The organism is Cytobacillus stercorigallinarum (genome assembly GCF_014836495.1).
Taxonomy (GTDB): Bacteria; Bacillota; Bacilli; order Bacillales; family Cytobacillaceae; genus Cytobacillus; species Cytobacillus stercorigallinarum.
This window is the reverse complement of sequence record NZ_JACSQT010000009.1, coordinates 1-57,671: the sequence shown is the minus strand read 5'-3', so window position 1 is coordinate 57,671 and position 57,671 is coordinate 1. Positions and strand designations below refer to the sequence as shown.

At 36.2% G+C, this 57,671-nt stretch carries 59 protein-coding genes and 1 pseudogene (1 of these 60 running past the window's edge); 36 read left to right on the top strand and 24 right to left on the bottom strand.

From position 1 onward, the window contains the following. Nucleotides 1-379: the 5' portion of an aldehyde dehydrogenase gene (locus H9655_RS16680; protein WP_404826109.1), read on the bottom strand. Its footprint begins 1,076 nt before the window's first position; the window shows 379 of its 1,455 coding nt (coding positions 1-379); it begins with the start codon at nt 377-379; its stop codon lies beyond the left edge, outside the window. 176 nt (nt 380-555) lie between these two features. Between H9655_RS16680 and H9655_RS16675 the strand changes: the two genes are divergently transcribed. From H9655_RS16675 to H9655_RS16665, 3 genes are all read left to right on the top strand, one after another. After that, nucleotides 556-1,350, top strand: coding sequence for an IclR family transcriptional regulator (locus tag H9655_RS16675; RefSeq protein WP_318245508.1), 795 nt, complete (start codon nt 556-558; stop codon nt 1,348-1,350). Nucleotides 1,351-1,583: 233 nt separating this feature from the next. After that, entirely contained in the window at nt 1,584-1,694 is a 111-nt protein-coding gene (locus H9655_RS22940) for a DUF3784 domain-containing protein (protein ID WP_404826110.1), read from the top strand. 167 nt (nt 1,695-1,861) lie between these two features. Continuing rightward, a complete protein-coding gene (locus tag H9655_RS16665; RefSeq protein ID WP_191816124.1) occupies nt 1,862-2,797 on the top strand; it encodes a hypothetical protein in 936 nt (311 codons plus the stop codon). 16 nt (nt 2,798-2,813) lie between these two features. Here H9655_RS16665 and H9655_RS16660 read toward each other — a convergent pair whose 3' ends face one another. Further along, complete coding sequence (locus H9655_RS16660) at nt 2,814-3,014, bottom strand: hypothetical protein (protein WP_191816122.1); 201 nt, start codon at nt 3,012-3,014, stop codon at nt 2,814-2,816. A 96-nt stretch (nt 3,015-3,110) separates the two neighbouring features. Between H9655_RS16660 and H9655_RS16655 the strand changes: the two genes are divergently transcribed. Further along, entirely contained in the window at nt 3,111-3,455 is a 345-nt protein-coding gene (locus H9655_RS16655; RefSeq protein ID WP_191816120.1) for a potassium channel family protein, read from the top strand. 17 nt (nt 3,456-3,472) lie between these two features. On the opposite strand, the gene H9655_RS16650 is transcribed toward H9655_RS16655, so the two are convergent. Both H9655_RS16650 and H9655_RS16645 read right to left on the bottom strand, forming a co-directional pair. Next, nucleotides 3,473-3,838, bottom strand: coding sequence for a hypothetical protein (locus H9655_RS16650; RefSeq protein ID WP_191816118.1), 366 nt, complete (start codon nt 3,836-3,838; stop codon nt 3,473-3,475). A 21-nt stretch (nt 3,839-3,859) separates the two neighbouring features. Continuing rightward, nucleotides 3,860-4,273: a VOC family protein gene (locus H9655_RS16645; RefSeq protein ID WP_191816116.1), complete on the bottom strand. Its 414-nt coding sequence runs from the start codon at nt 4,271-4,273 to the stop codon at nt 3,860-3,862. Nucleotides 4,274-4,387: 114 nt separating this feature from the next. Here H9655_RS16645 and H9655_RS16640 point away from each other — a divergent pair, with 114 nt between their 5' ends. Beyond that, complete coding sequence (locus H9655_RS16640; protein WP_191816114.1) at nt 4,388-4,744, top strand: DUF4181 domain-containing protein; 357 nt, start codon at nt 4,388-4,390, stop codon at nt 4,742-4,744. 123 nt (nt 4,745-4,867) lie between these two features. Here H9655_RS16640 and H9655_RS16635 read toward each other — a convergent pair whose 3' ends face one another. The 4 genes from H9655_RS16635 to H9655_RS16620 all read right to left on the bottom strand — a co-directional run bounded on the left by H9655_RS16635 (nt 4,868) and on the right by H9655_RS16620 (nt 9,161). Beyond that, a complete protein-coding gene (locus H9655_RS16635) occupies nt 4,868-6,193 on the bottom strand; it encodes a CitMHS family transporter (protein WP_225230704.1) in 1,326 nt (441 codons plus the stop codon). Nucleotides 6,194-6,349: 156 nt separating this feature from the next. Beyond that, nucleotides 6,350-7,048: a response regulator gene (locus H9655_RS16630; protein WP_225230703.1), complete on the bottom strand. Its 699-nt coding sequence runs from the start codon at nt 7,046-7,048 to the stop codon at nt 6,350-6,352. Nucleotides 7,049-7,050: 2 nt separating this feature from the next. After that, nucleotides 7,051-8,631, bottom strand: a complete 1,581-nt coding sequence (locus tag H9655_RS16625) for an ATP-binding protein (RefSeq protein ID WP_191816110.1) — start codon at nt 8,629-8,631, stop codon at nt 7,051-7,053. Between the two features lie 110 nt (nt 8,632-8,741). Beyond that, nucleotides 8,742-9,161 carry an Rrf2 family transcriptional regulator gene (locus H9655_RS16620; protein WP_191816108.1) on the bottom strand — a complete coding sequence of 140 codons (420 nt, stop codon included), beginning with the start codon at nt 9,159-9,161 and terminating at the stop codon, nt 8,742-8,744. Between the two features lie 152 nt (nt 9,162-9,313). On the opposite strand from H9655_RS16620, the gene H9655_RS16615 reads away from it, so the two are divergent. The 3 genes from H9655_RS16615 to yqeK all read left to right on the top strand — a co-directional run bounded on the left by H9655_RS16615 (nt 9,314) and on the right by yqeK (nt 11,980). Further along, entirely contained in the window at nt 9,314-9,943 is a 630-nt protein-coding gene (locus H9655_RS16615) for an NAD(P)-dependent oxidoreductase (protein ID WP_191816106.1), read from the top strand. A gap of 392 nt (nt 9,944-10,335) precedes the next feature. Next, entirely contained in the window at nt 10,336-11,442 is a 1,107-nt protein-coding gene (gene dnaN, locus H9655_RS16610; RefSeq protein ID WP_191816104.1) for a DNA polymerase III subunit beta, read from the top strand. Between the two features lie 58 nt (nt 11,443-11,500). Next, a complete protein-coding gene (yqeK, locus tag H9655_RS16605) occupies nt 11,501-11,980 on the top strand; it encodes a bis(5'-nucleosyl)-tetraphosphatase (symmetrical) YqeK (RefSeq protein ID WP_191816102.1) in 480 nt (159 codons plus the stop codon). 72 nt (nt 11,981-12,052) lie between these two features. Here the strand turns inward: yqeK and H9655_RS16600 are convergent, their stop codons facing one another. Beyond that, nucleotides 12,053-12,397, bottom strand: a complete 345-nt coding sequence (locus tag H9655_RS16600; RefSeq protein ID WP_191816100.1) for a hypothetical protein — start codon at nt 12,395-12,397, stop codon at nt 12,053-12,055. Nucleotides 12,398-12,480: 83 nt separating this feature from the next. On the opposite strand from H9655_RS16600, the gene H9655_RS16595 reads away from it, so the two are divergent. Both H9655_RS16595 and H9655_RS16590 read left to right on the top strand, forming a co-directional pair. Then, nucleotides 12,481-12,687, top strand: a complete 207-nt coding sequence (locus H9655_RS16595) for a hypothetical protein (RefSeq protein WP_191816098.1) — start codon at nt 12,481-12,483, stop codon at nt 12,685-12,687. A 19-nt stretch (nt 12,688-12,706) separates the two neighbouring features. After that, the gene (locus H9655_RS16590) at nt 12,707-13,537 is read left to right on the top strand and encodes an alpha/beta fold hydrolase (RefSeq protein ID WP_191816095.1); all 831 of its coding nucleotides are present in this window, start codon (nt 12,707-12,709) and stop codon (nt 13,535-13,537) included. Here the strand turns inward: H9655_RS16590 and H9655_RS16585 are convergent. Both H9655_RS16585 and H9655_RS16580 read right to left on the bottom strand, forming a co-directional pair. Next, nucleotides 13,534-13,845 carry a hypothetical protein gene (locus H9655_RS16585; protein WP_191816093.1) on the bottom strand — a complete coding sequence of 104 codons (312 nt, stop codon included), beginning with the start codon at nt 13,843-13,845 and terminating at the stop codon, nt 13,534-13,536. The two genes, H9655_RS16590 and H9655_RS16585, sit on opposite strands and share 4 nt — an antisense overlap. A 92-nt stretch (nt 13,846-13,937) precedes the next feature. Continuing rightward, a complete protein-coding gene (locus H9655_RS16580; RefSeq protein ID WP_191816091.1) occupies nt 13,938-14,981 on the bottom strand; it encodes a C40 family peptidase in 1,044 nt (347 codons plus the stop codon). Between the two features lie 382 nt (nt 14,982-15,363). Between H9655_RS16580 and H9655_RS16575 the strand changes: the two genes are divergently transcribed. Continuing rightward, nucleotides 15,364-15,513, top strand: coding sequence for a hypothetical protein (locus tag H9655_RS16575; protein WP_191816089.1), 150 nt, complete (start codon nt 15,364-15,366; stop codon nt 15,511-15,513). A 48-nt stretch (nt 15,514-15,561) separates the two neighbouring features. On the opposite strand, the gene H9655_RS16570 is transcribed toward H9655_RS16575, so the two are convergent. Together H9655_RS16570 and H9655_RS16565 are read right to left on the bottom strand one after the other, a co-directional pair. Beyond that, a complete protein-coding gene (locus H9655_RS16570) occupies nt 15,562-15,840 on the bottom strand; it encodes a hypothetical protein (protein ID WP_191816087.1) in 279 nt (92 codons plus the stop codon). A gap of 44 nt (nt 15,841-15,884) precedes the next feature. After that, entirely contained in the window at nt 15,885-16,772 is an 888-nt protein-coding gene (locus H9655_RS16565) for a helix-turn-helix domain-containing protein (RefSeq protein ID WP_191816085.1), read from the bottom strand. A 286-nt stretch (nt 16,773-17,058) separates the two neighbouring features. On the opposite strand from H9655_RS16565, the gene trhO reads away from it, so the two are divergent. After that, entirely contained in the window at nt 17,059-18,009 is a 951-nt protein-coding gene (gene trhO / locus H9655_RS16560; protein ID WP_191816082.1) for an oxygen-dependent tRNA uridine(34) hydroxylase TrhO, read from the top strand. A gap of 913 nt (nt 18,010-18,922) precedes the next feature. Here trhO and H9655_RS16555 read toward each other — a convergent pair. Then, the gene (locus H9655_RS16555) at nt 18,923-19,840 is read right to left on the bottom strand and encodes a nuclease-related domain-containing protein (protein ID WP_191816080.1); all 918 of its coding nucleotides are present in this window, start codon (nt 19,838-19,840) and stop codon (nt 18,923-18,925) included. A 121-nt stretch (nt 19,841-19,961) separates the two neighbouring features. Here H9655_RS16555 and H9655_RS16550 point away from each other — a divergent pair, with 121 nt between their 5' ends. The 6 genes from H9655_RS16550 (at nt 19,962) to H9655_RS16525 (ending at nt 31,931) form a co-directional block, all read left to right on the top strand. Then, complete coding sequence (locus H9655_RS16550) at nt 19,962-21,890, top strand: InlB B-repeat-containing protein (RefSeq protein WP_191816078.1); 1,929 nt, start codon at nt 19,962-19,964, stop codon at nt 21,888-21,890. Nucleotides 21,891-21,978: 88 nt separating this feature from the next. Continuing rightward, on the top strand, nt 21,979-23,355 hold the full coding sequence (locus H9655_RS16545) for an MATE family efflux transporter (RefSeq protein WP_191816076.1): 1,377 nt from the start codon (nt 21,979-21,981) through the stop codon (nt 23,353-23,355). 102 nt (nt 23,356-23,457) lie between these two features. Further along, a complete protein-coding gene (locus H9655_RS16540; protein ID WP_191816074.1) occupies nt 23,458-25,470 on the top strand; it encodes a penicillin-binding transpeptidase domain-containing protein in 2,013 nt (670 codons plus the stop codon). A 441-nt stretch (nt 25,471-25,911) separates the two neighbouring features. Next, complete coding sequence (locus tag H9655_RS16535; protein WP_191816072.1) at nt 25,912-29,106, top strand: fibronectin type III domain-containing protein; 3,195 nt, start codon at nt 25,912-25,914, stop codon at nt 29,104-29,106. Between the two features lie 228 nt (nt 29,107-29,334). Beyond that, nucleotides 29,335-30,516 (top strand): glycerate kinase family protein, encoded by a 1,182-nt coding sequence (locus tag H9655_RS16530; RefSeq protein WP_191816070.1) that lies wholly within the window; start codon nt 29,335-29,337, stop codon nt 30,514-30,516. After that, a complete protein-coding gene (locus H9655_RS16525; protein ID WP_191816068.1) occupies nt 30,513-31,931 on the top strand; it encodes an SLC13 family permease in 1,419 nt (472 codons plus the stop codon). Before H9655_RS16530 ends, H9655_RS16525 begins: the two co-directional genes overlap by 4 nt. Nucleotides 31,932-31,965: 34 nt before the next feature. On the opposite strand, the gene H9655_RS16520 is transcribed toward H9655_RS16525, so the two are convergent. After that, nucleotides 31,966-32,511: a cysteine hydrolase family protein gene (locus H9655_RS16520; RefSeq protein WP_191816066.1), complete on the bottom strand. Its 546-nt coding sequence runs from the start codon at nt 32,509-32,511 to the stop codon at nt 31,966-31,968. Between the two features lie 181 nt (nt 32,512-32,692). Further along, complete coding sequence (locus H9655_RS16515) at nt 32,693-33,445, bottom strand: SGNH/GDSL hydrolase family protein (RefSeq protein WP_191816064.1); 753 nt, start codon at nt 33,443-33,445, stop codon at nt 32,693-32,695. A gap of 221 nt (nt 33,446-33,666) precedes the next feature. On the opposite strand from H9655_RS16515, the gene H9655_RS16510 reads away from it, so the two are divergent. The 18 genes from H9655_RS16510 to galE all read left to right on the top strand — a co-directional run bounded on the left by H9655_RS16510 (nt 33,667) and on the right by galE (nt 53,997). Next, entirely contained in the window at nt 33,667-34,416 is a 750-nt protein-coding gene (locus H9655_RS16510; RefSeq protein WP_191816062.1) for a YveK family protein, read from the top strand. Continuing rightward, nucleotides 34,391-35,086 (top strand): CpsD/CapB family tyrosine-protein kinase, encoded by a 696-nt coding sequence (locus H9655_RS16505; RefSeq protein ID WP_225230702.1) that lies wholly within the window; start codon nt 34,391-34,393, stop codon nt 35,084-35,086. Before H9655_RS16510 ends, H9655_RS16505 begins: the two co-directional genes overlap by 26 nt. Nucleotides 35,087-35,184: 98 nt before the next feature. Further along, a complete protein-coding gene (locus H9655_RS16500) occupies nt 35,185-35,946 on the top strand; it encodes a tyrosine-protein phosphatase (RefSeq protein ID WP_191816058.1) in 762 nt (253 codons plus the stop codon). 195 nt (nt 35,947-36,141) lie between these two features. Continuing rightward, on the top strand, nt 36,142-37,962 hold the full coding sequence (locus H9655_RS16495) for a polysaccharide biosynthesis protein (RefSeq protein ID WP_191816056.1): 1,821 nt from the start codon (nt 36,142-36,144) through the stop codon (nt 37,960-37,962). Nucleotides 37,963-37,978: 16 nt separating this feature from the next. Continuing rightward, complete coding sequence (gene galU, locus H9655_RS16490) at nt 37,979-38,863, top strand: UTP--glucose-1-phosphate uridylyltransferase GalU (protein ID WP_191816054.1); 885 nt, start codon at nt 37,979-37,981, stop codon at nt 38,861-38,863. A gap of 472 nt (nt 38,864-39,335) precedes the next feature. Then, entirely contained in the window at nt 39,336-40,568 is a 1,233-nt protein-coding gene (locus H9655_RS16485; protein WP_191816052.1) for a DegT/DnrJ/EryC1/StrS family aminotransferase, read from the top strand. Between the two features lie 22 nt (nt 40,569-40,590). After that, nucleotides 40,591-41,214 carry a sugar transferase gene (locus H9655_RS16480; RefSeq protein ID WP_191816050.1) on the top strand — a complete coding sequence of 208 codons (624 nt, stop codon included), beginning with the start codon at nt 40,591-40,593 and terminating at the stop codon, nt 41,212-41,214. Nucleotides 41,215-41,239: 25 nt separating this feature from the next. Continuing rightward, entirely contained in the window at nt 41,240-42,427 is a 1,188-nt protein-coding gene (locus tag H9655_RS16475; RefSeq protein WP_191816048.1) for an ATP-grasp domain-containing protein, read from the top strand. Nucleotides 42,428-42,442: 15 nt separating this feature from the next. Further along, entirely contained in the window at nt 42,443-43,729 is a 1,287-nt protein-coding gene (locus H9655_RS16470; RefSeq protein ID WP_191816046.1) for an ATP-binding protein, read from the top strand. Nucleotides 43,730-43,731: 2 nt separating this feature from the next. Continuing rightward, nucleotides 43,732-44,283, top strand: a complete 552-nt coding sequence (locus H9655_RS16465; protein ID WP_191816044.1) for a GNAT family protein — start codon at nt 43,732-43,734, stop codon at nt 44,281-44,283. Between the two features lie 47 nt (nt 44,284-44,330). Continuing rightward, complete coding sequence (locus tag H9655_RS16460; protein ID WP_191816042.1) at nt 44,331-45,452, top strand: glycosyltransferase family 4 protein; 1,122 nt, start codon at nt 44,331-44,333, stop codon at nt 45,450-45,452. 78 nt (nt 45,453-45,530) lie between these two features. Next, nucleotides 45,531-46,670, top strand: coding sequence for a glycosyltransferase family 4 protein (locus tag H9655_RS16455; protein ID WP_191816040.1), 1,140 nt, complete (start codon nt 45,531-45,533; stop codon nt 46,668-46,670). A gap of 55 nt (nt 46,671-46,725) precedes the next feature. Further along, nucleotides 46,726-47,895 (top strand): glycosyltransferase family protein, encoded by a 1,170-nt coding sequence (locus tag H9655_RS16450; RefSeq protein WP_191816038.1) that lies wholly within the window; start codon nt 46,726-46,728, stop codon nt 47,893-47,895. A gap of 14 nt (nt 47,896-47,909) precedes the next feature. Beyond that, nucleotides 47,910-49,094 (top strand): O-antigen ligase family protein, encoded by a 1,185-nt coding sequence (locus H9655_RS22770; RefSeq protein ID WP_263600762.1) that lies wholly within the window; start codon nt 47,910-47,912, stop codon nt 49,092-49,094. Nucleotide 49,095: 1 nt separating this feature from the next. Further along, nucleotides 49,096-50,361: a lipopolysaccharide biosynthesis protein gene (locus H9655_RS16435; protein ID WP_191816032.1), complete on the top strand. Its 1,266-nt coding sequence runs from the start codon at nt 49,096-49,098 to the stop codon at nt 50,359-50,361. Between the two features lie 98 nt (nt 50,362-50,459). Then, nucleotides 50,460-51,737, top strand: a complete 1,278-nt coding sequence (locus H9655_RS16430) for a nucleotide sugar dehydrogenase (protein ID WP_191816030.1) — start codon at nt 50,460-50,462, stop codon at nt 51,735-51,737. A 157-nt stretch (nt 51,738-51,894) separates the two neighbouring features. Next, nucleotides 51,895-52,989 carry a non-hydrolyzing UDP-N-acetylglucosamine 2-epimerase gene (gene wecB, locus H9655_RS16425; RefSeq protein WP_191816022.1) on the top strand — a complete coding sequence of 365 codons (1,095 nt, stop codon included), beginning with the start codon at nt 51,895-51,897 and terminating at the stop codon, nt 52,987-52,989. An 18-nt stretch (nt 52,990-53,007) separates the two neighbouring features. Further along, nucleotides 53,008-53,997, top strand: a complete 990-nt coding sequence (galE, locus tag H9655_RS16420; protein ID WP_191816020.1) for a UDP-glucose 4-epimerase GalE — start codon at nt 53,008-53,010, stop codon at nt 53,995-53,997. Between the two features lie 287 nt (nt 53,998-54,284). Here the strand turns inward: galE and H9655_RS16415 are convergent, their stop codons facing one another. From H9655_RS16415 to H9655_RS16380, 8 genes and pseudogenes are all read right to left on the bottom strand, one after another. Continuing rightward, nucleotides 54,285-54,560, bottom strand: coding sequence for a hypothetical protein (locus tag H9655_RS16415; RefSeq protein ID WP_191816018.1), 276 nt, complete (start codon nt 54,558-54,560; stop codon nt 54,285-54,287). A 180-nt stretch (nt 54,561-54,740) separates the two neighbouring features. Next, complete coding sequence (locus H9655_RS16410; RefSeq protein WP_225230700.1) at nt 54,741-55,052, bottom strand: hypothetical protein; 312 nt, start codon at nt 55,050-55,052, stop codon at nt 54,741-54,743. 113 nt (nt 55,053-55,165) lie between these two features. Further along, nucleotides 55,166-55,645 carry an immunity protein YezG family protein gene (locus H9655_RS16405; RefSeq protein WP_191816016.1) on the bottom strand — a complete coding sequence of 160 codons (480 nt, stop codon included), beginning with the start codon at nt 55,643-55,645 and terminating at the stop codon, nt 55,166-55,168. 5 nt (nt 55,646-55,650) lie between these two features. After that, nucleotides 55,651-55,884 (bottom strand): annotated as a pseudogene (locus tag H9655_RS16400) (DNA/RNA non-specific endonuclease). 184 nt (nt 55,885-56,068) lie between these two features. Continuing rightward, nucleotides 56,069-56,305, bottom strand: coding sequence for a pre-toxin TG domain-containing protein (locus tag H9655_RS16395; RefSeq protein WP_191816013.1), 237 nt, complete (start codon nt 56,303-56,305; stop codon nt 56,069-56,071). Further along, nucleotides 56,302-56,595 (bottom strand): T7SS effector LXG polymorphic toxin, encoded by a 294-nt coding sequence (locus tag H9655_RS16390; protein WP_191815996.1) that lies wholly within the window; start codon nt 56,593-56,595, stop codon nt 56,302-56,304. Before H9655_RS16390 ends, H9655_RS16395 begins: the two co-directional genes overlap by 4 nt. Nucleotides 56,596-56,693: 98 nt before the next feature. Then, the gene (locus H9655_RS16385; protein ID WP_191815994.1) at nt 56,694-56,993 is read right to left on the bottom strand and encodes a contact-dependent growth inhibition system immunity protein; all 300 of its coding nucleotides are present in this window, start codon (nt 56,991-56,993) and stop codon (nt 56,694-56,696) included. Nucleotides 56,994-57,009: 16 nt separating this feature from the next. After that, on the bottom strand, nt 57,010-57,671 hold a 662-nt coding region (locus H9655_RS16380; protein WP_318245507.1), incomplete at its 5' end, for an RNase A-like domain-containing protein.

The following is a 57,671-nucleotide window of genomic DNA, read 5'->3' as shown; positions in this document are numbered from 1 at the left end:
AAGTCATATAGTCTGCGAAGAAATGAAAATTGTTGGCAGCGCGGTCAATATCGACTTTTTTTGATAACCAAAGGGGTTTGCCAGTATCAAGTGTTTCAAGTGTGGCTAGTTCCTCTTTTCTTTCTAGAATTATGTCACCGATTTTCCGAATGGTTTGCGAGCGTTCCTTTAGCGGCATCTTTCCCCATTCGCCTTTCAGTGCTAGACGAGCAGCCTGTACGGCTTGATTGATTTCCTCTTGACCACCAAGGGCAACTGAGCCAAGGTTTTCTTCTGTAGCAGGGTTTATATTGGCAAATGTTTCACGACTGGCAGATTGAAGATATTTACCATCGATAAAATGCGCACAATCTATTGAGGCTTTCGTTAATGTAGACATTTCTTTTCCCTCCATTTGCTAAATTTGAGTTCATTATAATGAAAGAAAAAAGAACAGCAAACCTTCTAGTTCTTCTATACGGAACAAATAGATTGATTTTTTAATATTTTTAGATAAATATTATAATAAAGGACAATTATAGTTCCTTTATATTAAACATGAGGAGGGGAAGAAGGGTGAAAACAAAGACGACATCACGACTTTCTTCTGTTCAAAATGCTTTAAGGATATTAAAAAGTTTTTCTACATATCAGCCCGTTCAGAAGGTAAGTGAATTAGCTGTAGAATTAGGTTTAGCGAAAAGCACAGTTAGTCGGTTGGTGGCAACGTTAGTAAGTGAAGGCTTTTTAATAAAAGATGATGATTCTAGAGGTTATCGCCTTGGTTTATCTGTATTGACGTTGGGGGGGATTGTAACAAATAATTTAGAAATCTATAAAGAAGCGGCACCGGTATTAAATAAGCTAGTGAATAATACCGGTGAAACTGCTCACTTAGCGATACTAGATGGAATAGATACTATCTACATTCATAAAGAGGAGTGCCATCATCCAGTAAGAATACTTACACATATTGGCCGTAAGAATCCATCTTATTGTACAAGTACGGGTAAGGTATTACTTGCATTTAATGATGATTATCTCGTTGAAGAAATAATTAAGCAAGGATTACGTAGTTTTACTTCTAACACCATTACAGATCCTATTCTCTTAAAAAGTGAGCTCGATCAAGTAAGAAAACAAAACTACGCTCTCAGTACAGAGGAATTAACAGAAGGAACAAAGTCGATTGCAGCGCCTATTCGTGATCATAGGGGGAAAGTCGTTTGTGCAGTAAATATTGTTGGTCCAATTCAAAGGATGAATGATTACCACATTCCTGAAATGGCGAAACGAGTCATTGAAGCCGGTAATGAAGCATCAAAGCGACTCGGATATGATGAACGCTATTTTAAAAAGCTCCGATTTTGATGGTAGAAGTCTTTAAGTGAATGGGCAGGGTACACGGTAGAATCTTGTTAGATTACTAAGGAAGTTCGGCATGATCGCATGAATTGTGAGACCAGAAGAAATGAGAGGAAGTCTGCTTCGCTTCTCCGATATAAAAGTTTTTTTCATATTCATCATCAAATGATTGAACCGTATGAAGAGTACGACCGTATATATAGTAATAAAAAGGGAGACAAAGATGACAAGCATGGTTAATTACTGGTTTTAATACGATGTCAGAGAGTGAGAAAGAAAAATATGATCAGGTCGCCTTATGTAGATTTATGAGCAAAATCATGTATGGTATTTGTTTAAATTGGCTATGAGTGATGTGATAACCATGTCATGGCTTTTTATCATAGGCATCGTCCAATTGTAGCCACACTGCTCTTTGCCCTTGTTTATGTAAACACAGGAGGTCGTTTTAAGAAATGAAACTTTTTTCCATTTAAAACGTAAAGATATTATTAGAACTTTTCCAAGGGGGATGGCGATGTTTCACGATATTAATGAGCGTTTAGCTATAGCGAAGGATAATCAAAGAAAGAAACAAAAATACGAAATGCATATAGAACGTCTGACAGAACACTTACGAGAAGAGGGTCTGAAGAAGGAACAATTACAAATTCAGTTAGAAAAAGAAAAAGAAGATGTGAAAAAACTAGAAGGATTTAGTTTAACAAATATTTTCTATACGATTACAGGACAGAAACTCGAGAAGTTAGATAAAGAACAACAAGAGGTATTGGCTGCCAAATTGAAATATACTGAAGCTATTGAAGCGATAGATGATATGAATGCAGAACTTATCGAATATAAAAGGAAGTGGCAAGAAGTAGCCGATGCAGATGTGCAATATAAGTCATTATTAAAAGAAAAAGAACGAATGATTCATTTTCATGATGAGATGGGAAGTAAGCGATTATTTGATTTGGCAAATGAAGAAGCGGAAGTGCACGCAAATTTAAAAGAGTTTGAAGAAGCGATTGAAGTGGGTGGTAGGACTGTAAGAGCATTTGATCAAGCTTTAGATTCACTCTCTTCGTCAAAAAGTTGGTCCACTTTTGATATGTTCGGAGGCGGAGCCCTTTCTACTGCGATGAAGCATAGCCATTTAGATCAAGCAAAATCAGCTATTCATAATGCCCAACGGTTGTTAAGACAGTTCCAAGAAGAGCTGTTGGATATCGACAATCACTTTTCCTCGGAACATGAGATTGGTAACCTGTTAACATTTGCTGATTATTTCTTTGACGGTATTATTGTTGATTGGGTCGTTCATGGAAAAATCAATGATAGCTATGACGAAACAGAGAAAACAAAAAGAAAAGTGCAGACCGTGCTTCATCAAATTAGAGGTGAAAAAGATGTCATGCAGGATAAACTACAAGAAATAGAGAAACAGCGTATGCAAATATTTGAGAGGTAGCATTCGTTAGCTAGTATTATCGGTCTCTTCTATTATGTTTTTGCACATATATGGCACTTGTTTGGTTGGCATATTGACCAACAATACTAGCGATACTTATGAATAAGCCTCCAACAAAAAAACCGACAAGATAATATCCGATAAAGAAGAGTACAAAAGAGGAAACAAGTGAGGCAATCATAATTAAGATAATAGCAATTTTGAATTTTTCTTTCATCCGTATTTCACTCCTTATGGCTATTAGGTAAAGAGTATAAAAATGAAGGTTGATACCAAACTAATAGGAAATCAATAGGAGAAAGGACAAGAGTGGATGATTTCCTTAGTTATTACAATAGGTCGACTACTTTCGGCAATATATCGAGCAATGAAGGAACCCGTATTTAAATCGCTATTAACTACGCTGCTATTTATTCTTCTTTCTGGTACGATGTTTTATCGACAAATAGAGGGATGGAGTTGGATCGACTCTTTTTATTATGCCTTTGTCAGTCTCATTCCTTCCAGTGTGAATACAGGGCTAGTGCCAGACACAACAATAAGTAAATGTTTTACCATTCTCTACTTAGTCGTAGGTGTAGGAGTTATGTTGATGCTATTAGTAACAATTGGACGAGCTGTCATCAAATTCGAAAAAAGGGAAGAACAAAAACGGTAGAAATAAGCATGGTGTACTTAGTTAGCTGTTGTAATCCCTTCCTGTTTCATTTCTTTCCACTCTTTATATATGTTGATGGAGGCAATGATGCTTGAAAACCAGAAGAGATAACCATCAAAAGAAAAGCCGATTTGCGATGTCCCCCCTAGAAAAGTAAATAGACTCATTAAAAAGATCATATAAAGAAAGGAAACGATTTGCCCTTTCAGACTGTATGCCTGTTTGTCCAGATAACCCTTCCCAATGAGGGTGCCAATTAACAAAAAGAGTAAGATGCCTTGTGGTATGGTCTCTGCTACGATACTTTTAGGAAAATAATCAGCAAAGAAAAGCACAGTGAATAATATTAGAATCAGACTATTTAATACAGTTATCCATTTCATTTCTTCATCCCTCAATATGAATTAAGACCAGGCTGGATTCCATACAACTTCCCAAAGGTGTCCATCCGGATCTTGAAAATATCCAGCATATCCGCCCCAGAAAGTCTCATGTGCATCCTTTGTAATCGTCGCACCTGCGTCTTTTGCACGCTGCATGATTGTATTTACTTCTTCCTTACTACTTACATTGTGACCAAGTGAACATTCTGTGGCACTAGCTGGTCCTTGCTGAATTTGAGCATCATGAGCCAAATCCTCGCGTTTCCACAACGCCATCTTCAAACCTGGTTGCAAATCAAAAAAAGCAACAGCACCATGTTCATATTCTGTACCAGCAATTCCGTCTGTCGGAAATCCAAGTCCATGATGATAAAAATAAACGGCCTTCTCTAAATCATCGACTCCTAGCGTAATCACGGTGATTTGCGGTTTCATGCGCATCACATCCTCTGTTAAAATAAAAGTAAGATTTTTCTTAATTGTACTAAAAATGGATGGAGGAAACAATAAAAGAAATACTTTTAATCTATTGGAAAAGAGGAAGCGAAAATGGATATATTTGTTGCAATTATAGTGTTTATCATAATCTTTTTTACGATTGAACGGGGATTGAATAAATTATTAGGTGTGAAACGTGTTCATTTAAGGGACACAGAGGGTAGTAAGGCGCATACATGGAGTAGATTTATTATTGTTATTCTCCTTTTTTGTTTTATTCCCTTGATGGTTCAACTAGATACGCTTTCATTAATTTGGTTCTGGATTATTTATCTCAGCTTAAGCATCGGTTCTCAAGCAATTCTCGAATGGAAGTATATTCAGTCAAAGCAGTATGTAACAACGATTGCGCTCTGGATATTCGGAGTTGGAAGTTTGTTTTGGATTCGGTATTATTTTGGGGGATAAATAAATTCATGCCAAAGCTGTGTAAAATTCATTAGAAACAAACCAAAGGTTAGCCATTTAAACAAAAACATTCGCTACCAACAAACAAGGAGAACTTGCAGATTAGTAGCGAACGAATCGTCTTTATATCACACCAATGACTACAGCAGTCAGAACGAGCACGATACTTAGTCCCCAAAGCCAGAAGAGTGAATAGCGTAAATGTTTACCCATCTCAAGGCCAGCAAGACCTAAGGCAAGCCAAACAGCTGGAGCCAGTGGACTGACAAAGGTACCAACAATATTACCAATAATCATAGCATAAGCCGTTGATAGAGAGGCGACTCCATACGTGGCTGCAATTTGATCAACTACTGGTAATAAAGCAAAGTAATACGCATCTGTACTCAACACTAGATCAAATGGAACACCAAATATACCAACGATAATATGGACAAATGGGCCAATAAAGGCAGGTAAAATACTAGCTACATCCTCAGCAATGGCTGTTAACATACCGGTTCCATTGAGGACACCTAAAAATAGACCTGCTGCTATGATAATAGATGCCATTGTCATAGCTCCTGGTGCATGTGCTTTAATTCTCGCCATTTGTTCATCGACTGTTCTAAAGTTGATGGGTAAGACGATACTGACCCCAATTAAAAAGGCTAGTCCTGCAGGGATAATACCAGAAACGAGTGTGCCAAGAACGAGTAGGGCTAATATTGCATTTACCCAAATGAGTTTTGGTCGAGCGAGGGGGTTAGCAGCTCCTTTTTCTGCTTCTTGCTCTCGAAAGTCTTCTGATACTTCAATAGCAGCAGCGGCTTCTAAAGAACCATACATTTTCGTGATTCGTTTCTTCTCTCTTACACCCATATAAATCGCCAGTACAAGCATTAATAAAAGGCCAATTAATTGGATTGGAATAAGGGGTTTCCATAGCTCCGTTACATCCATTTCTAACACTGACGCTGTTCTGCCTAAAGGCCCTGCCCAAGGAATCATATTAACAATACCAGCACTTCCGCCAATTAAAAGAAGCAATAAATATGGATTCATTTTTAGACGTTTATATAGAGGTAATAAGGCAGGGATAGTTAATAGAAAAGTTGATGCACCAGAGCCGTCTAAGTGAGCAACTGTTGCGACTAATACCGTTCCGACCGTGACAGCAATAATATTACCATTTGAAAAGGAAACTAGCTTATTAATTAATGGATCAAATAGGCCAACATCTTGTAATATACCAAAGAAAATAATTGCAAACATAAACATGACTGCGACGCTAATAACAGAACTTATACCGCTTTCAAAAAATCCCCCAACTTCAGCAAAACTATACCCTGCAAGCATAGCGCCGATAATTGGTGGGATCACCATCGCAACAATCGGACTGACTTTTCCACTAATCAGTAAAGCGACAATAATTATAATTGTAATAATACCTATTAAACTTAAACTCAATTTCTTCCTTCCCCCTCTTCGGTCATTCATAGATGAATGCGTTTTCAAATATCATAAAAATAAGATTAGTATGAAAATAACACGAGGAGGAAAAAGAAAGAATATTTTGTTCATAATCTGAATATTATTCTTTCTTCTCTATTTTGTTCATAAGTTTCATGAACAGATTACGTACTTTCTTTGTGGGCGACCGACACTACCATAAATGAGTCTCGTCTCTACACGATTCATAGATACGAGATATTCTAAATATCTACGAGAGGTTGAGCGACTTATACCAGTTTGCTCACTTAGTTCAACTGCTGTTAAACCTTCTTCTACGAACCCTTCAAATAAGTGTAAAATCTTTTCTAGCGTAATCGAGTCAATGCCTTTTGGGAGTATTTGCTCTTCTTCCGCATGGGTAGGGTTAATATGAAATACGTTTGTTAATTCATCTACTTGTTCTTGGTTTAATTGCTCATCTGCCCATAATTGCCTAAAACGCTCATAGCGACTTAAACTTTGAAGGAGTCTGTCCATACTAACGGGTTTCACTACATAATCAAATACCCCTGCTCTTAATGCGGTTTTAACGGAATGGGCTTGTTTTTCTGCACTAATTATAATGATATCAATAGATGTATAAAGGGATCGTATTTTCCAAAGTAATGACATACCCTCCACATCAGGAATATATATATCTAGAAAAATAACATCAATTTCATGAGCATTCTTTTCTAAATAAAGGAGTGCATCCGCAGCGCTGCGAGCAACCGCTTTAACGGAGAATTGATGATTTTGCTCAATATAGCTTTTGTTAATATCTGCAACTCTGAAATCATCTTCAATAATTAATACGCGGTATTTTTCCATCCTTACTCTTCTCCCTTCTTTGGTAAAATAATGACAAAACTTGTTCCGCTGTTTTCCCCACTTTCAACAAGAATCTCGCCGTCTACATCGTTAATCATTTTTTTAGAAATAGCTAAGCCTATCCCACGATAGTCGCCTTCTTTCATCGTAAATCCTTGATCAAAGATTTTCTCTAGCAACTTGTCTTCAATACCATTACCTGAATCTTGAACCTCGAAAACATAATCATTTCCGATATCTGTAAAATAAATGCTAACTTCGCGCATCCCATTTTTTTTGCCTTTTACGGCTTCCAAGGCATTTTCAATAATATTTCCGAAAGCGGTTAATATAGCATTCTGTCTTTCTATCGAAAATGAAATCATCATTCTACTTTCTTCTTGGATAGTCATCTCGATGCCCCACTCATTTGCCTGATTGTACTTACCTTGTAGTAATGCTTGCAATAGGGGGTCAGCAATCCTTTTCGTTAAGAAGTTTAAGCGCGTCATTTGCGTTTGATCTTCCTTACGTATAAAGGACATCGCTTTTTGCGTTTCATTATTTTGTAATAGTCCAAGAATGATGTGCATTTTGTTAGAAAATTCATGGGTAAATGCCCTTTGCGCATGAGCATATTGCTTAATTCGACTCAGTTCTTTGACTACGCCTTCTAGCTCTGTTTTTTTCCTAAAGGTACAAACGGCCCCGGACTGTTCTCCTTGAAGGGAGACACCGTTTAGAAGAATAATCGTATCACCTAATATCAATTCTTGATCACGAATACTTCCTGTTATTTGCAGGGGGATGGGTAATAACACACGAATATCGCGCCCTATAAATTCGCTTTCTTCGGCATCTGTTCCGATGATTTCTCTCGCATTTTTATTAACGGCAGTGATGTGTCCTAAATGATCAACAGCGATCATCCCTTCATGTGTGGACTGAAGAATCGCTTTATTTTGATAATATAATTGAGAAATCTGCTCCGGTTCCATATGAAATAGTATTCGTTTGATATAGTTAGTAATTAAAACGGCCCCAGCCACACCTAATAAAATGGCTATTACGAGTGCGATGAATAATGGTTTGCTTTTATCTTGAATGATTTCCTGAATATTGCCATTGAGAAAACCAACAGAAACGACACCAATGACTACGCCGTCCTTTTTAATCGGTACTTTACCCCGAATGGATAATCCCAATGTGCCCTCTTTTTTCGATTGATAAGATTCACCGTTCAAAATCGCCCGTTTATTATCGCCGCCAACCATTTTCTCCCCAATAAAGTCAGGATTAGGGTGAGAGTATCTAATGCCATCTCTATTGCCAACAACAATAAACTCAGCTCCTGATGCCTCTTGAATGGGTGTAACGATATCCTGAATAGTAGAAGCGGGATTACTCAGCTGAAAGGCATCCTGAATTTCAGGTATATTGGCTATTGTATGTGCTAAGCTTAACGCTTTTTGTCCTGTTTGTTCTTCTACCATATCGGAGAGGTAGCGAAATAAATAAATAGTAAAAATCAAAAATACAAGCAAAATGAGTAAGCTAATTAAAGCAATCATTTTTCCTTTTAAGCCAAAGTTTTTCCACTTCATCTGCTCCGCCCCTACTAAATTTGTAATAGTGAAAATAATGATAGTATAACATGAGATCGGCTGTACTTTAACAAATAGAAAGCGCCCGAAAATGGACCTCGGGGCGCCTTTTATTTATTATCAATTTCCTTCACAACATCTTCAAGCGTCACATGTAAAAGAACCTTTTCCATGGCCAGTTGCGCTGAGATAAAAATTGGTTCTATCGTCTGTTGAATATTTTTCCCAACAAAACAATCAGGGTTCGGGTGGTCATGGATACTGAATAATTCATTTTCCGATACGACTTCAACGGCTTGATAGACGTCAAGTAAAGTAATTTCTGCTAAGCCTTTTTTAAGTTTAGCGCCAGCCTTCCCAGGATGAACTTCAACGAGATCGGCTTTTTTCAGCATCCCGATAATTTTGCGAATGAGAGCTGGATTTGTATTAACACTACCTGCAATCGTTTCAGAGGTATTAATCTCTTTATTTAATTCAAGTAATGTTAATATATGAATTCCCACAGCAAATCGACTGCTTATGGTCATGTTTATCACCTTTCTTTAAAAGGAAGAATCATAGTGAATATATTATACCGTAATCGCAAGAAAAGGAAAAAGGTGAGAATTGACAAAAAAGATACCTGTAACTATAATAATTACATGTAATCAATTCAATTACAATACGGAGGTCTTTTATTATGAAAATTGGCATTATCGGTGCAAGTGGCAAAGCAGGTCAATTGATTTTAGAAGAAGCAGTAGCCAGAAAGCATGAAGTAACGGCAATCGTAAGAAATGCAGGAAAAATCAATAGTCAAGTAGCAGTTGTAGAAAAAAACATTTTCGATATACAATCTAATGACGTAAAAGAATACGATGTCATTGTGAATGCTTTTAAATCACCTCAAGGTCAAGAGCAACAACATGTGGAAGCAGGAAAAGTACTAATCGATGCGCTTAAGGGTCAGCACACGAGACTAATCGTTGTTAGTGGTGCAGGCAGTCTATATGTAGATGAAGAAACACGTTTATATGAAACAGCAGATTTTCCTAAAGCCTACTTACCAACGGCAACACAAATGGGGAAAGATTTAGCGCAACTACAAAACAGCCAAAACGTCACCTGGACATACATTAGCCCAGGTGCGTTCTTCGATGCAGATGGAAAACGAACTGGAAGCTATCAAAAAGGCAAAGACAAACTATTCGTCAACAATCAAGGAGATAGCTATATTAGCTATGCAGACTTTGCGATCGCTGTCCTTGATGAAGCTGAACAAGGCAAACATTTAAATGAACGCATTGCTGTCGTTGGCGACAGAGCATAAAGGTATCTGGAACAATTAATTTTTCCCCTTCTATTATAGATATAGAAGGGTTTTTATTTTCTAAGAGCAAATGGGGAAAACTTGAGAAAGTAATATCAACATAAGAGTGATGAACACCCGTTGGTAATTACGACAGATCTAGTGAAATATAGTTATGAGTTTTGTCGGGTGTATGCCCTTTCGCAGGTTCAGTATGACTAGTGGTGGGTATAAAAGCATCCATTGATTCCACAACTATTACGGAAACTTCCCACCAATATCATTGTTACCTTCAACGGGTAAGCATGCTTCAATATGATTTTTCTATTCTTGTTTTACTTACTGGCAGGATTCGACATGTTTCTACCGAATGTTTAACCTAGGTATTGAGACAAAGTGAGGAATGAGGAATCATGGAAATAATCATTCGAAAAGATACATTGCAACGCATACTAAAAGACGTGAGTAAGGCGCTAAAAAACAGCCAGTCTCCTATGAAAATAATCGTAGATCATCAGCAAGTGACATTTATTGCTGGGAATGAGGATGTGTTGATGGAAATAAGTATTTCCGCACAAATGGAAGATGGACTAACCATCAAGAGAACAGGATCAGTCATCATTTCCGCCAAATATTTTTTTGATATCATAAAGAAACTACCGTCAAACATACATATCTCCTTAAGTGAACAAGGTACGATCAACATTCAATCAGGAGAAATTCATACAAAAATATACTCATTAACAGATGTCCAGACATTGACGATCCCCGATGGATCAGTAGGAGCGAAACTGACTTTAGATGCAGTGCAACTTCTCACACTCATTAAACAAACGGTGTTTGCCGCAGCTGTCCAAGATAATCGTCCGGTCTTAACAGGTGTGCAAATTGTTGCTCGTAATGGTGAGCTTACCTTCATAAGTACCGATGCCCATCGTTATTCTATAAGTTCTGTGAACATCGAATCACCGTTAGAAATGGAGTTCATCGTTCCACACGACAGTCTACTTGAATGGTCGAAGCTTAATATACAAAAAGATGAGAAGGTGTCACTATGCTTATTAAACAGCTATCTCGTTTTAAAAAGGGATAAATGCCATTTTTATATTAGGCTGATTGAAGGCAGATATCCGGCAACCACTGATTTTATTCCGAAGCAAAACCTGACTTCGTTTTATGTCCATACGCCAACCTTTTTGCAAGGTGTTGAACGGGCAGCCCTTTTTTCAGATGCAAAGAAAAACCATCATATTAAATTGCGAATACAAGCAGGACGGTTGCAAATTTCGTCTCATGCTAAGCAGATCGGTATGATTGAAGAATGGCAGACGATTGAAAAATTAACGGGAGAAACTGAAGTAGAAGTATTTCTCGATAGTCACTTTTTATTAGATTATTTGCGTGTGGTCAAGGACGAGTATATTCGTTGTTTTTACAATGGATCGATGAAACCCGTTTTATTTGAATTGGTGAATGGATCGCGGTTTCAGCATCTGATCTCGCCAGTGAGGTCCTTTTAGATGATACAAATTGAACAGCTAAAAGAAGTAGTGAAAAAAGGACATTCCCTTCAAAGTAATGTATTCAAAGTCTTTGAAGTATCATTGTTTGTCTATATACAATCATAGTGTGAGGGTAGCACAAATGGCAGAGGAATTAGCAAGGAAATACAATGGTGAACCAGAAGCGGCTTATCAGGCAGGTTTACTACATGATATCAGTGGGATTATACCTAATCATCAGCGCATTGAGTTTGCTCGCTCTATAGGCATTCCTATCCTTCCTGAAGAATGCCTTTTTCCCATGATTATTCATCAAAAATTATCTAAATATATCGCTGACGAAGTGTTTATGGTGACTAATCCCAATGTATTAAGTGCGATTGAATGTCATACAACTCTGAAGTCAAGGGCAAGTTTGCTGGATTACCTTTTGTTTGTAGCAGACAAAATAGAATGGGATCAGAAGGGAGTGCCACCTTATATTAACAGTGTGTTCACTTCTTTCGACCAATCGCTAGAAAAGGCAGCGTTTGCTTATATTCACTACCTTATGTAACATAAAGACAAATTGAAGGTTGTGCATCCATGGTTAATCGCAGCATACGAAGAATTGAAAGAGAAGTAATAACTATTCACCCTTCAACAACCAAAACCCAATTAGAATGACTACAATGCCAAGGCCTGTCCGAAGTGTCGGTGTTTCTTTAAAAAAGAGATAGCCAATGACGAGGCTAACTAGAATCTCAATTCCTTTAGAGGCGATGAGGGAAAAGGTGAGATTATCGACATGTTTGGTTAAGAACTTTACACCATAGCCAATCATTAAACTGGCAGAAATAAATAAAGGAACAAGTTTAATATAGTACCAAAGTGTAGAAAGAAAAAAGGCATCGATGTGCTTCGTTTGATAAGCATAAATCCCGTTGATAATAAATAATCCACAAACCATCAATAGAATCGCTAAGAATATCATATGTTTTAGCTCCCTATATAAAAAGAATACTTTAGTTTGCTCGATTTTTATAAATTTATGTGTGTGAGTAAGGAGGAATGGCAATGCAGAAAGACAAAGTGAAATTACTCCTATTATTATTAGGAAGTGTGTTCATCATGGGTGCAGCAATGGTTATTATGCTCAAAGTATATAATCAACACGTCGAAAATGAACAGATTATTGAGCGATGTTATGAGGAATCAGGTGATCGAACATTGACGATAGAGAAGAATGGTGTATTTTCAAAAGTAACCTGCAAGTATCATTAGAGTAGGGATGGTGGAGACAATGTGGAAAAGAAAAATGCTCCAAACCAAAAGAGGCACGTTTGAGATCTTCCAAAAGGGAGTTGGAAAGCCTTTATGCGTAGCGCATCATTATGCCGTCTTTAACGAAACAGGGGACTATTTTGCTGATACATTCACTAATCGTTTTTGTGTAACGTTAGTAAACTTACGCGGGGTGGGAGAATCCGAGCAAGCACATGAACCATATGAATATAGTATGGTAGATAGCGTATTAGATATAGAAGCAATTAGAATAGCATTAGAATATGAAAAATGGATTTATGCCGGCCATTCAACAGGTGGAATGATTGGACTTCTTTATGCATTGCTTCATCAGCCTTCGTTAGAATCACTTGTTATTGTAGGGTCAGCAGCAAGAGATTACACGCAGTCCTCAGCATGCATCTATAATGAAAACCATCCAAAATTTGCTGTGATGCAACAGTATCAATTTGCATTAACTCAGCCAAATATAACTGCAACGAAAAAAGAAGAGTTAACAATGAAACGTACCCGGCTTTCTTTATTTGAACCAGAGAAATATACCCAATATTTCACAGATGGGATATCTAAAGGTATATCAGGAGAAAGGTTAAATTTTTTCAGTAGAGAAGCCGTTCTTTTTGATATAACAAGGAAATTAAAGCATATCAACATACCAACAAACATTTGTTGTGGACGTTATGATGTCCAGTGCCCGGTTGAGTATTCGAAGGAAATCCATCAAGAAATATCCCAATCACAGCTGTTCATTTTTGAAAAAAGCAATCATTATCCATTTTTAGAGGAGAAAGACTTATTCCAAAAAATAATCGAGCAAGCCTTGCACTAGTGACGATATATATCACTTTCTTCTGAAATATTCACACGAAAGCGAAAGAAAATGCCGCCAAGAAGGGTGATTACAACTACAGTCCAAGTAATTAAAAAGACGGTGCCAATTGTGGCAAAGTCAATTAGATAATCCGTTGTCCGAACTTGATACATAACAGAAAATAGTGGAAAAGAGACGGCACCGAAAAGTAAAATCAATAGACTTAATCGTGTCGCTGTTTTTCGATAGAGCTTAGAAAAGATCAGTAGAAAACTAACTAAAAGCAATACCAAAGTCATGATGCTAATAAACATAAAGATATTCAATTCGATTCACCTCTTTTAGAAATTGAAAGGGGGTGAATTGACATGGCCCCCCTCTTTTATTTATTTACCCTTGATTGTAAAAATAAACTTGTTTAATAAAGGCGCTTGAAACTATCGAAATGTTTGCTCCAATAAGGGTTATCTAAGCTGGTAATCATAACGCCACTTGATGAAGCGTGGATGAATTGATTATTACCGATATAAAACCCTAAGTGAGAAATACCCTTTTTATAAGTACCCTCAAAGAAAACAATATCACCCGGTACAGGGTCGTTCACATAATACGAACGACTAAAATAACCCTCGGCATTTGTTCTCGCAATATTTGATCCTGTTTGCTTCAGTACGTAATAGATAAATCCACTACAGTCAAACCCACTTGGCGTTGATCCGCCCCAAACATAGCGCGTATTTAAGTGCTTCTTCGCCTCACTAATGATGGCAGCAGCATTTCCAGAAATATTGTCATTTGTCGGATTTGTCGGCTTCTTCTCTGTATCCTTACCAGCATTGTTACTCGTTACATATAATTTCTTTCCGGCAAAAATCAAATCGCTACTTAGCTGATTCCATTTTTTTAAATTGCTAACAGTCGTGTTTGTCTTTTTAGCAATGCCACTTAGTGTGTCTCCAGGCTGAATAATATATGTATCCTTCTTGGAATTGGAATTCCCGCTACTACCATTTGAACCGCTTGATGGGGAAGAAGAATTTCCTGAATTACTAGAGGATGAACCATTCACTTTAAACACTTGTCCTGGGAAAATGAGATCGCCTTTTAAATTATTGAGATCCACTAATGCTTTGACAGTCATATTATGTTGGCGTGCAATTTTAGATAATGTATCTCCTGACACCACTTTATATGTACCTGAACTAGACTGATTAGAAGAACTATTCTCTTTTGCAGGTGTTGAATTTTCACTAGAAACAATGAGCTTTTGATTAATTTGTAAGAAGTCAGAGTGTAAATCATTCCATTTTTTAAGCTGAGAAACAGATGTATTATATTTCTTAGCTATATCCCATAATGTATCTCCTTGTTTTACAGTATGAGTTGAGTCAGCGGATGCTTGAGCGGCAAAAGCAGAGGAAACGACAGCAATCGTAGCCATCGACACCATATGTTTTTTCACGTCTAGTAATCTCTCCTTTACTCCAAGATTTCGTCAATTCTATCATAATATCGTCTATAGAATTATATTTTTTACAACCTTTTACAAAATAAGATGAAAAACTATCATTTTCGAGGACTTTCGACTTGGTTCTTGGTACATGCGACATAATATGACAACTTACGATAAAGTTCTTGTCGAGGAAAAATGTCGATTAACATCGAAAAAGCCGGCAAATGTCAAATGATGTGGAAAAATGGGGGTAAATTAGGCGGAAGGATATATTTAAATGTTTTCATACAAGATTATTTACAAAAACGGAAATTTTTTGATAATTTAATATTGATTTGCATTCGAGATTTTAGTATAATATTCCTAAGAAATACTAGGAGGATAGTTTGGTTTGGATGCAGAAAGCCCTATTAATCTACTAGATTTATTATTGAAGGCACACGAAAATGGAATGAGTCAAGGGGATGTAGATGTCGAGAAATATGTCGAACAATTGGCAATAGACCTTAAACACTTACTAAGCCCACATCGTTCCTTTTAAAAAGAAAAAAGCACCTTCTGGCGGGAAAGTGCTTTTGCTCAAACCTTATTAATGTTGGGTAGGTAGTGGTGCACCATGTTGAGTCGGTAGTGGTTCAGCACCGTGTTGAGTCGGTAGTGGTTCAGCACCATGTTGAGTTGGTAGTGGTTCAGCGCCGTGTTGAGTTGGTAGTGGTGAAGATCCATGTTGAGTTGGAAGCGGCTCAGCACCGTGCTGAGTAGGAAGTGGTTCAGCTCCATGTTGGGTCGGTAGCGGTTCAGCGCCAACAAATCCTCCGAAAGCAACTAGTGATAGGGCAACAACTGATGCAGAAACGAATTTTTTCATTTTCCTTTCTCCCTTCATTATAGAAATATCTTACAATACAAATATTAACACTTTTCTAATAACTTTTCTAGCTCTATTCCTACTAATTTGGCAAATTTTTCATCATTTTGTAGTAAAAAGATAGATTTTGCCCGATTAATATACTCCGTCCCTATATCTATCTCACCAATTTTGATGTAACTTTCGCCTGATTGATAGTAAAACTCTCCAAACAAATAGAGAATCTCATTATTAATGCAATAATTAATTCCTAAATTACTATATTTCAACGAAGACTCATAATTATTCCTTGCTGCTAATGTTTGCGATAGCCCATACAAAATCCGTAATTTTACTTTCGGATCCAATATATGAGGGAGCGAATCTAAATTATCTAACGCCTCTTCAAACATATTAGATGCAAATATGAAGTCCTTTTCTTCAAGCTTAATAATCGCTAAGCTCGTAAGAATTTCAATTTCGTTCTCTGTTAGTCTACTTCTATCAGGGTTCGTTAAATCGATCGCTTGATAAAGAAGTTTTACCGCATCGTCCACATTTTGATGTAAATAATACTCACAAATCCCCTCATGCCAAAGCATAAATTGCATAGAAATCCTCTGCTTAAACAAAGGGTTATCCCTTTCTTGTTCAATAATCTCATAAATCGCTTTATAATCACGTTCACGCTTATATTTTTTGATTAATAGAAAGACTGCCGTTACATAATTGAAGGTACTTGATGATGCATAGTCAATGAAATGGCTGACTTCTACATTTAACCGTTCAGCAAAATCATATAACTGATCTAATGTTGGATACTTCTTGCCTTTTTCATATTCGATGATTTCTTCTGACGAACAAATTCCTTGTGCTAAATCCTCAATTGATAGTTTTTTAAATTGACGAAGATCGCTGAGAATTTCTCCAAAACTTACTGGTGCAAGGCTCATAATCATACCTCCTTTTCCTTTTATAATAAGTAAATTTTGTATATTTATCAATCATTTTAAATATTCAGATATAGGTAAAAATCAGTGTTTTTACGTTTTTTTTCATTACGTATGAAATTAAATTGAGGTGGATAAACTGTTAGTCGGGTAAGAATACCAAAAAAAGGTCAATAAATCGACATTATTTCCTAGCTTTTTTTTGTTATAATACTTTCAGTAAGAAAATGGTGTAAAAAACCTATTGAACCATTATATCTTGCAAATATAAAAAGAATAGGTGAAGAAAATGGAAGAAAAGAATAACTATCGTGTATTGTTATATTACATGTACGTACCAATTGAAAACGGAGAAGAGTTCGCTATTGAACACAAAGCATTTTGTAACGAACTCGGATTAAAAGGCCGTATTTTAATTGCAGATGAAGGAATTAACGGTACTTGTTCAGGTACTGTAGAGCAAACCGACCGCTACATGGAGCATATGAAAGCAGACCCACGTTTTGCTGATATGATTTTCAAAATCGATGAAGCAGAGGAACATGCGTTTCCAAAAATGAAAGTACGTTATCGTCCTGAACTAGTTACCCTTCGTTTAGAAGATGATGTTAATCCAAATCAATTAACAGGTAAATATTTAAGCGCTCAAGAATTTTATGAAAGCTTAAATGATGAAAATACAGTTGTTTTAGACGCAAGAAATGATTATGAATATGACCTAGGTCACTTCCGTGGTGCCATTCGCCCAGATATCACAAACTTCCGTGATCTCCCTCAGTGGGTAAGAGACAATAAAGAAATGTTAGGCGAGAAGAAAATTGTCACATATTGTACTGGTGGTATTCGTTGTGAAAAATTCTCTGGCTGGTTACTTAAAGAAGGCTTTGAGGATGTTGGACAACTTCATGGTGGCATCGTCACATACGGAAAAGATCCAGAAGTTCAAGGCGAACTATGGGATGGTCAATTATATGTATTCGATGAAAGAATCGCAGTACCCGTCAACCGCAAAGAACATGTAGTTGTAGGGAAGGATTACTACTCTGGAGAGCCATGTGAACGTTACGTCAACTGTGCCAACCCAGAATGTAACAAAAAAATCCTTTGTTCTGAGGAAAACGAACACAAACATTTACGTAGCTGTTCCGAAGAATGTCGCTCACACCCACGCAACCGCTATATCGCAGAGCACGGGTTAACTGAAGAAGAAGTAAAAGAGAGATTATCTGTCTTAGCATAAATAATGGAACCCCCGCAGGCTTTGGCTTGTGGGGGTTTTTGTGTTTTGTTGATGAATTGGTGATGGTGTGAGGTGGAGCATGTGGAAATTATGTTGGGGAATGGTCGTGGTAATTATGTGGGGAAGCTTTGTCTATTTGAAAGTAAAGCACAGAGCATGTAGGGTGGGAAATAGGGAGGAGCGGGGGAATACTCGTATATAAAAAGGTTCGGAATGAGCTAGAGGTGTGGGCAAACAGGGGGATGCCCAAACAAGAAGGTTCGGAGTGGTCCAGATGTGTGGGCAACAAGGGGATGCCCGCACAAGCAGGTCCGAAATGACAAAGAAGAGTGATCAAACGCGGAATACCCGTACAAGAAGCTCCAGAATGTTTAAGAAGAGTGTGCAAACCCCGGAATGCCCACAAAAGAAGGTCTGGAAAGAGCCAGAAGAGTGGGCAAATATGGAATGCCCACACAAGCAGGTCTGGAATGATTAAGAAGAGTGTGCAAACCCCGAATGCCCACAAAAGAAGGTCTGGAAAGAGCCAGAAGAGTGGGCAAATGTGAAATGTCCGCACAAGCAGGTCTGGAATGATTAAGAAGAGTGTGCAAACCCCGGAATGCCCACACAAGCAGGTCCGAAATGACAAAGAAGAGTGATCAAACGCGGAATACCCCCACAAGAAGCTCCAGAATGTTTAAGAAGAGTGTGCAAACCCCGGAATGCCCGCACAAGCAGGTCCAGAATAATCCAGAAGAGTGTGCAAACGTGAAATACCCCCACAAGAAGCTCCAGAATGCCCAAGAAGAGTAATCAACCACGAAACACCCTCCCCACAAGAAGGTCCAAAAAAACCAAGAAGTGTGAGCAAAAATAAATCACCCCAAATAAGGGGTGAAAGTAAATCAATAGTAAACATCACTCATATTTTTTATTTAAACTCTATATAATGAATGGATTTTCCCACCCCTTTTCTTTCAAAGTGATTATGGAGTATTTTGATTATGGCATTTGGACTAACCTCCCCACCAATCCAGTCATAAATATTAGCTGTAGTTACCTTACGTTCCGGGAAGAGTGTCATATAATCTTTAATATTGCTTAAGACAATATCGTTGACTGTAGCAGAGTGATGACATTGCATGCAGGAGAATGTCCTTTTATGTTTCCTTTTCATTTTCCCGCCACATTGCCCGCAAAATAGCCCTTTAGTCATTTGATCATAGTGATACACAGGTTTATGGAGCAAGTGGAGATCGCTTTTGTGATGAGATAAGAAGGTATCAATGATTTTCGTGTGCATCCGTTGAGGTGCAAAGGTTTGTTGTTTGAGATTATCCATAAATTCGGGGATTTGTCCTGGGAAAATGACATGTTCATGGTGAGTGGCGCCGTAGAGGACAAAGGTAGGGTGGACAAAAATAAGGTAATAATCAAAGGGGATATGGAGTTGGTGCTTTTTTAAGAATTGATGTAATAAAGGTTCTGCACGTTTGATTTGATTGAGTGGATTCTTGATTTCTTTATTGGATGGACTATACCATTTTTCGTCATCTGCTGAGAAATTTCCTTGGAAGTTCTTAATTTCAAATAGGATTAATTTGTGTTGGAGGATACATAGTGCGTCGATTTGAATAGTGGATTGGCTGACTTCTAATAGGAGATCGTACAAAATCGGTATGTCATCAGGTAGTTCATTTAAATGAGAGGCCCAATCCTTCTCCCCGTTATAACCTTTTAGCAATGATTGTAGATAGTACTCGGACTCGGGAGGTAATTTGGTTCGCGCATATATGGCAAGATAATAACGGAGGGTTTTTGAAAACTCGAGTGGTTTATAAATAGTCAAAAACATCATCCTTTCTTTTCCAAAATTATAACCGATTAGCGTGCCACTGTCATTCTTTTTCACCAGTAATTCTATTCCTTCATATGTTATACAAGGACATGCGTAGATAGGAGTGAAAACGATGGTTTCGGTTTCAACTTTTGCAGAGCTACAGACGGCAATTAGTAATCAAGAGGATATTATTACGATTACGAATAGTTTTGATCTTGAAACAACTTTATCAATTAACTACACAGTGGAGATAATTGGGGAAAATACGTCTATCAGACTGACCAGACGAACAGGGTTTACAGGATACCTTTTTAATGTTGCTACAACTGGAAATCTACTTTTACAAAGTTTAATTATAGACGGTAACAAACAAAATACTGTAGCCTCTTCGATTGTTTTTTGTACAGGTACAGGTATCGTAACGGTTAACGATTCAACCATGCAAAATTCTTCTGTGCCAAGGGGTGGCGCTTTCTATCTAACTGGATCTGCTATTGGTAATTTAAACAATTCAATCATTTATAATTGTGATGCATCAGAGTTTGGTGGAGGTATATATATTGCTTCAAATGCACATGCGAATATCACCGATTCAATGTTAGTGCAGAATGTTTCTGCTAGCTTTGGTGGAGCAATTTTTGTGAACCAAGGCAGTGCCACCATTAATGGGTCAGTTATCTCCAATAATATCGCCACGGTTGGTGGGGGCGTTTATTTTAATACGGGTACAAGTTTCACTATTGCTGATACGGATATTATCGGGAATCAATCAATAGAACCAAATGATACGAGGGGGGCAGGAGGAGTCTTAATCAACCCAGACGTTATTGGAAGCTTCACGAGAGGTAGCGTCGCAAACAATACTGGCTTAAAAAATGGGGGCGGGTTGTATATTAATCAGCGATCTCAAATCGTCTTTAACGATGTTTTACTAACTGGAAATTCGACATCAGGTAATGGTGGAGCGCTTTTTGCTAACATTAATAGTGTAATTAATATAGTTAACTGTGAAGTGGCGGACAATATTGCCAATAATGGAGCAGGTTTATTTATCAATTCAAATGCAACCATTACTTTATCTCTTTGCCAAATTTTCTCCAATCAAGCCAACCTTAACGGTGGTGGGGTATACTTTAATAATGAAACAAGTACGATATTCGATGAATGCACGATATTCGAAAATATTGCTGCTAATGGTGGAGGCGTGTTTGTCAATTTAAATGCGCAGCTTCAAATTATTGAGAGTATCATAAGAAATAATCGGGTGACTGAAAGTGGCGGCGGTGTGTATGTTAATGATGTTACAGAGGTCGTTCTCACTAATATTCAAGTAACAGATAACTATGCTGGTGAAACAGGTGGAGGCATATTTACGAATACAAATAGTCAAACGAGTATAACGGAAACTTTAATTGAACGTAATGAAGCGGCCTTAGTTGGCGGAGGTATTTTTAATTCAGGCGAAATATCATTTGTAGGTAGTAATAGTGTCGGGGATATTGGTGTGAATACGGCTGAAACTGCACCAGGTATATATAATAGTGGCATTTTACTTATGCAAGATCAGCTTGGGGATGCGAATGGGCTTTACATTGTTGGTCGAAGTAACGTTGCCTACATTACCGCACCGCTTGTACAAGGGACTGTTGTTCAATTAGATTTAACCAATTATGTTACACCAAATGAAGCTGGTACACCAATCGTGGTTGCTGAATCGACCGCAACTTATCCGATCTTAGCACAATCAGATGCGGATAAATTTATTAAGCCGACGACAGAGTTTGAGGATTGGGTGATTCGTTTAAGCGACGACAATACGCAGGTCCTGTTGGTCAGATTACCTGATTATACGATTACTTATCAAAATATATTGAGTACGGAGAATCCAAATCCGCAAACGTATACAGCATCAGATCTGCCAATTATTTTAAATCCGCCAGGGCCAGTAAGTGGATACCAATTTGTGAATTGGTATAATACTGCTGGGCAGGTGGTAACGGTTATTCCAGCAGGAACAACAGGGGATCTTATTCTCTATGCAAGATGGGCTCCGGCATAATCCATCTGTTGTTCGATTGAAACAACATCGTGCCAGTGCTAAAATAAATAATCGCTAAAATGAGACGAAACAGGAGATAGAATACAAGATGTATCATGCAGAAACGTGGAATGAGAAAATTAAGCTATTTTTGCAAGTACTATGGCCGATTATGGTGACACAAATAGGGCTATATGCAATGAATTTAACGGATACGATGATGTCAGGCCGTGTTGGAACGGATGATTTGGCTGGAGTGGCAATTGGGTCCAATATATGGATGCCGGTATTTACAGGAATCAATGGGATTATGCTTGCTGTAACCCCAATTGTGTCGCATTTACTAGGGCAAGGCAAAAAGGAGAAAATATCCTATAGTGTGACACAGGCGTTATACTTAGCGGCTATCATTGCAGTTGTTATACTTTTAATCGGTATATTTTTCTTAGAGCCCATCTTAAGTTTAATGGGGTTGGCTCCAAATGTTGAATATATTGCTTTTCATTATTTACTTGGATTATCTATCGGGATTGTGCCGTTATTTTTATACAATGTGCTAAGGAATTTCTTTGATGCACAAGGCTTCACACAAATCACAATGATCATTACCATTTTAGCGGTACCCGTAAATATATTCTTGAACTACTGCTTAGTATTTGGCCACTTTGGTTTTCCAAGGCTCGGAGGAATTGGTGCGGGTTATACAACAGGCTTTACGTATTGGCTCATTCTAATCATTAGTCTATTGCTTAGTTTTAAAATCGAAAAGATTAGAAACTACCAAATTGGAAAAGTGTGGTTTAAACCATCAATAAAAGCGTGGAAGGAACAATTATCTATTGGCATTCCCATAGGATTAACCATTTTCTTCGAATCTAGTATTTTTGCAGTTGTGACCCTTTTAGTTGGTATGATGTTTTCAACGATTACAGTAGCAGCCAACCAAGTGGCGTTTAGTTTTACTTCCTTATTATTTATGATTCCCCTTAGTCTATCAATGGCGATGACAATTATGATTGGGTACTCGGTTGGAGGAAGACGCTTAGACAACGCAAAAAAATACAGTTTGCTTGGTGTTTTAGGTGGAATGGCATTTATGGGCTTTGCTTCAATCTTCTTGTTGTTCTTCAAAGAACAAATTGCCGCCATCTATACAAATGACCCAGAAGTGATTTTACTTGCGGCTAACTTTTTCGTTATTGCTATTTTTTATCAAATTTCAGATGCTGCCCAAGCGGGACTACAAGGTGTCTTACGTGGCTATAAAGATGTGAAAATACCATTTATCATCGCTTTTATTTCCTATTGGGTAATCGGCATTCCAGTTGGTTATAGTTTAGCTGCCTTTACGAAGCTTGAGGCATATGGTTTTTGGATCGGTATTTCCGTAGGGCTAACCGCAGCGGCTATCGGTTTCTTCATTCGTTTGAAAATTATTCATCATAAAGAAAAGGAAAAACAAGCAGTAGCACCCGAGCTGTTATAAAGGCTCGGTTTTTTTGTTCATAAAATGTTCCCATGAAACCATTGTTCTATATATGGTATGAAATGGGCCATAGTGTTAAAATGGTTGATGAGGGGGAGAGACATGAAAAAGATAGTCTATTTATTTGTGGCCATTACGGTTTTAGCCATTCTTAGTGCATGCAATAAAGAGGTTGATCCAGAACAACGGTTATCTCAATATATAGAATATTGGAATAAGGAAGAGTTCGCAAAAATGTATGGCATGCTCTCAAAAGAGGCAAAAGCATCCGTTAGTGAAGAAGACTTTGTCAATCGCTATGAAAAAATATATACAGACTTAGGCATTGCTAACTTAGACATTTCACATAAAAAATCTGAGAAAGAACTAGATACAGATCAACAATCATTACAACTACCATTTTCGGCAAAAATGGACAGTTTAGCAGGAGAGATTGCCTTTGATCATCAAGCAACATTAGTTAAAGAAGAGAGAGACGATGAGGAAAATTGGTATATTGAATGGGATACGACTTATATTTTCCCTGAACTTGGCCCAAATGACGAAATTACATACAACTCAGTGAAGGCAAAACGGGGAGAAATTGTCGATCGTTCAGGTGATCCACTTGCTTTCAATGGGACGATTTTAGAAATTGGCATCGTACCAGAACAAATGGACGCTGAAGATGAAACGGTTAAAGAAGTGGCAAAATTACTTGAGATCTCAGAGAACGCTGTTAAGGATAAATTAGGCGCGAGTTGGGTACAGGCGAATCAATTTGTGCCAATCAAGAAAATTGCTACGAATCAAGAAGAGCTATTAAGTAAATTGATGAGTATACCAGGTGTATTGAAAAAGGATATTGAAGGACGAGTATACCCTGGCGGCGAGGCGGCCTCACACTTAATTGGTAATGTTGCTCAAGTGACAGCTGAAGACTTGGAGGAACACGAAGGAAAAGGATATGGCAGTAATGATGTCATCGGCCGTCGCGGCTTAGAGAAAGTATATGAGGAAAAGCTGCGCGGTTCAAATGGTGTCTTAATTGGAATTAAGAAAGAGGACGGTTCAGAGGTAGTTGTGGCCGAAAAAGCAGTAGAACATGGTAGCAACGTTCAGTTAACTATTGACCTCACATTACAAGAGGATTTGTACAAAGAACTGGATCATAAGCCGGGCACTGCGGCTGCCATCGACCCTGTTACGGGTGAGACACTGGCACTTGTCTCTAGTCCAGGATTCGATCCAAATCAAGCAACTCTTGGATACTCTGCCTCTCAATTAGAAGAGCTAGAAGAGAGTGGTGATAATCCATTCTTGAATCGTTTTCAACACACGTATGCACCAGGTTCCGTGATTAAACCAATAACAGGTGCGCTTGCATTAAAAGAAGGAGCCATTAAACCAGAAGATACAATGGCAGTGAAGGGTTTGCAGTGGCCGGATGATAATCGCTGGGGTGATTACCGAATCACAAGGGTAAGTGACCCTGGAAAGCCAGTCAATTTCGATTTGGCGATGATGTATTCGGATAATATTTATTTTGCAAGGGCAGCATTAGAGCTAGGAAAAGACAAATTAACTGCTGGATTAAAAGAATTTGGCTTTGCTGAAGATATTCCCTTTGCCTATCCACTCGAATCTTCTACAATCGGCAAACTAGATAAAGAGACATTAATTGCCGATTCCGGTTATGGGCAAGGACATGTTGAAATGAGTATCCTTCACTTGGCTACCTCTTATACACCTTTTATCAATAATGGGTCAATGATTAAACCAATCTTGCTCATGGATGGGGAAGAAAAGAGCCAAGTATGGAAGGAAAATATAATTGATGAAGATACTGTTAAAATTGTATCTGAAGCGATGAGTAAAGTAGTGAACGAATCAGGCGGTACAGCACGTACGGCACGTATTGAAGGCTACCCGCTAGCAGGGAAAACGGGGACAGCGGAACTGAAACAGACCGCTGATGAAGAGGGCAAAGAAAACGGTTGGTTTGTTGCCTATAACCCAGAGGACCCTCAGCTACTTATCTCAATGATGGTTGAAGGCGTCGAAGAACAAGGCGGCAGCAAAATCGTCATTGAAAAAGTGAAAAATACATTTGAGAGAAACAAGGATCGTTTCTAATAAAGTAAAAGGTTTGAAGGTTGGAACGCTGGTTTCCAGCCTTTTTATCTTGTACGATGATTTCAAAACTAGTGTTAAGGACTGAGCGATCTCCTCAGGAAGTGCATCGTTTCAGTCACAATCGCGGTGCAAGGAATTCGCCCACCAATCTTCATTCACAACCTACCATCTCCCATAGTATCATCCCCCGATTTGGACAAACAATCAACCTACCAATATATTGCTTTCCTTCTAATTTTCATTAGCTTGAAAGGGGAGCTCTAGCAATAATGAAAGAATCTGTCCGATCTTGGCGAAATTTCGACAAAAACCCCTTTTTTCAAAGGATGTTGTCGAAAAATTTTATCGTAAATATCTATACAAGCCCATCCATTTGTTATATGATACATCTGTATTGATAGGGATATATTTCTAAAAATAGAGAGAATAGGGGAATTGGGAATGAAAAAATTTATCCATCTACTTTTATCCATGATGCTCGTTTTTTCTTTCATCCCTGCATCCGTCCTAGCGGAGACAGAGAGTACGGAGGAAACACCGACATCACCAGGAACAACTGATGTAGAACAACCATTAGAAATCCAATTACAAAATCCAGAATATTTAGACGGAAAAGTGCAACTGAAATGGCGAGTGAAATATGAAGAAGCTGCAAATGAAAATGCAGAATTGTTCACGCTCGTTAAAAATGGAGAACGTTCGGTTCTTGCCAGCGAACCAGAAATGAGTCAAGAACAACCTGGAGAAGATGGCGTTTATCGCATATATGAATTGAGTGATTCTGAGGTAAAACCTGGAGAGACAGTGACTTATGCGATTGCACAAGGTAAGGTGCAAAGTAATGAAACATCGATAACGGTAGAAGTGCCGGTTGAAGAAGAGGAAGCTAGTGAAGAGTCGGCAAAAGAAGAGGGAACCGTTGTTGAGGAAGAGGAACAAGTAGTTGATGAAGAAGCGGCAGCACAAGAGGAAACTGTCCCTACATTGAATATGACTGCTCATAAGATAACCGATACAACAGCTGACATCTCATGGAGTTTAGTGGATGTTGATGAATTTAAATTATACGTTGATAACAATTTAAAAGAAGTCGTTTCACCAAATAAAACAACTTATGCCTTAACGAAATTAACCCCTGCAACGACATATAAAGTGAAAGTAGAAGGCATTCAAAAAGGTAAAGTCGTTTCCTCAGCAGAGGTAGAAGTAACAACATCGGCAGCACCGACAGGAGAAGTTATTTCATTCGAAGACAAAGTTCTTGAGCAAGCAATTAAAGACGAATTAGGGTTAAAGCGCGATATCTATCAAGCTGATTTAAACGGTTTAACCAGTCTATCAATCTCGAATTTATGGGTAACTTCCATTGAGGGATTACAATTTGCGACCAATTTAGAAACATTGCATCTCGGTTATAATGACATTGTTGATTTAACACCAATCAAAGCATTAACACAGTTAAAAGACCTTGATGTCACAGGGTTAACTATTACAGATACAAGTATTTTTAGCACAAGTTTAGTAGAGTTAAATATTTCTCATACTTCACTAGCCAACCTGGATTTTCTTAAGAAATTAACGAATCTTCAAACAGTTTATGCTTATGGCTTACCTTGGATTGGTGAAAATGCTTCAGCGCAAGCTGTACTGAAAGATTTAACAGCAAAAGGCGTAGCTGTGTACAGCAATGAAGCAGATGATGTAAATATGATGTTAGAGCGTGGATTTGTCAATGAATCAAGTATCCAAGTGTACTGGAGTTTCTGGCCTGAAGCCAATATCAATTTGTACCCAGATCATTATATTGTTTCTATAGATGGGAAAGAAACGAAAGTATCTGACCTGGAAGAACATGTATTTAAAAATTTAAAGGCAGATACAACCTATCATATCGTTATTAAGGCTTATGAAGGTAAACAATTAATTGGTCGAGCAACGATGGATGTAAAAACGGCTCAATTACCTGAAGGAAAAAAAGTGTCGATTAAAGACAAAGGGTTAAGAGACATGATTAAGATGACTCTTGGCATTAGCCGTGACATTTATGAAAGTGATATGAAAAATTTAACTTCACTGTATGTTGATTATGAAGGCATTCGGAATTTAGCTGGGCTAGAACTGGCTACTAACCTTGAAGAGCTTTCTATAACAGGAAACCCAGTCAGCGATTTAACAGCGATTAAAGACTTAAGTAAATTATCAGTACTATATATTGATGACACGAAAGTGAAAGATTTAAAACCATTGTCGGGCTTAACAAACTTGAATATGCTTGTTGCGTCCTACAATACTGGACTCGATTTATCACCAATACAAGGTTTACCTAACTTACAATCGCTTACAGCAGATAGCAATGGATATAAGAAGCTCCCTGCTCTGCCAAGTAGTTTAATCGAATTATCACTCTTTGATAATGAACTTACGAGTCTTAAAGGAATTGAAAAAGCAGCTAACCTGCAATTTTTAATCGTTTCGGAAAATCCAATTAGTGATTTCCAACCGCTAGCGAAATTACAGTTATTATTTTTACTTGCAGATTATACAAATATGACGAATCTTGATTGGTTAAATTCTGAGAATGCCCATGTTTTACAAGGTCTCATTATTTCAGGTAATGCCATTACTGACATTACGCCACTAAAGAATGGTAATAATCTATTATTTTTAGCTATGGATGAAACAGCTATTACGGATATTTCGCCATTACTGGATTTACCTTACTTAGCTCTTGTCTCTTTCATTTCTGTCCCAACGCTTGACATTTCCGAAGGGTCGAAAGCGATGGAAGTGATTAAAGAATTAAGAATGCGCGGTGTGGAAGTTTTCTATGAAGAAGAAATGGGGAACTTAAGTTTTACCTCTTTAACAACGACGCATGATTCAATTTATGCAGAATGGGAATATACCGGGGAAGAAGAAGTAGCAGATTATGAATTGTATATAGATGGGGAATTAGTAGATACCGTATCAGGAACAGAATCTAGTTACGTATTTACTGGACTTTCTCCGGGAACACCATATGAAGTGGCTATTGCTGCATTAAATGCAGACGGAGAAGAAATTGAAATCTATTTCGATTATGTATTCACGATTAGTGAAGACCTCTATTTCACAAAAGTAGAAGCAAAAGAAGATGCTATTGAAACAGAATGGGTATACGATGGTGAAGGTTCAGTCTATGAATATGAAATCTCTCTAAATGGCGAAGAGTATGAAATCGTAGATGCTGATACACTCTCACATATTTGGACAGAACTTGAGAAAGACACAACCTACACAATTGAATTGATGGCATATGACGAAGAATATGAAATCCTTGGTTATACTTATGCAGAAGCAACAACAACAGCAGTAGAAGACGGACCGGCCGAGGGCAATACTCCTCCGCCACCAACGAAAAAGCCAGACCCAGACAATGGCAACAAAAAACCAACTGATGGTAAAACACCAGCAGATGTCATCAAAGGGAAAAAGGAGCAAATGAAATCTGGCGCCAAACCAGAGGAGAAAACAGGTAAAGCCCTACCGAATACGTCAACCAACAGCTATAACTATTTAGTAATGGGCATGGCGATATTGCTTGCAGGAGCGATCATGTTTCTTGTTGCAAGAAAAAAACGTCCGGCAGTGAAATAAGGAAAAAAGGGTGACACGATATGTGTTCACCCTTTTTGTATACAAGGGAAGAATCAACACCTTGTTTGTTTATTTTTCCAAAGATTGGTTTTATTATCTGAATTTTTTATTTAATTTTAATCATATTCTCATTATTTATTCATCCTCTCCTCATCATGACTCTTTATTGTTAGAAACAGGAAAGTAAAGAAGCTTTTACCTTAATAAAGAATTTCAGGAGGAAGAGAAATGAAGGTTGTGATTGTCCCCTCGGGGTTTAAGGAATGTTTGGAAGCAGAAGAAGTGGCAAACGCGATGAATAAAGGGGTTCAGCGTTATAGTCCAACTGTACATACGGTTGTGATTCCTATGGTTGATGGTGGAGAAGGCTTTGTAAAAACCATTATAAAAATAAAAAAAGGAAAACTGTTTCATCTTGAAGCAACAGGACCTGTTGGAACAAAGGTCTCAACCTACTTTGGGGTATATGAAGAGGAGAATAAACAGAGAACTGCTGTCATTGAAATGGCTGCCATTGCAGGGCTTAAAATGGTTCCCCCACATCTACGCAACCCCTTATATACGACTACTTATGGAGTGGGTGAATTAATCAAAGCTGCTTTAGATTTACAAGTGGATCAAATTTTGTTCGGTTGTGGCGACTCAGGCACTTCTGATGGAGGAGCGGGCATGGCGCAAGCGCTAGGTGTAAAGTTTCTCAATCGTAATAAGGAAGTGATTAATGTTGTTGGTGGGGGAGGGTTGCATGAAATTGCCTTTATTGATACGACGAATATCGATAAGCGGCTTTCTCGTGTGAGAATGAATGTAGCGTGCAACTGGCAAAATCAATTATGTGGTTCAACAGGCGTTGCCCATGTATTTGGTCCACAAAAAGGTGCGACAGATCGTGAAGTAGAAGTGTTGGCGAATGGACTCGCGCATTATGCCGAAATGATAGAACAGACAATAGGGCTAAACGTAAGCGAACTTCCTGGAAGCGGAGCATCTGGTGGGTTAGGGGCAGGGCTGATCGCCTTTGCTGGTGCAAAGTTATTTCCCCGATATGAGCTTATCTTGAAATATATTCATATTGAAGAGCATCTAAAAGGAGCGGATCTCGTTTTAACGGCTGAGGGTTGTTTAGATAGTCAAACGCCTAACGGAAAAATCCCAGCAGAAGTGGCAAGAATGGCAAAAAAATTAGCAATACCAGTGGTTGCAATAACCGGTACGATTGGAAAAGATGCACAAGTAAATTATCAAAACGGGATTGATGCCTATATGAGCATCATGCAAAAACCGACCACAATGGAAAAAGCGATGGAAGAAGCAGCACACCTTATCTCTGACTGTGCAGAATCAGCAGTGAGACATATTCAAGTAGGTTACCAAATGGCTAAAAGGAAGTATGAGAAAGATCCCGTATGAACACAAAACGTTTTAACGGAACGAAAAGTTTTCTTAAGCGATTCATGATGATGTTGCTGTTTTCTTTTAGTGTTATTGTGGTTCTGTCTGATGAATTGACATATGATGCAAAAGTAGTATTAATTGTTTTTCTTCTGACATTAATCCTTTGGACTGGGACGCGTTTACCTGTCGGGTATGTTGCCATTGGTAGCTTATTGCTGCTTATCTTTCTCAATGCAGCCGAACAAGAATTATTATATACTTCTTTATCAACAGAAATCATTTGGATGCTTATCGGGGCTTATATAATAGGAGAGGGTTTTCGTTCTTCAGGTCTGTCGGGAAGAATGACCAGCTTCATCATTGAAAGAGCTAATCATACACAACATATTTTATTTTACCTTCTATTAGCGCTCTTACCACTTTCATTTATTATCCCGTCTACATCGGGTAGAGCTGCGATCATGCAACCTATTGTTAAGGATATTTCACAGCAATTAAATTCAGTGAGGGAAAAAGAAATCCTGGCCTTATTTGTCCCAGTAATCATACTTTTAACGACATCATCCACATTGTTAGGGGCAGGTTCGCATTTAATTGGTAATGAATTGTTGGAGGCTAACGGTGGGGAGCGGATTTCATATATCAACTGGCTTATATGGGGGCTCCCCTTTTCAATCACCATTGGCTTAGTGGCTTTCATCATTTTTATCATTTTCTTCTCGCGAGCACTCATTTATAGAAAGAATAAAACTACCCGAATAAATAAGAGGTCGAATCCACAACCTCTTATGACAATAGAGAAGAAAACAATAACTATATTAACGATTCTTATTGTACTTTGGGTAACTGAATCCTATCATCAAGTTGATCTTGGACTGATCACCATGTTAGGTGCTTTCGCTTTGATGACCCCTAAATATGGCGTTATCTCATGGAAAAAAGGGTTGCAGTCAGTTTCTTGGAATCTAATTTTATTTGTAGCATCAGCTACAGCACTAGGGAAACAGCTTGTAGAAACAGGGGCTGTGCATTGGATTGAAAACGGGGTATTTCAACTTCTGCAAATATTTTCTTTTATCCCGGATGGGGGATTAGTAGCAATCATGATTTTGATAGCTATTACGAGTCATTTATATATTACCTCTCACACAACCCGTGCAGTGATATTGATACCAAGCATAATCATGTTGAGTTATTCACTACAATTGGAAGCCCAAACCATGGTATTCCTAAGTTTAATAGGGATGAACTATTGTTTAACCTTCCCTGTAAGTTCTAAAGCGCTACTTATTTATTTTGAGGACGAAGGCTGTCGTTATAATGCCAAAGATCTTTCGAAAATGAACTTGATCCTCATGCCCATTTACTTTCTACTAATGATTATTTTTCTGTATACCTACTGGCATTGGACAGGTTTAACTATTTCATGAAAAGGGGGGTGCGTTTATTGCACCCCTTACTTACTCACTTACTACGTAAATACTCCTCTACGGTGATCACAGTCGCAAAGCTTGAAAGAGCAGCTAAAAAGGCATTTTGCACATATTGAGCAGGAACGGTATGATTTTCGTGGGTGAGTGCCAATGTAGCTGTTGTATCACTCAGCACAATTGGATCATATCCAAGTTCATTCGCTGCTCTAGCCGTTGAATCAACACACATATGTGTCATCATGCCTGTGATGACGAGCTGTTCAATAGCTAACTTTTCCAGGATTTCAGCTAAGTTTGTTTCTCTAAAGCTATTTGGATATACTTTTTCAATTACGGTTGAAGACTCAGTGAGATTTAATCCCTCGTGTAATTGTGCACCCTCTGTTCCAACTTCAAAGAATGGTGCTCCTTCTTGATGCATCACATGCTGCATATAAATAATCGGTTCTTTTTTCTCCATAAAATAATCTTCAAGTTTATTAATCTGTTTTAATGCGGCAAGTGGGCTATAAAGCTCCATTTTCCCCCCTTGAAAATAATCGTTTTGCACATCAATCACTAATAATGCTTGCTTCATTATCTTTTCCTCCTTGTTTTTTCACTTCTATGTGAGGATGAAACGAATAAAAAAATATGAAAATAGCTAGTACATGTACGTTATTTGTCATCCTGCTTATTATTATGATATCCGTAGACTTGATAAAAAAGAAGCAATCAAACGGAAAAGGAGCGCAATCGAAAAGCGCTCCTACAACTCTTTATTCAACAATAAAATAATCCGTTAAATACTTGGCCCAAAGTGAATGTCCTTCACCGTTAGGATAATAATTATCCGTTAAGTAATCAGCAATATCGTCATTAGTAATATCTGGCCAAGCTTCCCAATGGTTAATATAAGTTAATCCTTGTTCAGAAGCATACGTTTCTAGCGCATCCACTTGCTGCTTATATTTTTGCGGTAAATAAAAAGGATTGGCGGGTTGCAACATCACGGTTACTTCTGGATTCGTTTCTGAAAGTGTTTCTCTCCATTTGTCGATATTCTCAAGCGGTTCTGTCACATCTTCATACCAATCATTATCTTTCATTAAGAATGGTTCAATTAATACTAGATCAGGTGATAACTGGTCTACTTCATCAATATTAAAGTCACCTGAAAAACGATCAAAACGAACGGTTTCTACTGTTATGGAGTCTTGATAATGTTCACGTATGTTAGCGGCTAACTGTGCAGCCCAACCGTCTTCTTCCCCCATCGAAGAATCAGAGCCAACGAGCACCAGGTTATAAGGGACGTTGTTTTCTAAAGTTTGTGCATAAGATTGTACAGCATCCTCTGGCCAATTAGCAGCCATTGCTAGAAAACTTGCCTGGATTGCTTTTTCCTCTTTTTCTACTGAATTTACATCGGCACTTCCATTCATGCTTGTTCTTTCCACCCAAGCAACGTGACTCACGACGATAATTACTAGACTGAGCAATCCGGCTAATATAATGGATATTATTTTCATATAATCACTCCTTTCATCCTATTTAGTAGGAAAAGTTATTAAAATATAATAATTGAAAAATAATAAAACTAATAACCTACTTTTTGTTGTTTAATAATAGATTATATAGTCAATAGTATCAAAAAAATATAAATTTTTTCCTTAAAAATAGCAAAATGTAACAAATGTTGCATTTTATATGGTATAATCAATTTTGCTTAGTTCTTAACTGGGAGGGGCACATGGAAGAAACTATTAGTCTAAAAGAACTGTTTGATACATTAAAGAAGAGAATCATCTTAATCTTGTCAATTACTATCGCGGCGGCCCTCATAAGTGGGGTGGTCAGCTACTTTGTATTAACTCCAGTCTATCAATCGTCTACACAAATTTTAGTGAACCAAGCAAAAGATAATCAAGAAATAACAAAAAGTGATTTAGACGGTAATTTACAATTAATTAATACATATAACGTCATCATCAAGAGCCCAGCGATACTAGATATCGTCAAGGAAGAGCTTAATTTGAATTTTTCAACAAGTGCATTAAATGAAAAAATTTCCATCCAAAGTGAACAAAATTCTCAAGTTGTAAAGATTTCAGTGGAGGATGAAAGTGCCGAACAAGCGGCGCTCATTGCAAATAAAACAGCTGAAGTGTTCCGAAGTGAGATACCAGACATTATGAATATAGATAATGTCTCCATTTTAGCCAGTGCCGAGGTAGCGGAGAATCAATCACCCATCAAACCCAACCCGCTATTGAATATTGCCATTGCACTTGTAGTAGGTTTAATGGCTGGTGTTGGCCTTGCATTTTTACTTGAGTATATGGATAACACAATAAAGAATGAAGAAGATATTGAAAAAACGGTTGGCTTACCTGTCCTTGGATTAGTAGCTAACATTGAAGAAGGAAATGAAAAGGCAGGGGTACAAAAAAATCAAAATACGAGGAGGAGTAACGTTGGCTCTAATACGGAACAAGCATAATAATCAGCTGAAACGAAATATCATTACGAAACATCAACCAAAGTCACCGATATCAGAGCAATACCGTACGATTCGAACAAACATTGAATTCTCCTCGCTCGACGAAGATATTCGTACAATGATGATCACCTCAGCTGGACCAGGGGAAGGAAAATCGACAACTACTGCTAATCTTGCTGTTGTTTTTGCCCAACAAGGTAAAAGAGTACTCCTGATTGATGCTGATCTAAGAAAACCAACTGTGCAATACACCTTTAATGTGTTGAATACGAGAGGATTAGCTAATGTCATTTCTCAACAGACGGTACTTACAGATGCTGTCCAAGAATCAGAAGTAGAGAATCTTTTTATTCTAACAAGTGGGCCGATTCCACCGAACCCATCGGAGATGCTTGGCTCAAAAGCAATGGATCGCGTGATTGAAGAGGCGACAACGCTATTTGATATCGTGATATTTGATACACCACCATTATTGGCTGTAACGGATGCACAAATTCTTTCTAATAAATGTGATGGCACGGTGCTCGTTACCCAGAGTAAAAAGACTGAGAAAGAACAACTATTAAAAGCGAAGGAACTATTGCAGTCTGCAAAGGGGAAAATCCTTGGAGTTGTTCTAAATAAGATGAATATGAAAAAATTAAACGACTATTATTACTATGGTTCGTAAAACCACACCCTTTTTACGCAATTATAGAAACTTTCATTTTGTCTTTTTTAATAATCATTCAATTTGTAATATTTAAAATACTGATAAGGAGGAGAGTAATGATTGATATCCATTGCCACATCCTACCCCATTTAGATGATGGCGCACAAACATTTGAAGAATCATACAACATGGCAAAGCAGGCAATAAATGAAGGAATCACTGCAATCATTGCCACACCTCACTATCAAGAGAAGTATAGGAATGACAAAGAAAAGATCGTGGGGGAGGCCTATCGTTTAAATGAAAGGTTGCAGGCAGAAGATTTCCCGCTGACTATCCATCCGGGACAAGAGGTGCGGATATTTGGGGAAGTATTACAGGAATGGCAAGAAGGGAAAATTCAAACATTAGCAGACACCAACTATATGTTTATTGAATTTCCGTCGAATCATGTACCGAAATACACAGAGAAATTGTTTTATGACATGCAGCTGGAAGGGCTTATACCCATAATCGTACACCCAGAACGAAACCAGCAGCTGATTGAACAACCGGAACTATTATATTTCCTAGTTAAAAAGGGAGCACTCACCCAAGTGACCGCCGGAAGTCTCGTCGGCCACTTCGGCAAAAATGTAAAAAAGTTTACGCAGCAAATCATCGAAGCGAATCTCACCCATTTCATCGCTTCTGATGCACACAATACAACAACCAGACCTTTCCATTTCAACAAAGCAATCGACACCCTCGACAAGCTTTACGGAACGGATATTGTCTACCTCTTCACAGAAAATGCCGAGCTACTCCTTAACGGGGAAAACGTTATGAAGGAAATGCCCGAAAAAATCAAACGTAAGAGGGTATTTGGGTTGTTTTAAATTGACAAATAGGACGAGCCTATCTTCTTATCGTGTTTTGCTATGTCTATTATCGGTGAATCTGTTTGGTTTTTATATAGGTATATAAGACTAAAACCTTTCTCTTATAACCGGTGTTTACAGATAACGATTTTACATAATGAAGTAGGCCCCGATCCTAAAAAAGAAATCATTTAGGTAAGAGGGAGATGGCTAATGACTTATCAAAAAAGGATGACTTTTTGGGTGGCACTTGATTCCATCATTGTGCTATCAGCTATATATATAAGTTATTTTACTTTGCATCCTAGTTTGCAGTTATTAAGTTCTAAACTATTGCTCGTAACGTCCATTAGCCTACTCGTGAGCCATCACGTATTTGCTTTTATTTATAAGTTATATGATAAGGCTTGGGAGTATGCTAGTATCGGGGAGCTACTGGCCATTGTCAGAGCAGTAACTTTCTCAATCGTCGTTACTATCATTCTTCAACAACTGCTAGTAGGTCATGTGGGCTATCGTGCCATGATCATGACTTGGATGTTACATGTCCTCCTAATCGGTGGATCAAGATTTTCTTGGCGTATTTATCGTGATCGATATATTAAGCCACAAAACCAAATGGAACGAGCATTAATTATTGGCGCAGGTGCTGCTGGTACCATGCTTGTTAAACAATTAAACAATCACCCAGAAACAGGAATATTGCCGGTTGCCTTTATCGATGACAATCGAACGAAATATAAGCTGCAAATACATAATGTGCCTGTCGTTGGTCAGTCTCATCAAATCATCGAAAAGGTTGAAACCTTGCTGATTGATAAGATTATTATTGCAATCCCTTCTTTAAAAAAAGAAGAAATGCAAAAAATCTTTGATGCTTGTGCACAAACGAGTGCCAAAACCGTTATCATGCCAAGAATTGAAGATATTATGGTCGGTAATCTATCCGTGAATCAATTCCGCGATGTACAAGTCGAGGATTTACTTGGCAGAGAACCTGTACAACTGGATATGGATAGTATTTCGAAAAAGATTACCGATAAGGTTGTTCTCGTTACGGGCGCTGGAGGATCCATTGGCTCTGAAGTAGCGAGACAAATATGCAAATTTTCTCCGAGCAAGATTCTCTTACTAGGACATGGAGAAAACTCGATTTATCAAATTGATATGGAACTAAAGAAAGCGTATGAACAAACCATCGAGATTGTTCCCATCATTGCTGATATTCAAGATCGTGATCGCATATTTGAAATCATGGATATACATCAACCTGACGTCGTTTATCATGCAGCAGCACATAAACATGTGCCGCTAATGGAATTTAACCCAAAAGAAGCAGTGAAAAATAATATCCTAGGGACGAGAAATGTAGCTGAAGCAGCTGATACTTTTTCCGTAGGCACATTTGTTATGATTTCTTCCGATAAGGCAGTGAACCCAACAAATGTCATGGGCTCAACTAAACGAATTGCCGAGATGATTGTCCAACAACTCGACCGACAAAGCGAAACGAAGTTTGTTGCTGTACGATTTGGGAATGTCCTTGGTAGCCGAGGCAGTGTCATTCCATTATTTAAGAAGCAAATTCAACAAGGTGGACCCGTAACAGTGACACACCCAGATATGACTCGTTACTTTATGACGATTCCTGAAGCATCGAGATTGGTTTTGCAAGCAGGTTCGTTAGCAAAGGGTGGAGAAATCTTCGTTCTTGATATGGGTCAACCAGTAAAAATTGTAGACCTTGCCAAAAATTTAATCCAACTATCCGGATATAATATTGAGGATATAGGGATCCGTTATACAGGAATCCGCCCTGGTGAAAAAATGTATGAAGAACTACTAGGTGAGAAAGAAATACATGATGAAGCCGTTTTCCCAAAAATCTTTATTGGCAAAGCCGTCTTAGAACAAGAGAACGAAATACAATACTTAATCAGTGAATTTACGAAGATGACTCAGCAAGAAATCAGCGAGTTTGTCGTGAATCTAGCTAATCATAGAAAGAATAAAATGTTATCTCTAGTCGAATAAATGAGGAGTGGTAGAAATGAAAAAAGTAAAAAAGGCGATTATTCCAGCAGCGGGCTTAGGGACAAGATTTCTACCTGTAACAAAAGCGATGCCAAAAGAAATGCTACCGATCGTTGATAAACCAACGATTCAATACATCGTCGAAGAAGCGGTAGCATCAGGTATTGAAGACATTATCATCGTTACAGGAAAAGGCAAAAGAGCAATCGAGGATCACTTCGACCATTCCTATGAACTAGAAGAAAACTTGTTACAAAAGCAAAAATTCGATTTACTCGAAAAAGTAAAAGAACCATCAAAAGTCGATATTCACTATATTCGTCAAAAAGAACCGAAAGGCCTTGGACATGCTGTTTGGTGTGCCCGCAAATTCATCGGCGACGAACCATTCGCTGTTCTCCTTGGTGACGATATTGTTGAAGCGGAAACACCATGTCTGAAACAGCTGATCAATGAATACGATGAAACCCTGTCCTCTATCATTGGGGTACAAACGGTACCAATGGAGGAAACCCATCGTTATGGCATTATTGACCCGGCGATACAAAGCAACCGTCGCTATCAAGTCAATCACTTTGTCGAAAAACCAGCGGAAGGAACAGCTCCTTCTAACCTAGCCATCATGGGAAGATATGTGCTCACGCCAGAAATCTTTATGTTCCTAGAAAAACAACAACGAGGAGCAGGCGGTGAAATTCAACTAACCGACGCCATTCAGGAATTGAATCAAATCCAACGCGTCTTCGCCTACGACTTCGAAGGCCAGCGCTTTGATGTCGGCGAAAAGCTCGGATTCATCAAAACAACAATCGAAATGGCACTCAAAAACAAAGCACTACAACCAGAACTACTAACGTTCCTAGACGAAATAATAAACGAACACAAAAACAGCACTATATAATAGTAGATTCTCGGATTTTTTCACAAAAAATCAATCAATAAAACAAAAAAGGTGATGTCTTCTAACCTTTATCAATGAAGGCACTCGGTTATGCTGTGGGTTTTGGATAGACCTTAGACTTGATTGTCGGTAGTGTGGTGTGAGGTGGGGTTGGATGCCCTGTTATTTTATATGAAGTAACGAATTAAAGGTAATGAAATGTTATTACTGATAGAGTTTAAAGCGTTTGGGAGTTACATAATGGTTTACTAGTTATTTGTGATGTTAGAAATACGAGCACTTATAGCAATTTCGCTGTAACTGCTTCTTTGTATTTAGGATGAATATAAAATGCGAGGTGGCTATCAGAAATAGGTAACAAACTTTAGTACGTTAGTAGTTGATTGGAAAGGGAGATTCATAAATTCTATTAAGTCCTAACATACTAAATAATAAGCTTTGATAAAAATTTGAATAAAGCGAGGCTATTAAAATGCTTGATACCCAATTAAGAAATATACCATTCTCTCCACCGGATATCACGGATGCGGAGATTGAAGAAGTTATAAAAGCAATGAAGTCTGGTTGGATTACAACTGGACCAAGAACTAAGGAGCTTGAAAATAGAATAGCTGAATATGTAGGCGTTAATAAAGCTGTCTGTTTAAATTCTGCAACTGCTGCTATGGAGCTTACACTTCGTATTTTAGGTGTTGGACCTGGTGATGAAGTTATCACTTCAGCATACACCTATACTGCGTCGGCGTCAGTTATAGAGCATGTTGGGGCTAAAATAGTATTAGTTGATACTGCACCAGATTCTTTTGAAATGGATTACTCTAAATTAGCAGAAGCAATTACAGAAAAGACTAAAGCGATAATTCCTGTAGATATCGCAGGTAAGATGTGTGATTACGATACTATTTTTGAAATAGTAGAAAGCAAGAAGCAATTATTCAAACCTAATAATGAATTACAGTGGCTATTTAATAGAGTAATTGTTATGACAGATGCTGCACATGCCTTTGGAGCGGAGAGAAAAGGGATGAAATGTGGACAGGTTGCTGATTTTACTTGCTTCTCTTTCCATGCAGTAAAGAATTTCACAACGGCTGAGGGTGGAGCTGTTGTATGGTGTAATGATCGTGGTTTAGATGATGAATGGCTTTATAAGCAGTTCATGCTGTATAGTCTTCATGGTCAATCAAAAGATGCACTTGCCAAAACTCAAAAAGGTTCATGGGAATATGATATTGTTTATCCTGCTTATAAATGTAATATGACTGATATTATGGCTAGTATTGGTTTAGTACAGTTAGAGAGATATGAAGGTCTGTTGGAGAGACGTCGAGAGATTATTGGGATGTATGATAGAGCACTTCGTCCACTGGGTATTCAAAGCTTAGAGCATTACGGTGATGATTTTACTTCTTCAGGTCATCTTTATTTAATAAGAATTCTTGAAATCAGTGAAGAAAAGAGAAATGAAATTATTATTAAGATGGCTGAATTGGGTATTTCATGTAATGTCCACTATAAGCCACTGCCTTTGTTTACGGCTTACAAGAATTTAGGGTTCGATATTAGGGATTATTCGAATGCTTATAATCAATATGTAAATGAAATTACGCTTCCACTTCATACATTATTAAGTAATGCTGATGTGGAATATATATGTTCGAGTTTAAAAACTATTTATAGTGAGATTTATAACAATATTAAATAGGCTTCTAGGGTGGTGTGGAGAGATGTATAGACATTTTTTTAAGAGATTACTAGATTTAATTATAACTTTAATTGCATTCCCTTTTTGGTTGCTAATGTTCATTATATTTGCACCAATGATTTATTTAGAAGACAAGGGTTCAATTTTTTATACCGCACATAGGCTTGGTAGAAATGGTGAAAATTATAAAATGTATAAATTTCGATCAATGAAAATGAATGCTCCTGATATTAGAAATGAAGATGGCTCCACTTATAATTCAGAAGATGATCCTAGACTAACAATGATTGGGAAATTCCTTCGAAAGACAAGTTTAGATGAAACACCCCAGATTTTGAATGTGATAAAAGGTGACATGAGTTTAATTGGTCCTAGGCCGGATTTGCCAGGTGCAATATTTGACTATAATGATGAGGCAAAGAAAAAACTTGAAGTAAGGCCTGGTATCACAGGATACAGTCAAGCCTTTTTTCGTAATTCAATTTCCCAAGATGAAAAATTTTTAAATGACGCTTACTATGTTAGTAAGTTAAGCTTTACATTCGATCTTCAAATATTAGTAAAAACAATAATATCTGTTATAAAGAGAAAAAATATATATATTGAAAACGTGCCATCAACAACACAAAAAAATAATAATAATTAAATCAATAAATAAGTAGGTAATATTAATGAAGAAAATACTAATTATTGGAGCTTCAATATTACAGCTCCCTGCGATAATTCGAGCTAAAGAATTAGGGTTTTACGTAGCTACATGTGATTACAATCCAAACGCTGTTGGTACAAAATATGCAGATGAGTTTTTTAATGTAAGTACTATAGACATTAATGGTGTTGTCAGTGTAGCAAAAAAGTTTAATCCAGATGGAATTATGACCTTAGCAACAGATATGCCGATACGCTCAGTAGCTGCAGCCTCTAGAGCATTAGGCTTACCCGGTATTTCAATCGAAACTGCAATAAAAGCTACTGACAAAGGTGAAATGATAAAAGCTTTTAAAGAGCAAGGTGTAGAAACGCCATGGTTCTTTATTATTAATAATAAAGATGAATTGGATATTGTAATAGAAAAACTAAACTTCCCTTGTATTATAAAGCCTACTGATAATTCAGGTAGCAGGGGAGTCATTCTAGTGAATAGAAAAAAAGACATATTAGATGCCTATTTATATAGTAAAAGTGAATCTAGGAATGGTAGTGTAATTATTGAGGAATTCATGAGTGGATCTGAGGTTAGTGTTGAGATAATGGTAGTGGAAAATCATCCACATGTGCTTGCAATTACTGATAAAAAAACTACTGGTGCACCCTATTTTGTTGAGATGGGACATGCACAGCAATCACAGTTACCTAAAGGAAATATAGAAAAAATTAAAGATATTTCAATTCGGGCAGTTAAAGCAGTAGGTATAAAAGAGGGGCCAGCTCATGTTGAGATAATGCTTACATCTGAGGGGCCAAAGATGGTTGAACTGGGTGCACGTTTAGGCGGTGATAATATTACAACACATCTAGTACCTCTATCCACGGGGATTGATATGATAGAAGCTACCATTAAAATTTTGACAGGAGAGAAGCCAGTAGTTATTCCTGAATTTCAAAAAGGTAGCGCAATCCGTTACTTTTCTGTGCCTAGTGGAAGGGTTGTGTCTATTGATGGTCTAGATGAGGCACAAGCAATTGAAGGGGTTAAACAAGTTACTCTTCTGAGAAGCGTAGGAGATAACGTTAACCAGTTAAGGAGTAGCAATGATAGAATAGGCTTTGTTATTGCCCAAAGTGATAATACTCATAAAGCTATTAATATTTGTAAAGAAGCAATCGATAAAATAAAAATTCAAATAGATAATGCTTAGGCAGGTGACAGCATAATGGATTATAAAGGAAAAAGGCTATTAATTCTAGGTGGAATTACACATATGATAGATGTGGTGCAAGCCGCAAAAAAGATGGGGTTGTATACTATAGTTACTGATTTTTCTCCCAATTCACCGGCTAAATTTTATGCTGATAAATCATATGATGTAAGTACTACTGATATTGAAATGCTTGTTAAAATAGCTAAAGAGGAAAAAATAGATGGTGTTTTTAGTGCTTTTGAAGATTTGAATTTATGGAGTGCACAGATACTGTGTGAAAAACTAAATCTACCTTATTATGCAACAAAAGAACAATTAAAAAATACTACAGATAAAAAGCGATTTAAGGATATCTGTAGAAAATATGACGTACCTGTAATAGAAGAGTACTCATTTAATGATATTTATGACGAGAGTATTTATGATAATATTGAATTTCCAGTTATTATTAAACCTGTTGATAGTTACGGTAGTAGAGGAATTACAATATGCCACAGTAAAAATGATTTGATAGAAGGTTATGAGAAAGCAATTAGTTTTTCAAAGGAAAAAAGGGTAATAATTGAAAGGTTCATCGATAATGATTATGGAGTAGAAATGTATTATACGATTCAGGAGGGCAACATAACTCTATCAGCTATGGCTGATAGATACGTATGTAAGCAATCAGAAGAACTGCCACCATTACCAATTGCAACGGTATTACCATCAAAACATATAAAGCATTATTGCAATGAATTGGATAATAAAATCAGGGATATGATTAGAGGGTTAGGTATAAAAAATGGGGTAATACTAATTCAATCTCTCGTTGAGGAAGACTCATATTTTGTCTATGAGATGGCTTTTCGATTAAGTGGGGAAAAACATTATCAAATAGTTGAAAAACAAACGGGTGTAAGTTTATTAGAAATGATGATCTCCTTGGCTATTGGTGGTGATACAGATAGGTATGACCTGACTAAATATGACTATGCATACACTCCCTACCCATCATGTAATTTATCCTTTTTATTAAAAGAAGGAATTATAGACAATATTATTGGACTGGAAGTAATTGAGAATATGCCTGAAGTTTTGTCGTATGTATTAACACATGAAGTAGGGGATAAAATTGAAGCTTCCGGTTCGTACTCTCAAATGTTTCTTCGGATAAATATCTTTGCAAACACCGTTGTAGAATTATTTGAAATCATTGATACGATTAATAAAGTAATACAAGTAATTTCAAATGATGGTGAAGATATGATACTAACAAGGTTTGATGGATCTTGTTCCGAATTGGAAAGGCTGAGATAAGTATGGTAAAGGATAATATTTGGGGGCTTTTCCAAAAAGTATTTTATGTTTATAGAGAAAGACTTTATACCATAAACTTTGGCGAAGAGAATTCTGTTTCTCCAAAAATAGATATATCATTCAAACGTATAACCAACGAAAATTATAAGCTTGTTGAAAACCTTCGAGATGGGCAATACGTTAAAGAGTTTAAAAGGATGTTGGATATTGGTGATTTTGGAGTGTTTGCGTGTGTGAATGATATACCTGTTGGTTATGGTTGGGCGAAATTAGAAAATTCTAGAGATTATTTTTATATTATTCAGAATTGCTATCTTTGTCGTTTTTTTGTTTCTTCAGAATATAGAGGGCTAAGTATATACCCTTGTTTAATAAAAAATATCATGTGTTCTATTAATAAGAAGTATAGAGTAAAAAAATTTTATATTGCAGTAGAACATAAAAATACCTCGTCAATATATGGAATAAATAAGATTGGTTTTAAATTTTTACAAGAAAATTTTTTCATAAGAAGTTGTAAAATCACCTTTAACAAGTTTCAACTTAGAAAATAGATTAAAATAGTAATAATTATGTAAAGTAGAGCGGGGAAAAAATAGGAATGAAAGCATTAATAATATCTAATATAGCTAAAACTTTTACTTCTTTTACTTATAATATGTCAGATCCTTTACAGGAATTAGGTTTTGATGACATACATATAGCATGTAACTTTAACACTTTTAAAGGGAATCTTAAAGACTCTCCTTTCTCAATTCATCACATTGATTTTAATCGTAACCCATTTCACCCTGGAAATATAAAAGCCTTTATGCAATTATATAGGGTGATGAAAAAGGAAAAATTTGACTTAGTGCATTGTAATACTCCAATCGGTGGTATACTAGGTAGGCTTTGCGCAGATTTAGCAAAAGTCCCCACTATAGTATATACTGCACATGGATTTCACTTTTATAAAGGTGCTCCATTCGTTAATCGTACATTATATAAGTCGGTTGAAAAATATCTGGCGAAAAAAACAGATGCAATTATCACTATGAATAATGAAGATTTTGATTCAGCCCAATATTTTAAATTAAGATATAGAAGGCAAAATTACTTTTTTGTAAACGGCGTTGGAATAGATATCAATAAATTCATAAATTTGGAAGTTAATAGAGAAGATAAAAGGAAAGAATTAGGGTTAAACTCCGATGATATAATGCTAATTGCTATGGGTGATTTAATTAAAAGGAAAAATTATCAAGCATCAATAAGAGCTATAGCGAAAGCAGGTAACCCTAATCTTCATTTTTTTATATGTGGGGATGGGCCATTAAAGGATGAATTAATAAACTTAGCTCAAGAATTAAATGTTAAAAATCAAGTTCATGTTTTGGGTTTTAGAAGTGATATAGGAGAACTACTTAAATGTAGTGATATATTTTTATTTACCTCGTATCAAGAGGGGTTGCCTAGGTCCTTAATGGAAGCAATGTCTATAGGGTTACCTTGTGTTTGTTCTAATATTCGTGGAAATATAGAACTTATTGATGATGGTATTGGAGGGTATTTACTACAACCTGATAATATTGATGGGTTTTCAGAAGCAATAAATGAACTATCTTCAAACAAAGATTTACGTACTACAATGGGAAAGTCAAATTTAGACAAGGTTAATTTTTATAGTATAGATTACGTGAAAAAGCAGATGAGAGTGATATATAAAGAAATTATTGGTTAATAGAACTTTAAAGGGTACACCAATATAAAATTCAAAATTGTATTTACTCTATATGGAAGCAGAAAAGAGTGGAGAAATATGAAAATAGTATTTATAAGATCAAATCCTGTTTCACCATATCCTAGATTAGAGAAAACAGTTAATAGTCTAAAGAAGTATGGATACGAAATACACATATTAGCATGGGATAGAAGTCAGAAATATAATCAAAAAAACTCAACGTTAAATCTGTCTGACTGTAATGTGCCAATAACAAGATTTGGAATTCCAGGAAAGTTTGGTGGTGGGTTTAAGGCTAATTTCTTCTCGCTACTAAAATTTCAATTTAAAGTTTTTAAATGGCTATATAAAAATCGAAAGTCGTATAATGCAATTCATGCATATGACTTTGATACAGGGTATGTAGCTTTAAAATCAGCACGACTATTTAATAAAAAATTAGTCTATGATATACCAGACTACTATGTTGATTCTCATGGCATTAAAGGATCCATAATAGGCAGATACGTACAAAAAGCAGAAAACAATATCATAAACAGGGCCGATGCAGTTATTATATGTACAGAAAAAAGGAAACAACAAATAATAGGAACAAAGCCAAATAAGTTAACCATTATTCATAATTCTCCTGTGAATCTAGTGGCTAAAAGTACTGATAATTTACAATTATTTGATAATAACTCCACGAAACTAAAAATAGTTTATGTTGGAATATTAGCTGGTGATAGATTCATCAAAGAAATTGCTGATTTAGTAATAAATAGAGGTGACTGTGAGTTTCACATTGGAGGCTATGGAAATTTGGAAGATTATTTTATAAAGCTTTCTAATTTACATGAGAATATTTACTTCTATGGGAAACTTCCTTACAATGATACCCTTAATTTAGAAAAGCATTGTGATGTTATTACTGCAATCTATGATCCCAAGATACCTAATAATTATTTCGCAGCACCTAATAAATTCTATGAGTCATTAATGTTGGGTAAACCATTAATAATGGTAAATAATACAGGTATGGATGATATTTTAGCCAGTAATGAAATTGGAGAAGTAATAGAGTACTCAGTAGAAAGTCTTAATGGTGCTATTAATAGATTAATGGAGAAACGTGATAAGTGGGTTGAAATGTCTAAACGATCTAAGAAACTTTATGATGAGAAGTATTCGTGGGAAATTATGGAAAAGAGATTGATTGATTTATATGCACAGTTATAGGATTTAGACCTAGGAGTAAAAACTAATCATAGTAATATTATAAGTTGGTGAACATATGGCAAAGATCTTAATCATTACAACAAGACCACTTGAAGCAAGTATTTCATCTTCAATTAGAAAAATTGCAACAGTGAAGTCCTTAGTAGACGCTGGAGCTGACGTAACAGTATTGACAACACAAATTCCAAAGGATTCTTCTCAATATAATAATTTAGCTGATGTGGGAGAAATAAAAACTATCAGAGTAAATACGGGTGTACTATATAATGCGGGTGTGACCAAAAAAAGGAATGTAAACAGTAGAACAAGTATTCAAAAAAAAATAAAGCTTAACCTTAGAAATCTATATTTAAAATTTAAAATATTTGATCCTTTAAAAGCTAGCATTAGGTATGTTGATGCTATAACTAATGAGTTGGAAAGTAAATATGATATTATTCTTTCTATCTCTGATCCAAAATCTTCACACTTACTTGCAATTCATTTAATAGAAAATCAAATTATCTCTTGTATAGATTACTTGCAAATTTGGGGAGATCCAATGTATTTAGATATAACAAATAAATCAATTATTCCTAAATTTATAATTAAGAGTGAAGAAAAGAAAATATTAGCTAAAGCTGATAAGGTTTATTATGTTTCACCTCTAACTATGGAAGAAGAAAAAAAATTATTTCCTGAATTAAAACATAAAATGGATGTGTTATTTCCCACATATAAACAGGAAACAATCTATGAGCCTATATCAAAGATAAGAAAAGTAGGATATTTTGGAGATTATAAATCTAGTATACGTAATATATATCCTCTGTATAATGCAATAAAGGGTTCTAAATATCAGCTAATAGTTTGTGGGAATTCTAATTTAAACCTCTACTCTACTGATAATATAAAAATCAATGGAAGGGTATCGTTTGAAGAGGTGAAGAATCTCGAAAAAGACGTTGATTTGTTAATCCTTCTTTCTAATAATTTTGGGACTCAAATACCAGGAAAGATATACCAATATTTAGGTACTAATAAACCAATATTATTTATTTTAGATGGAGATAAGAAAAGTTTAGTTAAAATGTTTGAAAAGTATAATAGGGTGATATTTTGTGAAAATAATGAAAAAGATATATTAAAAAAAATAGAAGAATTTAATAATGGAGAAATCAAATTAGATATAAATCCTGTAAAAGAATTTAATAACGAATCAATTGCAAGAAAAATTTTAAATTAAATTATGGTGAGTTGATGGGATATAAAGAGAATGAGCTAAATATTAACAGTATTTTGTTGGCTTTATTTATTTCAATAAATATGTTAACTAAAATTATTACAACGGTTTATAACTTTAATAATAATATAGTAATTATTACCTCATTAATTTTGGGTTCTTCACTTATATATAATAAATTCAAAATTAATAAGTTGTTTATTTTCATTAATTTAATAATATTACTTTTGTTTTTTCTTTCTATGCTTAGAGTTAGTGATCATACTTTTCTAATAGACTATCTTTTGAATTATATTATTTATGGGTTAACTGCAACATATCTTATCTCGTTTAAGGTAGATTTTGCTAAGGTAACATCAGTAATTAATTTGATATTTTTAGCTTTTACTATTGTCTTATTTATAGAATATATTCCAAAAATTAATTCAAATTTATATTTAGATTTTACAATGGATTTGTCATATACATCTATGATAGGAATTAGCTCAGTTCTATTAAGTAGTAAATACTGGAAGGGTAAATTAGTACTAACAATCATAAACCTAACAGCAGTAACTATTAATCTATGGTATTTATTGATTTTAAGTAATAATAGAGGTGCAATTGTTAGTCTCTTTATTTTGTTATTATTAGTAAGTATAAAAAGAGTCAAAAATAATTCACTTAAATTTATAATATTTATTAGTGCAATTACTGTTATATCACTAATATTGATGAATATAAAAGTTGTACTTTTAACAATTAATAATATTGTATCCTCATTTTTGGGTACCCGAATTAACTGGTTAGATAGATTTTTGTTCCAAATTGATCAAGGAGATATATTAACGGGAAGAGCTGGATTGTATAATAACGCTAGTGTACTAATTGAAGGTAATCCAATATTTGGGGTGGGGATTGGGTACTTCGAGTTGTTTAACAATGGACAATATCCCCATAATATTTTTATTCAATTATTCACTGAATTTGGGGTATTAATAGCGTCTGTAGTTTCTTTATTATTAATAGTAGGACTATATATGTGTATTGCTTCTAAAGTAGAAGATAATTATATGGAGTTACTAAGGTTCTTCTTTATTTTATCAATTCCAAGGTTAATGTTATCAACAACATATTGGAAATTACATTTTTTCTGGTTATTTATTTTTTTATGTATCCTCATTTTAAGGAAAAAATTAAGAGTTAAAGAGCGAAGGGTATAACATGCATAAAAGATTAGGGGATTTTATACAGTCAAAATATTTTAAATCAATTTCTCAACTAACGACTGGTTCTTTTATTGCGCAAATTATCACTTTAATAGTTGCACCTATTTCAACAAGGTTATATACAGCTGAGCAACTAGGTGTATACACATTAATCTTAACATTATTAACTATTTTTGGACCAGTAATTTGTGGGAAATATGATTTAGCTATCGTTTCAGCGAAAGATGATAAAGAAGTTATGGAATTAATTTGGAGTAGTACTATATTCTCAGTGCTTTTTTTATTTTTTATATCAATTTTCTATAGGTTTTATTTGACATCTTATCCAGAAATCATTGATGAGGTGGGTAATTTTGCGTATATAGTAATCTTTATGCTATTTATAAGGGCATTTACAAATATATTAACTTCTTATAACAACCGATATAAAGAGTATAAAACAATATCATCTGTATATGTTGTAAGAAGTTTAGTGCAGAATATAGGACTGGTACTCTTTGGCTTCTTAAAGTTCGGAGCTATTGGTTTGCTATTTTCACAGTTAATAGGTTCTTTATTTGGATTAAGAAAACAGAGTAAGCATTTATATAAAAACATACTAGGTTTAAAGTTTGTGAGGATTCAGGGGATTAAAAACGTAGTCAAAAAATACAGAAAGCAACCAATATATTCAATGCCGGCTCATTTTTTAAGTTCAACATCGTATTCTATATTAAATTTATTTATTAGCAGTTTATTTGGCTTGAGTACTTTTGGTTATTATTCCATGTCTTATAGAATACTTGGTTTGCCTTTAAGTTTAGTTAGTATGAATGTTTCTAAAGTATTTTTTCAAAAAGCTACTGAAGAGAAATCTAAATACGGGAATTATTATAAAGCATTTAAGCAAATTACGTTATTGTTATTAAGTGTCTCGATACCAATGGTTATAATTTTAATTTCGTTTGGCCCATATGTATTTGAATTGTTTTTTGGAGAAGGGTGGTACATTGCTGGAGTTTATGTGCAAATATTAGCTCCTATGTATGGAATAAGGCTTATAGTTTCAGCATTAACTCCTGCCTTGATAGTTTCGGGGAAACAAAGGTTGGAACTCATTATACAAAGTTGTTTTCTAAGTTGTTCGGTACTTGCATATTTAATCTGTAAATTATTCACATTAGATATGAGTGCTTTCTTGTCTATAATTTCTATATCATATTCATTAATATATATTGTGTATTTAATAATTATTTATAAGCTAAGTTTAGCAAAAAATTAAGTAGACTAAATTATAAATTTTACAAAAATTAGATGATCACATGAGTTAAAAATTATTTAAATAATATAAATATTAGTAATTTTCTGGAGGGGTCTAAAATGGAAAAAATATGTGTTGTTGGATTAGGATATATTGGATTACCTACGGCTGCTATGTTCGCAAAAGTAGGTTATGAAGTATTAGGGGTTGATGTAAATGAAAGTGCAGTGAAGCTTTTAAACCAAGGAGAAATACATATCGAAGAAGTAGGACTTAGAGAGTTAGTTGAAAAAGTTGTTCGAGAAGATAGACTAAGAGCTGCTACTTCCCCGGAACATGCAGATGTCTTCATTATCGCAGTTCCGACACCTAATTATCCCGACCATACAGCGAATTTAGAATACGTAAAATCAGCAACTAAGAGTATCCTACCTTTTCTGAAAAAGGGTGATGTAGTCATTGTAGAGTCTACTATTCCTCCTCGTACAATTGATGATTTTGTTGCACCGATTATTCAAACTGAAGGTTGGAATGTAGGTGAAGATATCTTTTTAGCACATTGTCCAGAACGAGTATTACCAGGGAGAATTTTAATTGAGTTAGTTGAAAATACACGTATTGTTGGTGGAATTAATAATATTTCTGGACAAAAAGCTGCACAGGTATATAGCTCATTTGTAACAGGAGAAATTATTATTACAAGTGCAGTTACTGCAGAAATGTCAAAACTAATGGAGAATACTTATCGTGATGTAAACATAGCTCTTGCTAATGAATTAGCAAAAATATCAGATAAACTTGGAATAAACGCATTGGAAGTAATAGAATTAGCAAATAGACATCCACGAGTAAATTTACATCAACCAGGACCAGGTGTAGGCGGTCACTGCTTGGCTGTCGATCCTTATTTTATAATAGAAAAGGCTCCAAATGAGTCGCCACTTATTATTAATGCTAGAAGGATAAATAACTCTATGCCGGAGTTTGTAATTGGACATGTAGATAAAATTGTTGACAGCGGTGGGAAGGTAGCTGTTTTTGGACTAACTTATAAAGGAAATATTGATGATGTTCGTGAAAGTCCAGCAATGGATGTAGTAAGCTTGTTACAAGAAGGAAATTATAAGCTATCTATTTATGATCCTCATGTTAAACAAGCTCAAGTTAGCTTTAAATTATCAACTTTTGATGAGGCAATTGATCAAGCAGATTGCATTTTAATTCTTACTGATCATAATGAATTTAAAGGCTTAGACGAAGTGAAAATTCATTCAAAAATGAGAAATCCGGTTGTATTTGACACGAAAAATTGTGCCAACATTAATAGTGAAGCGATTAAATACTATAATTATGGTAATTTATACGAGATGAGTAGAAACGTAGAAACTTTAGTATAATAATTATAAAGTAAAGGTCACTTTTATGTTCCTGAGGAGCATAAAAGTGACCTTTTAATTTTATTTTTACGATTATAAAACTTTAAATATATAAATTTGGATTAAAATAAGGTCATCTTTATATAAAGATTTAAAATATAAGGTAGGGTTGATAGAAATGAAGAAAAAAATAATGGTGGTATTCGGGACTCGTCCAGAGGCTATTAAAATGTGCCCCTTAGTCAAAGAGTTAAAAACACGAGATAGATTAGATACTGTTGTTTGTGTTACAGGTCAGCATAGAGAGATGTTAGATCAAGTCCTAGATGCTTTTAATGTGGTTCCGAATTTTGATCTATCCATCATGAAAGAAAAACAGACTCTATTCGATGTTACTATAAACATTTTAGAAAAAATGAAAGCTGTATTAGATGAGGTAAAACCAGACATAGTTTTAGTTCATGGTGATACTTCTACAACTTTTGTAACGTCTTTAGCATGTTTTTATTTGCAAATTCCAGTTGGTCATGTGGAAGCAGGACTTAGAACATATAATATTTATTCTCCATATCCAGAGGAATTCAATCGGCAAGCTGTAGGAATTGTTGCCAAGTATAACTTTGCTCCAACAGATATGTCCAAAGAAAATCTACTTAAAGAGGGTAAAGATCCTGTAACTATACATGTAACTGGTAATACGGCCATAGATGCACTTAAAACAACTGTTAGAGATGATTATCATCATGATCAGTTAGACTGGGCGTCAGATAGCAGACTTATTATGATAACGGCTCATCGAAGAGAAAATCTTGGTGAACCAATGAAAAATATGTTTAAAGCTATTAAAACGATTATTGATGAACATCCGGATATTAAGGCAATTTATCCTATTCATATGAATCCGGCAGTTAGGGAAGCTGCTAATGAAATACTAGGAAATAACGATAGGGTAAGAATTATTGAGCCATTAGAAGTATTGGATTTTCATAATTTCCTATCAAGATCATATTTAATATTAACTGATAGTGGGGGCATTCAAGAGGAGGCTCCGAGTTTAGGTAAGCCAGTGTTAGTTATGCGTGATACAACTGAGCGTCCAGAAGGTATTGCTGCTGGAACATTAAAGCTGGTTGGGACAGATGAAGAGAATATATATAAGACCTGTAAATTATTACTTGAAGATAAGACAGAGTATGAAAAAATGAGTCAAGCAAGCAATCCATATGGAGATGGATTTGCAAGTAAGAGAATAGCTGATGTTTTGGAAGTTTAGGGGGGCACAAAAAAGGAAATGTCTATTTTAATAATCGGTGGAGCAGGTTATATTGGTTCCCATACAGTAAGGTACTTCATAGAACAAAATGAAGATGTGATCGTTGTTGATAATCTACAGAGTGGATACAGGCAATCTGTTAGAATAGAAAATTTCTATCATATTGACCTTAGAGATAAAGAGGCTTTGGACAAGGTGTTTAAAACTCATAATATAGAGGCAGTTATTCACTTTGCTGCAAACTCTCTAGTTGGAGAGAGTATGGAAAAACCATATGAATACTACCATAACAATGTATATGGCATGATGTGTCTATTAGATGTTATGAAGGATAATAATGTTAGAAAAATAGTATTCTCATCAACAGCAGCTACCTATGGAGAACCTAAGAACATTCCTATTCTTGAAGATAATGAAACCAATCCAACGAATACTTATGGTGAGACTAAGCTTGCTATGGAAAAAATGATGAAGTGGTTTGATCAAGGCTATGGTATTAAATACGTCTCTTTAAGATATTTTAATGCTGCAGGAGCCCATGAAAGTGGCAATATTGGTGAAGACCATCATCCCGAAACTCACCTGATTCCTCTGATCTTACAAGTACCACTTGGACAAAGAGACAAAATTTATATGTTTGGTGATGATTATCCAACAGAAGATGGTACTTGCATTAGAGATTATATTCACGTAATGGATTTAGCAGCAGCTCACTATCAAGCTTTAGAGTATTTAAGAAAAGATAATCCCAGTGAAGTATTTAATCTAGGTAACGGAAATGGATACTCAGTTAAAGAAGTGATTGATATGGCTAGACAAGTTACTAAACACTCAATACCAGCGGAAGTAAAAGGGAGAAGAGCAGGAGATCCAGCTGTCTTAATTGCTTCATTAGAGAAAGCAAAAGATATTCTAGGCTGGAAACCTCAATTTAATTCTTTAGAGAAAATTATTTCTGATGCATGGAATTGGCACAGGAATAACCCGGATGGTTATGCAAAGAAATAGTTCACTTCTTGTTTTATCGATGCTTCAAGAACCAAGCAGTCTATATTTTTGATGGTCTCATAGTATTACACAATCCCTATGATTAGAAAAATTTTTCTCAATACTTTATGCATATATTAAAGAATTAGAATTTAAATGGAGAGGTGGCCTATTACAGCTAATGAATAAGGCCGCCTCGGAAATCCATGACATTCATTCTTTCCTTCGTTCTAAATGAATGGTTTGAAATGCCTATAACAAAAAGTACTAATACTACCTTTGACGTTTATCCAAGATAAAGTGTTATTTTAACTTATATGTAAATCTTCAATTAAATTTTCTGCTGCATGCATTTCTTGCAAAAGTATGTTTTGATAATCACTGTAACTGTCCATGTATGCACGTACTCCACCTAAAATATTTATCTCCTTTAAATCTTTGTGACTTTCTAATATTCTTAATGCATCTTTATATCTAGTGTATATAAGGTTTAATACACCACTATGTATATCCTTTTTGTAGTCTGTTTCGAGTCTGTGGATTACAATTTTAATTTGGTCAGTTAACTTTTGCTTCGTATTCATTTGCTTCTCTCATCATCTTCAGATACCTTATAAGTTTTGTTTTCTTGCTCATTAATAAATTCAAAATCAGCCATATGCTATTTTTACCTCCTTGGAAATGGTTTACCTGATGGAGCTCCCTTTCCATGTATCCCTGCTTGGTGTTCGTTAGGATATTTTTCTGGATGAATATTCCACCACTCATGAGGGGTACCAAAGTTGTTCTCTATGATAGATGGGCTTCATACGGTTGAAGGATTCTCCGAGCAATTTCTCCATTCTTATCAAGCACTTCTTCTGTGTATCTTGGCCATTTTTGTTTGGTTTTTCTTCCCACTCTGCAATCAATTTATCTTTCAAGCTCGAAGTAAATATGCTTCTATGCTTAGCTGTCTCTTTTGGTGTCAATTTTTCATAGTTTTTGGTTCTCAAGGCTTCTTTTATAAGATGAATCTGCTCTTTATTAACCTTTTGTCCAGTTTTAGCCTCTATATCCCCAGAACAATACTCCATGATGATACTACCTTCATGAGCTCTGAATTTCAAACTGGTCTCATTCATGTTGTTCTTACTTCACCAAAAATAAAAGCACCTGTTGCCTAAAAGGCAACCAAGTGCTTTATTGTTTACTTTTCTTCAAATTCCTTCATTCTCTCTATTAAATCTAAATCTAGCTGTTCTTTGTTTTGACTTATATATTTATATTCAAAATACTTAATTCTATCTGTTGGACCAAATTCACTTTCATGGCAATTTATATAATCAAAATGTACGTTTAATTTACCTGTATCATTTAATATTAATGTCACTGAAAACCAAGGATCTTGGTCATTATCAGTAAAAACTTTTTGGAGTTCAACAGTTAGTTGAAATAATTTATGTAGTTCTTTATTATAAGCCCTCTTATCTACACTATATAATTTTGGAATATAATGTGAAAAAACGTGTTGTTTCTCACCTTTAGGCGTAAAAAAGAAGAAAACTCCTCCTTCTTCCTCCTTAACTTCACCATTAAACCAGAAATTATCCCATTCAGTTGGAATCATATCATTAACCTGTTGTGCAATTTCTTTATATAACTCGTTTAATTCTGTTTCAAAACTCATCAATATCAGCCTCCTAATTTATTTGCAATCTCGCGAATCACTGGAAATTGGCCTTCAATTTCATATGCGACCATAAAGGAATCCGGTCGCATTGAATTATTAGAATAGATCGGTTCAATACTAGCAGAGACTTTCTTGGGCGGTACCTCTTTCAATGCATTGGCCCACTCAGTCTCCATTTCGTACCAAACTCCACCCCTCCTATTAATTTAACTATTGTGTGGTACAAGATTATCAATATCAGGAGGACCATTAAATTGTGCCCCTATTAAATGTCCGCCATCTTCTTCGTCAATTCAGCGGCTGTGTTCCTCAGAGCGTTAAATCCTTGGGTCACCTTACTAAAGATACCATCGGCTACTGATTTGACTTTCTTTGGGTTGAGGACATTCTTGAATTTGTTGAAGAGTTTTTCTCCCCATTTCACGACTTTGATGCACCTTTGACGAGTGGTCCACCGAAGATTGCGGCGACGAGGGCGGCTCTTTCTAGGTTGCCGATTTCTCTACCGGTGATGAAGTCGGTTCCTGTGGTGGCTTCGATTGCTGCTTTGAGATTGGATACGCCTGGGACAAAGTCTAAACCAGTTGAAAGCCAGCCTAAGTTTGATTGGTTAGATTCAACATCTTTGACGGGTTGACCACCAAAGGCAAAGTTCATCGATAAAGTGGGGCATAGGCTGGCATCATGACGAGTGCCATTGGGCCGTATGCTTGTGATAATGACATGCCACCAATGACTGGGTTGTTTAATAGGCTAGCGAGCTGGTTAGGCTGATAGGTTGATAAACTTAGTTTACCATTTTGGAATAAGATTTGAATCTCGCTGATTGTGCTTTTGAGCCTTGATAAGTCTTGGGCAGTTGCTTCTAGTTTACTTGTTTGTTGTTGATCGAAGTGATGTAATCTCTCAATGTATTGTGTGATTTTGTTGTTGGTGTATAAACCCAAATAATTAGTGGTTCATTCGGCACTAGGTAGCCCCTTCCACGTAAGAAAACCTTGAAAGACATTTAGCCCATCAAGGTTTTCTTTAAATTATTTTATTTTTATTTTGTTTTCGCTCCTTTTTTCATTTCCTCTACTAAATTAATTAGCCACTGTAGAGGGGTTAATTTAATAGCTGGAAAATAAACTTCGGCATTATTTTGAATAATATGTTCTTTCTCCTGAAATGTTAAACTACTATTCAAAAACTTCTCACAATCCTTTATTGTAGAAAGCAGACCTTCTTTGCTGACTTCGTTTATAAACTCATCTAATGCTTGTTCTGGAGAACTGATATCTTGATGAAATGTTCCTCCTAAAAAATCCTCCAACTCCTCTAAATAATCGTAATTTTCATCCATAAACTAACCCTTCTTTCTATTTAACTGGATATCCTGTTAAAATAAAACTACCATTATTATCTTTTTTAAGTATTATTTTTGCGTTTGTTACATTCTCGGATACATCTGAATTTCTAGTAACACTTCTACCAATTATTTCTCCATCACCTTTGAATTTTAAAGGTAATGTAGGTTTACTATTTGGGTCAGATAGCCACTTTTGTATTTTCTTGATATTCTTAGAGTCTCTTAAAACTGTATCAGCAACTTTTTCCGCTGTCATTCTATCGTTAAAAGTTGAAGATCCTGTAATTTTAGGATTATTTTTCAATCTCTCCAATAATTGTTCATCCGTTTTTCCGATATGCCTATCTATTAAATGCCCACCTTTTAATTCATGAGCAGCTAATCCACCACCTGGGGCTAGATAACTTTTATCTCCTTGCTTAACATTAACTATGTCCTTACCAACCCCATCCCTAACCGAACTACTCATCCTCACCATCGTGCCAGACGCCATTTCGCCGATTGTTCTTGATTCAAAGCCTAAATTTGGCGCACCACCCACCACCGCATACTGATTCTGCACCGGCAACGGTATCCGTATGTCCGCCATCTTCTGCGTCAATTCAGCGGCTGTGTTTCTTAAGGCGTTAAATCCTTGGGTCACCTTGCTGAAGATGCCATCGACTACTGATT

Coding starts and splice junctions, on each gene's coding strand:
- H9655_RS16665 (WP_191816124.1), top strand. CDS start 1,862: ATGTTTCACGATATTAATGAGCGTTTAGCTATAGCGAAGGATAATCAA.
- H9655_RS16660 (WP_191816122.1), bottom strand. CDS start 3,014: ATGAAAGAAAAATTCAAAATTGCTATTATCTTAATTATGATTGCCTCA.
- H9655_RS16655 (WP_191816120.1), top strand. CDS start 3,111: ATGATTTCCTTAGTTATTACAATAGGTCGACTACTTTCGGCAATATAT.
- H9655_RS16650 (WP_191816118.1), bottom strand. CDS start 3,838: ATGAAATGGATAACTGTATTAAATAGTCTGATTCTAATATTATTCACT.
- H9655_RS16645 (WP_191816116.1), bottom strand. CDS start 4,273: ATGAAACCGCAAATCACCGTGATTACGCTAGGAGTCGATGATTTAGAG.
- H9655_RS16640 (WP_191816114.1), top strand. CDS start 4,388: ATGGATATATTTGTTGCAATTATAGTGTTTATCATAATCTTTTTTACG.
- H9655_RS16630 (WP_225230703.1), bottom strand. CDS start 7,048: ATGGAAAAATACCGCGTATTAATTATTGAAGATGATTTCAGAGTTGCA.
- H9655_RS16625 (WP_191816110.1), bottom strand. CDS start 8,631: ATGAAGTGGAAAAACTTTGGCTTAAAAGGAAAAATGATTGCTTTAATT.
- H9655_RS16620 (WP_191816108.1), bottom strand. CDS start 9,161: ATGACCATAAGCAGTCGATTTGCTGTGGGAATTCATATATTAACATTA.
- H9655_RS16615 (WP_191816106.1), top strand. CDS start 9,314: ATGAAAATTGGCATTATCGGTGCAAGTGGCAAAGCAGGTCAATTGATT.
- dnaN (WP_191816104.1), top strand. CDS start 10,336: ATGGAAATAATCATTCGAAAAGATACATTGCAACGCATACTAAAAGAC.
- yqeK (WP_191816102.1), top strand. CDS start 11,501: ATGTATTCAAAGTCTTTGAAGTATCATTGTTTGTCTATATACAATCAT.
- H9655_RS16600 (WP_191816100.1), bottom strand. CDS start 12,397: ATGATATTCTTAGCGATTCTATTGATGGTTTGTGGATTATTTATTATC.
- H9655_RS16595 (WP_191816098.1), top strand. CDS start 12,481: ATGCAGAAAGACAAAGTGAAATTACTCCTATTATTATTAGGAAGTGTG.
- H9655_RS16590 (WP_191816095.1), top strand. CDS start 12,707: ATGTGGAAAAGAAAAATGCTCCAAACCAAAAGAGGCACGTTTGAGATC.
- H9655_RS16570 (WP_191816087.1), bottom strand. CDS start 15,840: ATGAAAAAATTCGTTTCTGCATCAGTTGTTGCCCTATCACTAGTTGCT.
- H9655_RS16565 (WP_191816085.1), bottom strand. CDS start 16,772: ATGAGCCTTGCACCAGTAAGTTTTGGAGAAATTCTCAGCGATCTTCGT.
- trhO (WP_191816082.1), top strand. CDS start 17,059: ATGGAAGAAAAGAATAACTATCGTGTATTGTTATATTACATGTACGTA.
- H9655_RS16550 (WP_191816078.1), top strand. CDS start 19,962: ATGGTTTCGGTTTCAACTTTTGCAGAGCTACAGACGGCAATTAGTAAT.
- H9655_RS16545 (WP_191816076.1), top strand. CDS start 21,979: ATGTATCATGCAGAAACGTGGAATGAGAAAATTAAGCTATTTTTGCAA.
- H9655_RS16540 (WP_191816074.1), top strand. CDS start 23,458: ATGAAAAAGATAGTCTATTTATTTGTGGCCATTACGGTTTTAGCCATT.
- H9655_RS16535 (WP_191816072.1), top strand. CDS start 25,912: ATGAAAAAATTTATCCATCTACTTTTATCCATGATGCTCGTTTTTTCT.
- H9655_RS16530 (WP_191816070.1), top strand. CDS start 29,335: ATGAAGGTTGTGATTGTCCCCTCGGGGTTTAAGGAATGTTTGGAAGCA.
- H9655_RS16525 (WP_191816068.1), top strand. CDS start 30,513: ATGAACACAAAACGTTTTAACGGAACGAAAAGTTTTCTTAAGCGATTC.
- H9655_RS16520 (WP_191816066.1), bottom strand. CDS start 32,511: ATGAAGCAAGCATTATTAGTGATTGATGTGCAAAACGATTATTTTCAA.
- H9655_RS16515 (WP_191816064.1), bottom strand. CDS start 33,445: ATGAAAATAATATCCATTATATTAGCCGGATTGCTCAGTCTAGTAATT.
- H9655_RS16510 (WP_191816062.1), top strand. CDS start 33,667: ATGGAAGAAACTATTAGTCTAAAAGAACTGTTTGATACATTAAAGAAG.
- H9655_RS16500 (WP_191816058.1), top strand. CDS start 35,185: ATGATTGATATCCATTGCCACATCCTACCCCATTTAGATGATGGCGCA.
- H9655_RS16495 (WP_191816056.1), top strand. CDS start 36,142: ATGACTTATCAAAAAAGGATGACTTTTTGGGTGGCACTTGATTCCATC.
- galU (WP_191816054.1), top strand. CDS start 37,979: ATGAAAAAAGTAAAAAAGGCGATTATTCCAGCAGCGGGCTTAGGGACA.
- H9655_RS16485 (WP_191816052.1), top strand. CDS start 39,336: ATGCTTGATACCCAATTAAGAAATATACCATTCTCTCCACCGGATATC.
- H9655_RS16480 (WP_191816050.1), top strand. CDS start 40,591: ATGTATAGACATTTTTTTAAGAGATTACTAGATTTAATTATAACTTTA.
- H9655_RS16475 (WP_191816048.1), top strand. CDS start 41,240: ATGAAGAAAATACTAATTATTGGAGCTTCAATATTACAGCTCCCTGCG.
- H9655_RS16470 (WP_191816046.1), top strand. CDS start 42,443: ATGGATTATAAAGGAAAAAGGCTATTAATTCTAGGTGGAATTACACAT.
- H9655_RS16465 (WP_191816044.1), top strand. CDS start 43,732: ATGGTAAAGGATAATATTTGGGGGCTTTTCCAAAAAGTATTTTATGTT.
- H9655_RS16460 (WP_191816042.1), top strand. CDS start 44,331: ATGAAAGCATTAATAATATCTAATATAGCTAAAACTTTTACTTCTTTT.
- H9655_RS16455 (WP_191816040.1), top strand. CDS start 45,531: ATGAAAATAGTATTTATAAGATCAAATCCTGTTTCACCATATCCTAGA.
- H9655_RS16450 (WP_191816038.1), top strand. CDS start 46,726: ATGGCAAAGATCTTAATCATTACAACAAGACCACTTGAAGCAAGTATT.
- H9655_RS22770 (WP_263600762.1), top strand. CDS start 47,910: ATGGGATATAAAGAGAATGAGCTAAATATTAACAGTATTTTGTTGGCT.
- H9655_RS16435 (WP_191816032.1), top strand. CDS start 49,096: ATGCATAAAAGATTAGGGGATTTTATACAGTCAAAATATTTTAAATCA.
- H9655_RS16430 (WP_191816030.1), top strand. CDS start 50,460: ATGGAAAAAATATGTGTTGTTGGATTAGGATATATTGGATTACCTACG.
- wecB (WP_191816022.1), top strand. CDS start 51,895: ATGAAGAAAAAAATAATGGTGGTATTCGGGACTCGTCCAGAGGCTATT.
- galE (WP_191816020.1), top strand. CDS start 53,008: ATGTCTATTTTAATAATCGGTGGAGCAGGTTATATTGGTTCCCATACA.
- H9655_RS16415 (WP_191816018.1), bottom strand. CDS start 54,560: ATGAATACGAAGCAAAAGTTAACTGACCAAATTAAAATTGTAATCCAC.
- H9655_RS16410 (WP_225230700.1), bottom strand. CDS start 55,052: ATGGAGTATTGTTCTGGGGATATAGAGGCTAAAACTGGACAAAAGGTT.
- H9655_RS16405 (WP_191816016.1), bottom strand. CDS start 55,645: ATGAGTTTTGAAACAGAATTAAACGAGTTATATAAAGAAATTGCACAA.
- H9655_RS16395 (WP_191816013.1), bottom strand. CDS start 56,305: ATGAACTTTGCCTTTGGTGGTCAACCCGTCAAAGATGTTGAATCTAAC.
- H9655_RS16385 (WP_191815994.1), bottom strand. CDS start 56,993: ATGGATGAAAATTACGATTATTTAGAGGAGTTGGAGGATTTTTTAGGA.